Genomic DNA, 57,671 nt, shown 5'->3' on the forward strand with positions numbered 1-57,671 from the left:
TACAAACGGTACCGCAATGCGCTTACCTTTTAAGTCGGCTGGAGAGTTAATCCCCGAACCGTCACGCACTACCAATGCTTCTGCATCGGCAATGTTTTCTAGAATCCATACCAATTCGATATCTACGCCACGGCTTACCGCACTTGCAATTGGGCTAGAGCCCGCCGAGGCTAAATCTAAAGCGCCAGAGGCCATCGCGGTCATTGCTTTAGCGCCAGAATCAAAGCGACGCCATTTAATGGTGTAGCCCGTCTCTTTTTCTACCAATTTCTCGTTAATGGCGTGCTTCCATGGATTGAACATTCCTTGGTATCCAATGGTGACCTCTTTTGCGGTAACCGCCGTGCTAATCATTAGTCCCGCCAAAGCTGCTATCGCAGTTTTCATCTTCAATTGTTTCATCGTTAACTCCTTGTTGAACCCGACACTTAGCGTGTTGTTTTAAGTTACTGCGTGCGAAAAACGAGCTATAGGGCCAATTTTTTTGAATTGCTGGTCCAGCGCAAAGCAACAAATAAAAAGCCATGTTGGCTAATAAATTGCTATTTCCAAACATGGGGAATGGAAGATATGCAAAATCTTCACCTACTTTTTGTAAGGATATGGGCATGAATGACTGCATGATGAATATTGAGTTACAAGCAGGTAGAGGCTTACAACAACAGATTAGAGAAAAGTTAGTAGAGCTGATTCAGCACGACTACTTTGGCACAAGGGCCCTGCCCTCCAGCCGCAAAATGGCGCAACTGCTAAAAGTGTCGCGTAACACAGTGGTATTGGTTTACGAAAGCATGGTGGACGATGGTTACTTAATTGCCAGAGAACGCAGCGGCTTTTTTGTAAACCCTGAATTGGACCAAGAACCAACTCTCAAATTGGTGCAAACTCGCCCTCATCTGGACCAAAACCAGCCAAATTGGACCCATCGCTTACGCAGCGCCCCGGCATCATTTAGCACCTTAAACAAAGATAAAGATTGGATAAATTATGCTTATCCCTTCATTTATGGCCAAATTGAGCCAAGCCATTTCCCCATTTATCAATGGCGAGAATGTTCTCGCATCGCCCAAAACCGTAATAGTGTGCATCATTGGATTGAAGATTATGTTGATGTAGATGATCCAGAATTGGTCACGCAGATTCGCCAGCAGATTTTGTCTAAACGCGGCATTACAGCCAGTAACGACGAAGTGCTAATTACCATGGGTACCCAAAATTCTTTGTACCTACTGGCTTCCTTGCTCGCGGGACAGGGAGTAAAAGTAGGGGTAGAAAACCCCGGCTATGCTGACTTAAGGCACATATTCACCCAATGTGGCTCTAAACCAGAGCCATTAGAGCTTGATCAACAGGGCCTAATACTCGGCCAGCAACTTAGCGATTGTGACTATGTATGTGTAACGCCCAGCCATCAATACCCAACTACCGTAACCATGCCTATTGAGCGACGCAAACAACTACTCGAACAAGCCGCTACGGACGACTTTGTATTAATAGAAGATGACTATGAAAGCGAAGTGAATTTTCATGAGCAGCCATTGCCCGCACTAAAAAGCATTGACCAACATGGCCGGGTTATTTACATCGGCAGCCTGTCTAAATCGCTATCACCAGGTTTACGCATAGGTTACTTGGTAGCAAACAAGCAGCTAATTGCCGAGCTACGCGCACTGCGCCGACTTATCTACCGCCACCCTCCAGCCAATAATCAACGCACCGCAGCGCTGTTTATTGCTCAAGGTTATTACGATAGTCATGTTCGTAGAATGCGCCATGTGTATGAACAAAAATGGCTACTCATGCAACAAGGTTTACAGCGCCACCTTCATCAATGCGTGATTAACGCAACGCCAGGTAGTTTTTGTTTTTGGATAGAACTGCCTAAGCATGTATGCAGTAGTGAACTGGTGACGCAAGCGGCTAAACAAGGAATATTGGTAGAATCGGGGGATACTTTGTTTGCCGAACAACAAGCACCCAAAAACTACATCCGCTTGGGGTTCTCGGCGATTGCAGAAGAAAAGATAAATGCCGGACTCGCCCTGTTAGGTAACTTAGTTAGCCAACTCTCACAGCATAGTCCTAGCGAAGCCTTACACGCCTAAATCAATAATACTGTGCAACAAACTACTCTAGCGCAGATATTCTTCAGCGCTAGAGTGGTTTGTAAGCTTAGCTAAAACCCCAAATTTAATCTGGTCCCTTCGGTTCATATTTCTGGCACTACTCGCCCACAACCTCCCTTGGTTAATCTAATTTCATTCCGCTGTTAGAGGCTATGACTCTAACCAGCCGTCAAAAATTTAGTTTGTTTAACAAGGAGTTATTTATGAGCAATTGCGTATTCATTACTGGCGCTACATCGGGGTTTGGCCTTGCCAGTGCTAAGTTGTTTGCTCAGCACGGTTACAAACTCATTTTAACCGGTAGGCGCGTAGAGCGTTTAGCCCAACTAGCTGATGAGCTAGGCCAACAATGCCAAGTGCATTATGCCAGCCTTGATGTGCGCGATAGCCAACAAGTAGCCCAGTTAGTAGCAGCATTGCCAGAAGACTTTAAACAAGTAACAGCGCTAATTAACAACGCTGGATTAGCCCTAGGCACCGACCCTTGTGATAAGGCCAGCCTTGCTGATTGGCACACCATGATTGATACCAATGTCACCGGGCTGGTTAATGTTACCCATGCCTTGCTGCCCATTCTTACTCAGCAAACGGTTGCCTCGGTAGTGAACTTAGCCTCGATAGCTTCTAATTGGCCCTACCCCGGCAGTCATGTATATGGCGCCTCAAAGGCCTTTGTCGCCCAGTTCTCTAGAAATCTACGCTGTGACTTAGTGGGTAGCGGCGTGCGGGTTACCAGCTTAGAGCCAGGTTTATCGGAGAGTGAATTTAGCTTGGTGCGCTTTGGCGGTGACCAAGAAAAATATCAGCAGCTTTACGGCAATAGCAATGCCCTGCAACCAGAAGACATTGCCAACATTATTTATTGGTTAGTAGAGCAACCTGCTCATATCAACATTAATAGCTTAGAAGTTATGCCCAGCACGCAAGCTTGGAACAACTTCAATGTTGTTAAACAAGCTAACTAATTACTTTTTCAATTAAAACTTAAATCGCTAGGAGATTATTATGATTATTGGCGTACCTTCAGAAATCAAAAACCATGAATATCGCGTTGGCTTAGTGCCAGCCTCAGTTCAAGAGCTTACCGCCCGCGGCCATAAAGTTAACATTCAAGCTGGTGCAGGTTTAGGCATTAATATCGACGATGCCGCCTACCAAAAAGCTGGCGCAAACATTGTTGGCAGCGCACAAGACGTGTTTGCTAGCAGCGAGATGATAGTAAAAGTAAAAGAGCCTTTGGCTCAAGAACGCGCGATGCTAAAAGAAGACCAACTACTATTCACTTATTTACATCTAGCACCTGACGTCCCGCAAACAGATGATCTGATAGACAGCGGCGCAGTCTGTGTTGCCTATGAAACAGTCACCTCAAATACTGGGGCATTACCGCTATTAGCGCCTATGTCTGAAGTAGCAGGCCGCATGGCAATTCAAGCTGGCGCTCATTGTTTAGAAAAATCAAACCTTGGACGTGGCATGCTGCTAGGTGGCGTAAGTGGTGTAGAGCCAGCAAAAGTAGTGATTATTGGCGGCGGCGTTGTAGGCCGAAATGCAGCCCAAATGGCGGTAGGCATGTATGCTGACGTAGCCGTGTTAGACAATAACATCGATACGCTACGCCAAATTGACGCTCAGTTTTCTGGCCGCGTTAAAACAGTATTCTCTAACCAATACAATCTAGAAAAATATGTTGCTGATGCCGACTTAGTGATTGGCGGCGTATTAATTCCTGGTGCTGCAGCGCCCAAGTTAGTCACTAGAGCAATGATCAGCGGTATGAAGCCTGGAAGTGCCATTGTTGACGTAGCTATTGACCAAGGCGGCTGTTTTGAAACATCGGTAGCAACCACTCACGCCGAACCCACCTTCATTGTTGATGACGTAGTGCACTATTGTGTTGCCAACATGCCTGGCGCAGTAGCGCGAACCTCAACATTTGCCCTCAATAACGCCACCCTACCTTTTGTATTGCAGCTCGCAAATCAAGGTTACAAACAGGCATTATTAGCTAACCCACACTTGTTAAACGGCTTAAATGTAATTCATGGTAAACTCACCAACCAAAGCGTTGGCGAGAGCCAAGCAAAACAATACATCGAAGCACTAAGTGCAATTAAAGCCGCGTAAAGAAAGCGACTAGCTAACTCAGGTTAGCTAGTCTTGGTCCTCGGGAATATCTCTAATGTATTTAGCCGGTACTCCGGCTACCACTGTATTAGCAGCCACATCTTTGTTAACCAAGGCACCGGCGGCAATCACCGCGTTATCACCAATGCTTACGCCAGGTAAAATATTCGCGCCCATACCAATCCACACGCGATCTCCAATGGTTACAGGTAAAGCTCGCTCTAAACCCTCGGTGCGCTGTTTGACGTTTAACGGGTGAGTCGCAGTAGAAATGTTCACAGCAGGAGCCAGCATCACGTCATCGCCGATGGTGACAGGCGCGCTATCAAGAATCACACAGTTATGGTTAGCATAAAAGTTCTTACCGGTGGTGATGTTATAGCCGTAGTCGCAGAAAAAATCTGGCTCTATCCAAGGATCGAGACTGTTTGGCAACAGCTCGGCTAAAACCTCGGCGCGTAGATCTTCTTCGGGGTGTAACAAATTGAGTTCGTAACATAGAGACTTAGCTTGGTTACGCTCTTCAACCAACTCTCCGTCAAAGGCCAAATACAACTCTCCAGCTAACATCTTTTCTTTTTCTGTCATGCTTACCTCTTCGAGAAACTGGCAGCCACTAGGACAAAACTGCAGCGAAATGTTTTATTTTCAGTAAGTTATTCTACAGCTTTAATCACTACTTTATCTCCGACTTGGATTGCATTTTTGGCAAACCAGCCTTGATTCATCTCCCATGCGTACATAACTTGAAAGCGCGATTTAGTTAGTTTGTCATCATTCGCCTGCATCTGAGTGATTTCGCTAATAGAGCCATCTTTGCGGATAAAAGCGACATCTAAAGGGATCAAAGTATTTTTCATCCACATTTGAGCTTGTTTGCTGCGCTGAAAATTAAACAACATGCCGCAATCGTTACACAAGTGCAGGCGATGCATTAAACCCAAGGCGCGTTGTTGGTCACTGTAGGCATATTCCACCGTGTAGTGCTGTTGATTGACCTCCACCGCTACCGCTGGAAATTCCTCACTTGGCGTTGCAGCCCCCACATTTTTTGTGACGAACAGTAAAACCAATAGGACATATTTATAAACGGATACATTCAAAGTTACAGGATTCCCAGATGACTAAAACGGCGCTAAGTAAAACCGTGTCAGATATACAACTCACTAAGCAAGCCATCACTTTACCTTGCTTAAACGCAAATCAACGAAAAAAAGTGCAATAATTTTAGCCAAATGAGCAATGAACAATCTGCTGCATATACAAGATTTATCACCACTCAAAACAAATAAAACAGAACATACAACCAATAAAAAAAGAAAGGACAGATTAAGAAACCTTAAATTGTTTATTAAACGTACCACAGGCAGAACAATTAGTAGCCAAAGTGGACTTGAATCACATTTTATCCTGTGATACTTGTTAGCCAATGCTTTAGGAAAGTTTTAAATATGTCTCTTTCAGTTGCTCTAATTATTAGCGTCGTCCTTGTGGTGATTATTCTATCACCTCGCGGGGATGCGTTGTTGTAACTGAAACAAGCACACAACATCAAACCCCCGCGCTGCAAAGCTCGGGGGTTTTTTGTTAACGGTGGAAAGGAAGTAGTAATGAATGGTGCGCAACAAATTGTAGCGACTCTGAAACAACAGGGCGTTGAACAAGTATTTGGTTATCCTGGCGGGGCAATTATGCCTTTATACGACGCTCTCTACGACGGTGGTGTAAAGCACATGCTTACTCGCCACGAGCAAGGTGCGGCAATGGCAGCGGTGGGTTATGCCCGCGCAGGAGCAACTTCGGGCATTAAAGTTGGTGTGTGTATCGCCACTTCTGGACCTGGCGCAACCAACCTCGTCACTGGCCTTGCCGAAGCGCAGCTAGACTCCATTCCACTTATCGCGATTACTGGGCAAGTAGCCCAGCCAGTAATCGGTACCGACGCCTTCCAAGAAGTAGACGTATTAGGTATGTCGTTATCGGTCACCAAACATAGCTTTATGGTGACCGACGTTAAAGAGCTTAAACGCACCATAGAACAAGCTTTTGAGATTGCCACCAGCGGCCGCCCAGGCCCAGTGCTTATAGATGTGCCTAAAGATGTGCAATTAGCCGAAGTTGAAGAAAGCCTCGCTTACTTGGCTGCTGCCAGCGCTCCTGTAGAACCCGCGGCAGAACTAATAAGCCAAGCCAAACAACTCATCGCTAGCGCCAAACAACCTATTGTATATGTGGGTGGCGGCGTAGGTATGGCCAATGCTGTGACTGAGTTACGTGAGTTTTTGAACTACAGCAAAATCCCAAGTGTGAGCACGCTAAAAGGGATTGGGGCGATCACCGAAGAACAACCTTACTACTTAGGCATGTTAGGTATGCACGGCACTAAAGCAGCCAACCTAAGTGTTCAAGAAACTGACCTATTAGTGGTGATTGGCGCGCGCTTTGATGACCGCGTTACCGGCAAGCTTGATGAATTTGCACCAAATGCCAAAGTGATTCACCTAGATGCTGATGCCAGCGAATTTGGTAAACGCCGCACCCCAGATGTTGCACTAGACAGCGACTTAAAGCTAACCCTACCTAAGCTGCATTGCCAAACCGAGATTGATATCTGGCAAGAAAAAGTGGCACAACGCAAACATGATTTTGCTTGGCGTTATGATCACCCAGGCGGGCATATTTTTGCGCCTGCTATGCTTAGTGACTTAAGCAAGATGGTGGATAAAAACACCGTGGTAGCTTGTGATGTTGGCCAACACCAAATGTGGGTAGCCCAACATATGCAGTTTGATGGCCCAGAGAATCATTTATCAAGTGCAGGCCTAGGCACTATGGGCTTTGGTTTACCCGCAGCCATTGGCGCGCAGTTTGCGCGCCCTAACGACACCGTTATTAACGTCTCTGGTGATGGTTCATTCATGATGAATGTACAAGAACTCACCACCATTAAACGCGCTAAGCTGCCGGTAAAAATGGTGTTAATCGACAATAACCGCTTAGGCATGGTTCGCCAGTGGCAAAATTTGTTTTTTGATGGCCGCTTTAGTGAAACGATTCTTGATGACAACCCCGACTTTGTAAAAATGGCCTCGGCTTTTGATATTCCCGGCGAAACCATTAGCAACAAAGTTGATGTACACGCAGCCTTGCAACGGATGCTAGATAGCAAAGGCCCTTACCTACTGCATGTATTAATTGATGCTGAAGAAAACGTATGGCCATTAGTGCCACCCGGTGTGGCCAACGACAAAATGATGGAGGACTGCTAATGCAACATTCACTAACCATTTCTACTCGCCAGCAAGCAGATGTACTAGAACGCGTATTACGAGTGACACGTCACCGCGGTTTTTTAGTACAATCTATGCAAATTGAGCAGTTCAATGACCAAGAGCAGTCTGGATACCGTATTGAACTTAGTGTGACGAGCGAGCGTCCAATAGAGCATCTTACTAATCAATTAGTGAAATTGTTTGACGTTGAGCAAGTGCAATTAACCCAATTACAAGCAGTGGCTTCGCCAAAAGCGGCCATTGCCTAAAACAAATAGCAAACACAGATTAACGGAGTAAACCGCAATGCCTAAACTGCGAAGTGCCACCACCACCGAAGGCCGTAATATGGCTGGAGCGCGCGCCCTTTGGCGAGCAACAGGAACCAAAGAAGAAGATTTTGGCAAGCCAATTATCGCAGTGGTGAACTCATTCACCCAATTTGTACCGGGCCACGTTCACCTAAAAGATCTTGGTCAATTGGTTGCACGCTCTATTGAAAACGCAGGCGGTGTTGCTAAAGAATTTAATACCATCGCTGTAGATGATGGTATTGCCATGGGCCACGGCGGCATGCTTTACAGCCTACCTTCACGCGACCTAATTGCAGACTCCGTTGAGTACATGGTAAACGCCCACTGTGCCGACGCCATGGTGTGTATTTCTAACTGTGACAAAATCACCCCGGGAATGCTGATGGCGTCGATGCGCTTAAACATTCCAGTTATCTTTGTTTCTGGCGGCCCAATGGAAGCCGGTAAAACCAAACTTAGCGACCAAATCATTAAGCTCGACTTAGTTGACGCCATGGTTATGGGCGCCGACAAAAACGTATCCGATGAAGACAGCGACAAAGTAGAACGTAGCGCCTGCCCAACCTGTGGTTCTTGTTCTGGTATGTTTACCGCAAACTCAATGAACTGTTTAACCGAAGCGCTAGGTTTAGCCCAGCCAGGTAATGGTTCAATGCTAGCGACTCACGCGGACCGTGAAAAACTGTTTGTAAATGCCGGTAAGCGCATTGTTGATTTGTGTAACCGTTACTACCAGCAAGATGACGAAAGTGTATTGCCGCGCTCAATCGCGACACACAAATCCTTTGAAAATGCGATGACCCTAGATATCGCCATGGGCGGTTCTACTAACACCGTATTACACCTTTTAGCAGCAGCCCAAGAAGCTGGCGTAGATTACAATATGGACCACATGGATGAGCTGTCTCGTAAGGTTCCTCAACTATGTAAAGTGGCGCCATCTACCAACAAATACCACATGGAAGATGTACACCGCGCAGGCGGCATCATGGGTATTTTGGGTGAATTAGACCGTGCAGGTTTACTAAACCGTAACGAACCGAATGTAATGGGCGAAACCTTGGCCGATACCTTAGCCAAGTGGGACATCATGCAAACCCAAGATCAGGCAGTAAAAGAATTTTACCGCGCTGGTCCTGCAGGTATTCGCACCACTAAAGCCTTTAGCCAAGATTGCCGCTGGGATGACCTAGACGACGATCGCGCCGAAGGTTGTATTCGCAGTTTAGAAAACGCCTTTAGTTTAGAAGGTGGCCTTGCTGTACTAAAAGGGAACCTAGCGCAAGACGGCTGTATTGTTAAAACTGCCGGCGTAGACGACGATAACCTAGTATTTAAAGGCCCTGCCCGTATTTTTGAAAGCCAAGACGACGCAGTTGCTGGCATTTTAGACGGCACCGTACAAGCTGGCGAAGTAGTATTAATTCGCTACGAAGGCCCTAAAGGCGGCCCAGGCATGCAAGAGATGCTTTACCCAACCTCTTACTTAAAATCGATGGGCTTAGGTAAGAAATGTGCCTTGATTACCGATGGCCGCTTCTCTGGCGGTACCTCTGGTTTATCCATTGGCCATATTTCACCAGAAGCTGCGAGCGGCGGTGTGGTTGGCTTAGTTGAGCAAGGCGATATTATTGATATCAACATTCCTCAGCGTAGCATTGTGTTAGAAGTGAGTGATGAAGAACTGGCTAAACGTCGCGCCGCTATGGAAGCCAAAGGCAGCGATGCTTGGAGCCCAATTGGTCGAGTACGTGAAGTAAGCACCTCGCTGAAAATGTACGCCCACTTCGCCACCAGCGCCGACAAAGGTGCGGTACGCGATAAAAGCAAGCTAGATTAAACCGCGCGTCTTGCTTGAATAAACAGCCCGGTTCGCCGGGCTTATTTTTTTATGTTGTCGCCAACATGTATAGGTAATTTATGATGCAACACTTGCCTAGTGCTAACGAATATCTTCGCCGTATATTGCTTTCGCCAGTCTACGAAATTGCCCAAGTTACCCCACTACAGGGTATGCCTAAGCTGTCGCAGCGCAGTGGCAATAATATTTTGCTGAAACGCGAGGACCGACAAAGTGTGCATTCGTTTAAATTACGCGGCGCCTACAACAAAATCGCCCAACTTAATCAACAGCAGCGTGAGCGCGGAGTGGTTGCAGCATCGGCTGGCAATCACGCGCAAGGCGTGGCTATGTCGGCACAGCGACTTAACATTGCCGCGGTGATCGTAATGCCAACCACCACTCCCGATATTAAAGTGGACTCGGTACGCGCCATGGGCGCTGATGTACGTTTGGTGGGCGATAGCTTTGATGAAGCCTACCAATACTGCAAACAACTGGTTGAAGAACATGGTTACACATTGATCCCTCCTTTCGATGATGTAGACGTGATTGCCGGCCAAGGCACCATTGGCAAAGAGCTGCTTGAACAAGACATGCACCTAAACGCGGTATTTGTGCCGGTAGGTGGCGGCGGTATTGCCGCTGGGGTGGCGGTATACATTAAACAGCTGATGCCTCATGTGAAAGTGATAGGCGTAGAAGCCGAAGATTCAGCTTGTTTAAAAGCCGCCTTAGCTGCTGGTAAACCCACTCCCTTAGAACGGGTTGGACTATTTGCCGACGGCGTAGCGGTTAAATTGATTGGCAGCGAAACCTTTCGCCTTTGCCAGCAATACCTCGACGATGTAATTACCGTAAACTCCGATGAAATATGCGCAGCAGTAAAAGACATTTTTGAAGATACCCGCGCCATTTCTGAGCCCTCTGGTGCACTAGCTCTGGCTGGCTTAAAAGCCTATGCCCAACAGCACAAACTAGAAGGTGAGCGCTTAGCTGCAGTGTTATCTGGCGCTAACATGAACTTTCATAACCTGCGTTATGTGTCTGAGCGCACCGAGCTTGGTGAGAAAAAAGAAGCGGTATTAGCGGTACGCATTCCAGAGTGCCAAGGCGCTTATTTAGAGTTTGTTGAACACTTGGGCGGGCGAGTCATCACCGAGTTCAACTATCGTTATGCCAGCGAGCAACAAGCCAGCATATTTGTTGGCATTAAGGTGAGCAATAGCGATAAGGAGCTACCAGCGCTGTTAGATAAGCTTGATAGCAGCGGTTATCAAGTGGCCAACTTAAGTGACGACGAGCTTGCTAAGCAACACGTGCGTTATATGGTAGGCGGGCGGCCTGGCACCCAGCTCAATGAAAAGCTCTACAGTTTTGAGTTCCCAGAACAACCTGGCGCACTGCTTAAGTTTTTGCGCACCCTTGGCCCCCATTGGAATATAACCTTGTTTCATTACCGCAACCACGGTTCGGCCTATGGCCGGGTATTAGCCGGGTTTGAATTACAAGAAAGCGACCAACAAGCCTTTGGTAAACACTTAGAGCAGTTAGGCTTTGATTATCGTGACGAAAGCGATAACACCGCTTATCAGTTCTTCTTGGCGCATGACTGAGCATAGACTGAATAGCTCATTAATTTCTAAATATTGAACTAAGTTGTCCAGCCATAAGCATTACTACAGCAAGTTTGCTAAAAACTTTGTTTTTCAGCAAACCACTGGAGACTCTAGTTTATGGCTAAATCATTTACTGCAATCGCCGCACTTATCACGCTTGCGAGTTTTAACCTTTCTGCCGACACGCTCACGTTAAACAATGGCAGCATCTTAGAAGGCACACTGTTGCAGCGAAATAGCCAAGAGCTTCAGTTTGAAGTGGCTGGCAATACCATGACCTTTAACACCGCCGATGTGAAAGATCTGCAGCTTTCGTTTGCCAATACTCATACTGACATTAAAACCGACACCAACTCAGCCAAAACCACTCAGGCTGTAAGCAGCATTCCTGCAGGTACCCCGCTGATGATCAGCTTAGACAGCGCAATTAGCACTCGTGAACATGCCTCTGGCCATCGCTTTAGCGCAAGCTTAGAAAGCGACTTAGCAATTAACGGCCAGCTTATCGCCAAAGCAGGTAGCCCCGTTTACGGCAAAGTATTGCAGAGTGAACAAGCGGGTCGTTTGGCCGGAAAATCTAGCCTAACAATTGCCTTAACCGACATCACCGTTAATGGCCAACGTGTTGCCATTCAAACCAATGCTTTTAATGGCTTAGGTGATGCCCAAGGTAAAAACACCGTGAAAAAGGCCGCTGGCGGCGCAGCCATTGGTGGGCTAATTAATGGTAGTGATGGCGCCAAAGACGGCGCCAAAGTAGGGGCTGGTTTAGCCATCATTACTCGCGGCGGTGCGGTGCAAATTCCAGCCAATACCTTGCTAGAATTTCAAACCAGCGCACAGGTAAATATTTAAACCCTGAATAACTGGGTAGAAACGCTAATCTGCCCAGTTAAACTTGGTTTCATCAACGCCTTGTTGGGCTTCTTTTAGTCTCTCTTTGCGGGCTAGCTCTTCTTCTCGGGCGGCATCTATTTCTTGCATAATAGCTGCAATATCTGCCACGGTATCTTGTTCTACAAACTTGCCGCTAAGCTCGGTGTCGGCTGTCAGCTCACCTTTTTCAAACAAGCTCCACATCTCTTTGGCGTATTCAGTATTGGCCAAGGCTGGCGCGAATTGGCTGTAGTAGTCGCGCATGTTGTTAATGTCACGGGTCAGCATCCATTCAGCATTGTTGTTGGCGGCAGCATCTACCGCTTGGGGTAAGTCAATAATCACTGGGCCGTAGGCGTCCACCAACACATTAAACTCCGACAAATCGCCATGAATAAGCCCCACACATAACATCTTCACGATGTAAGAGATGACTAACTGATGATCTTCAAGCGCTTGCTCCTCACTCATCATCACGTCGTTTAAGCGCGGTGCCACATAGCCTTCATCATCGGTGACAAGCTCCATGAGTAATACGCCATCAAAACAACCATAGGGCTCTGGCACTCTCACCCCAGCAGCCGCGAGCTTATACAAGGCATCTACTTCGGCGCTTTGCCACACTTTTTCTTGTTGCTCACGACCAAAGCCCGAGCCTTTCTCCATCGCCCGGGCCCTGCGGCTATTGCGAACTTTACGCCCTTCGCGATACACCACCGCTTGCTTAAAGCTGCGCTGGCTAGCCTCTTTATATACTTTTGCACAGCGGATCTCATCGCCACAACGCACCACGTAAACAGACGCTTCCTTACCGCTCATTAGCTGGCTTTTCACTTCATCAACTAAGCCGTCATCAACTAAAGGCTGGATTCTTTTAGGCGTTTTCATTTATCTCATTTATTCAAAATCGATCGTTTATATAGGCATATTTGCCAAGCTACTTAGCAAAACATAAATCAAACTCTATGTTACGAAGAGGCTAGCCATTGCTTCTGTTGTACTGGCGAATGATAAGACCACGCAACAAAGCGACTCACCTTATTGCCTTGCCCCATTTTAATGGTTTCATATTGGCTCACTTTTGCTTGTTTAAGCGCTTGGTATATCGCCCTCAAGTTTGCCTCTTTCGATACTAAGCTGGTAAACCACAACACTTGTTGTGAAAACTGCTCGCTCTCTGCCACCATGTTTTTAATAAAACTCAACTCTCCACCGGGGCACCACAATTCATTGCTTTGACCACCAAAGTTTAGCTTTGATTTGTTTTTAGCATTAGCCTTTAGATTGGTTTGTTTTCTTTGGCTGCCCTTTTGGGCATCTGCAGCCGAGCGGTGAAACGGCGGGTTACACATGCTAAGCTCAAAACGCTCGTTCGCTTGTACAATACCTTTAAATATCGTTTTTTTGTTGCCTTGTAAACGCAGCGTGATATTTGCTTGTAAATGCGGATTAGCCGCTAGAATACGCTCTGCTGATTGTAAAGATGCTGCTTCGATGTCACTGCCCACAAATGACCAAGCGTATTCGCTAACCCCAACCAAAGGGTAAACACAATTCGCTCCCACTCCTACATCAATACAACGCACTGGGCTGTTTTTAGATAGGCTGCCACCTAAAGAATTAGCCAATAAATCGGCCAAGTAATGAATGTAATCGACACGACCCGGAATGGGCGGACACAAGTTGTGTTTTGGAATTTCCCAGCCTTTCACCCCATAAAAATGCTTTAACAGTGCCTTGTTTAAACAGCGCACCGCTTCTGGGTCAAAAAAATCTACCGAAGCATCTCCATATTGGTTTTGGGCCACAAAGCGTTTTAACTCGGGACATGACGCAATAAGCGCCGGGAAATCGTAACGCTGTCGGTGTTTGTTACGCGGGTGAAGTTGGCTTTTCTCTCCCGGAGAGGTCGTTTTTTTTGCGCGCATTCGCTTGTTGTAACCAATAAGTTCTAGACAAATAGCATTATAAAGCGAAGTGGGGCTAAAGGCTGCATCTCATTGAATAAAGCATTATTGATAAAAGTGTGACTTAAATAAGTGATATATAAATCAATATAATAGAAAATATCATAATCAATTAGTACTTAATTGATTATTTATAAAGCTGTGCAAAGAAGGTGGCAATAATCAGATCACCACGGCTATAGTCGCGCTGCATAAGCTTTGCGTTAAGCAAGTTACAAGGAAAGTAAAATGAACAAACACTTGATAAGCAGTGCGCTGTCGCTTGCAATTTTGGCGAGCTTAAATGGCTGTGACTCTAGCTCAGAAGCAATAACCCCTAAAGAAATCCCCGTTGGAGAAGCCAAAGCTGAAAGCCTTTTGGACATGAGCTCGGTGGCTGTGGACGATCAACCAGCATTAGCCGCAGACTGGTATAAAGGCGCAGTTTTTATGGAGATATTTGTACGCAGTTACAAAGACTCCGATGGCGATGGGATTGGAGACTTTAAAGGTCTTACCTCCCAACTGGATTACATTGCAGACTTAGGCGTTGAAGGCATTTGGTTAATGCCCTTTAGCGAAAGCTCTGATAAAGATCACGGTTACGAAGTAGTCGATTACCGTAGCATCGAGAGCGACTACGGGACCCGACAAGACTTTGATGAGTTTTTAGCACAAGCCCATGCCCGAGGCATTGGTGTAATTGCCGACTACCTCATCAATCACAGTTCAGGCGATAACCCAGTATTTATCGATTCAGATAACAATGCTGGCGGGAAACGTGATTGGTATATGTGGGAGTCAAGTAACCCTGGCTGGACCAACTGGTCAGGAGATCTTTCTTGGCACCAAGGTACATACGGATACTACTACGGTATCTTCCAATCCAATATGCCTGACTACAACTTTGGAAACCAAGAAGTTGTCGACTTCCACTACAACAACTTACGTTACTGGCTAAATGCCGGCATGGACGGTTTTCGCTTCGATGCCATGACTCACTTAGTTGAAAATGGACCGAATCAGTGGTCTGGACAACCAGAGAATGCCGCCATTATGTATGGCATTCAGCAATTGGTAATGGAAGATTACAGCAATCGTTTTATGATTTGCGAAGATTCAAGTGACTCTTTAGTTGCCGCTCAATCAGACTTTTGCGGCTCAGCGTTCTCGTTTTATTTAAACAGGGACATCATGCAAAGCGTGAATAGTGGCTCTACCGTTGATACAGGTGTCGTAGGTTGGCTACAACAAAGTCGGCTTAGTAGCATGGGACTGCTATTGGCAAACCATGACTACTTCGCTGGTACACGAGTATTTGAGCAGTTTGCCGGAAACGAGGCTAAATACCGCTTAGCTGCTGCTACCTTGCTTACTCTACCGGGACAACCTTTTGTTTATTACGGGGAAGAAGTGGGCATGGGCCACACCGCCAATAGTGGTGGTGACTACTTACTGCGAGCACCAATGAGTTGGACTGCAGAAGGCGGGTTTACCACCGGTACGCCTTACCGCGCGCATGCCCACAATACAGCGGCTTATAATGCTGCTAACCAAATGGCAGATAGCAATTCCATCTACCACCATTACAAAACATTAATTCAGTTACGTAAAAACACTCCAGCTTTACGCGAGGGAGATATAGAAGTGCTGCTTGATGGTGAAGTACTGGCTTATAGTCGAAGCCTAGCGGATTCAAATGTATTAGTGGTGCTTAACTACAGTGATAGTGCGCAAACGCCGGTTATCCCAGTTGGACAAGCCTCAACACTGTTAAGCCCATTGGCAAACTTTGGTAGTAACGCTGTGAGCACAACCTCATCTGGCCAACTCAACCTAAGCCTTGCGGCTCAAGAAATTCGTATTTACCAATACTAAAACCAATAAGGGCCTGACAGTTACAGACTGACAGGCCCTTATTATCTTTTTAGCGCCACCAATTACTCATTAAACTCAAGCAACCATTCGCCACCTTGGCGAACATCTACTTGCTGAGCGGGCAATAGAAAACCACTTGCGGTTTGCTTGCCTAACTCAATAGCCTGACCATTAAAATAAGCGGCCTTTATTGTTTTGCTTTTAACTAGGTTAGCTAACTCTAGCTGATAAGACTTTACACTTGGAGCATCTTGATACTGCCCTTTGGCTGGGTGAATGCGTACTCGTAAGCTATCAGTAAGTTCAGCACTAAACTGAGTTTCCTGAATTGCTTGCTGTTGATAAGCGATAGTTAAACCGTCATCTTCAATTAACTGGCCTTTGGCTTGACCACTATCATCCAGCACCACCAGCAAATCTAGCGTTGCTTCATCCTCAACTTGTCGCGGCACTATATGGCCCGCTTTAACAAACAATGGTAAGCGGTATATTTCATCAATATATAAAGGCTGTTGTAGTTGTTCACCGCTACTGTTAAGCATTTGCTTGGTGCGGTAATCAAACCATTGTCCTTTGGGTAGATAAACCGAGCTTTGTTTAGCCTTATCCGCAGCTTCCAAGGCTACCAATAGTGCATCCCCAACCAACTTCATCGAACCATTAGTTCTTGCTTGCGGGTCTTCTTGATAAGCATAAACTAAAGGGGCAACAACGGCTTTTCCTTCGCGCCACGCTCTATGTGCAAGGGTGTAATAGTATGGATTTAAGGCATAACGCTGTTTAACGTTGAACAAGTTGCTAGCGGTATCGCCAATTCTATCTGGCGCGGTTTCTTTGCAGTTACACAGGTTTTGGGTATGCGGCCTTACCGGTAAATCAGTGAATAACGCCGCGGCAAACCATTGAGTATATTGCTCATCCCAAGGGGTGCCATGAAAGCCGCCAATGTCTGAACCAAAATAATCAATGCCCGACAAACTCATGTGCATTTGCGCATTAAAGTGGCTACGTAAGTTAGCTAAATTAACCCCTATATCGCCCGACCACATCGCTACGCCATAGGCTTGGCTGCCAGCTGTACCAGAGCGGCTCATGATGAACGGGCGCTGCTGGCGCTGATTGCGTTGATAACCTTGATAAATACTGCGACTCCACAATAGGTTATACAAATTATGTACACTTTGATGGTCATGTTTTAGTTCGCCATCAATATTCACCCCAGCATACCAAGCTTTACGGTAATAGAGCTCGGGCTCACCTAAATCGGTCCAATGGGCAATCACGCCGTCATCAATTAGTGCTTCACGGCGATAGTCATGCCAAAAGGCTGCACCTTTCTCACTGGAGAAATCCAGCATGCCGCCCTTACCCCACCATGGATTATCTTTTATATAAGCGGGCTCCATGCAAGGCGGCGCGCAACTGCGGGCTAATGCGCCTGCGTGAGCCAGTGAATAGTACTCATTAAGTTCACCACCAATATAAGGCTCTTCAATAGCCATTACACCAATACCGCGCTGCTTTAACTCAGCTATTTTTTGCTGATGATTGGGAAAGTTTTTTTCGTCCCAAGTAAGTGAGCCCATTTGAGTATGTTTAGAGTTTTCTTTAATTCCGCCAAACCACTGCAGATCGAGCACTACACCCGAAAGCGGAAATTGTGCTTTATGTAAGCTAGCGAGTTTACTGTCTAGTTCTTGCCAATTATCAAAACCGTATTCCGACAACCACAAGCCAAACATAGCTTTTGGCGGAACCGGCGGCTTGCCGGTCAACGCTAAGTAACGAGAGCGTAAATCAGCTAGGTTTTCACCGGCGATCAGGATGATTCGCGCTCGCTTACCCTTGCCTTGGATAGAATATGGCGCTTTTGTGAAATCAAATACCAAGGGCTGAACGTGATCAAAAAACAAGGCTAAGTTTTGTTTGCCCTCGCCCAATAAATACATAATCGGAATTTGGGTATTGCCTACCGCACCCTCACCTTGATACACCATAGCATTGCCCATGCGGTTGCCCGGAATACGCTTGCGCCCTATCCAATCGCCGTCGGCATTACCTTGAGTATTGTGCTGCTGACCAAGGCCGTAAATCTGTTGAATACCACCTTCACTTAAGCTTAACTTCCAGCGACCACTCTTTAGCGACTCGATACATAAATGACTAAGTATTTGTTTAGAATGCGCAGCGTCACTTAAAGATAAACAGCGACCGTTTTGCTCAGGAGAGATTTTGTACCAAGGGCTGGAAGCGGGATCGACAATAGCTGATAAAGTCTGGGTATCGATTTTCGAAGCCGCTAACATTAAGCTTGGCTCAAACTGGCTAAGTGTGGCATCGCCAACCGAGAGAATAACAGTGTGCTCATCTAACACTTTACTTTGCCAAACTGCCTCTGCAGCCTGAGAAATAGCACTAGTTATCGACAACACAAAAGCAGCAGCTAGTTTCGCCGAAAGGTGTAAGCCCGTCTTCATATTTGTTCCTTCAATAAAGGCCTAATAACTAGCAAACCTTACCAGTAAACAAATTCATTAATAACTAAATTAATCAGCATCTTGTAAAAATGTGACTTAGCAAATTAAGGACTTTAATTACCATCAAAAACAGCCTTGAAACCTTCGTCACTGACGCCTTCGGCAAGCCAAAACAATTCACACCAAACAGCATAATATTTTAACAGCGAAAAACTAGCAGAGCAAATACTCTGCAATTTTACATAGCTACCATCTTTTATAGAGCTTGTTGATAAAAATATAGTTTTACTTTAAGAGCTAAATAAAACACATTCCCCTCTCAAAATAACAGCAATAGCTGTCATAAAAATGTAAAGGATTGAAAGCATTATGAACAAATTCGCAGTACTAGGCAGCACAGCCTTAGTATCGTTAGTGTTAAGCGCTTGCGGTGGAAGTGAAAGCGGCAATGAAACCCCACCAAGTACAGACCCAGTAAGCGGCACTTTTATTGACGCCGCCGTAGAAGGATTATTCTATAAAGCGGCGCCCAGTGGATTAAGTGGCTACACCAACGCTGAAGGTACCTTTGAGGTTAAACCCGACGATGTAGTGTCGTTTTACTTGGGCGGCGAGAACGGCATGTTCATCGGTAACAGCTCTTATCGTAGCGTTGTTTCTCCCTTTGAAGTAACCGCCGATACTGGTTCTGCAATGAACTTAGCGCGAATACTGCAATCATTAGATGATGCGAGTACTGGCAGCATTGTTATTCCAGAAGATATTGCAAAGCCAGCAGCCGACAGCAATACCTTAATTGCGCTCAAGCAAGTGAAGCTAAACAACCTAGATTCTGCAGATGCGTTGCTAGAAGAAGTAAGCGCTAGCGAGTGGGTATCAGAACAAGAAGCAGCAGCGCATTTAAGCGAGTCACTAGATGGCATTGAGCGCGGCGACAGTGACGTGATTGATGCGTTTAGTAAGGGCAGTGGCGAGTACTTACGTTTATCTGAAGTAGTTATGACCGGCCAGTACGGCAATAACTCAATGGTATTTCAGAATGTTCACATGGATAGAACAATTCCTGATGAGGCATTCAAAAATGCGAGCTTTGGTATAAGCTCTGAAGTACTGCATCTAGCCGAAGACTCTTTGGTGCTTAAAGCAGGCTCTTCTGATCAACGTTATAGCTCGCAGTGGGCGAAAGAGTTCATTGCCTGTGAGTTAAACGGCGGTGAATTCACCGTGAACAACAATACTCCAGAGTGTTTTAATGCTGATTCAAACACATACTCTGCCGAAGACTTTGCGATTGAACCGGGTTTCCAATTAGTGGTTAAAGATCCAAGCCAAGTTAACCCCGAAGATGAAACTATAGATTACGCAGAAGTGGCTAATTTTGGTGGCTTATTTGCCTGTATGAACGAACAAGACTGTAGCCAAGCAAACTTAAGCACTTTAGGCGAAAGCGAATTTGAAGACGATGGTGAGCTTAAACAACAAACCTATAGCACCAGCTACGACACTGCGACAGGGATTTACACAGATCAAACCATTGAAGTGACCCTTGACAGTACAGGTAATCAACTAAGAAAAAGCACATCTACCTCATACAGCTACTTGGTTAATCCAAACGTAGACAATGGCGAGCGCTATATCGATTTTAGTGGTACTTGGTTAGCCGAAACCAACATCGCAGGCTGTAGCTTAACCGGTCAAGTTAACTACCAGTTTGGTGAAAGTGAGATTCATGTTGTAGGTAAAGAGTTACATACTCAACAAGGTGGCGAATGTACATTGGAAGATATGGATGAAACCGTGTCTTACGCAGAGCTAGCTAACATGGCATTTTGGTGGTTTGGCGTTAATGAGGGTCAACAAACCAAAGCAACTCTTGCTCAACTAAACTCTTCTGTTCGCTGGTGTGATGACGACGAAATCATTGAAGGACAATTATGCCAAAACCCTAAAATTGAGCAGTGGACGTATGTTGCCGCTGGCAAAAACTGGGACCAAGGTGTATTAACATCTAGCGCATTTGTGCAAGGCCAAAAAAGCTTCATCACAACATTTCGAAAAACTAATTAGATAGTTTTATCCAAAAGGCGCTTTAGAGCGCCTTTTTCTTACCATCTAAATTATTGATTTAATTGCCCCTTCAAGCGCTGCACGACTTCTGCAGGTACCACCGCTTGTAACTGCAAAATACATAGCTGTGCCTTTCTATCTTTATGCCTTACCTTCATTTCGCACAAGGCAAATAAATGCTGCGGATTACGTCCGGTATCGTAGGCTTTGTTTAATACTTGCTGCGCTTTGACCAAATCAAAAGCTTCTAAGGATAAGCCGTAAACATACCAATAATGAGCATTACTTGGCTCTAGCTCTGTGGCTTGTGCAAAATAGCTCACCGCTAGCTGCGCCTTTTTTTGCCTCAATAAGCTTAAACCGCTGCTATAGGTGATCGCAGCACTGGCAGGCTGAGCCAAACGCCCTTGCTTGAGTACATTGAATGCGGCCGTTTCATTGCCTAAATGGCGATATAAATCGGCTAAATTAACGTAGCTGTTGGCAAAATAAGGCTCTATTTTAATTGCTTGTAAATAGCTAGCTTCCGCCTCATTAAACTCGCCAGTAGCAAGGTAAACACCGGCTAGATTGTTCAGTGCAAATGCACGGTCGGCATTGAGTAATTGAATCTCTTGGTATTCCTTAAGTGCTGGCTTTAATTGCTGTTGCTGCTGCTTAGTTAAACTTGCCCAGCCTTTCACCAAGCTGGCAGCAGTTTCACTTCTTACTGCTAGGGTTGAGTCATCCAGTAGAGGAGACAATAAGCGCCAGCGTTCTGCAATCGGGTAATGCCGAGCACTACTTACTGCCCCTAAACGAATCAGCTCTTGCTCCCCGCTAACAGCTTTTGCAGTGGCAATCACACTATTACGGCCAGGAAACTGCGCCAGTCGCTCTAGAGCAGAGGCGCGAATAATGCTGCTTTCTAAGGGGTTTTGCGCCACGTAAGCCAAGGTTTGTTCGGCAGAGGGTAAACCTTGGTCTGCAGCAAAAAATGCTTCAGAGAAATGATTATTATCTAAATAGGTTGACTTAGGAAACCATTGCCGCAGCCATTGAAGCGCCCAATTATTGTCTTTATCTTGGTGGCAAGAAGTACACACATTTGGGGTGCCAATCGCCTGACTCAGATCGGGCCGCGGAACTTGCCAACTATGGTCTCGCCTTGGGTCTACCTGCATGTAAGTAGTGGCAGGCATATGACAAGAGCTGCACATTGCAGCTTCAATATCCGCTGGATGAAAACTATGTTTTTCGGGAGTATATTCAGCAGCTACATGACACTGCGCACACAGCGCAGGCTCTTCCATTTTCAATTGTCCAGAATGCACATTATGGCAATTGCTGCAGCTTACTCCAGCATGCTTCATTTTTGACTGCTGAAATGAGCCCCAAACATACACTTCATCGTATATCTGGCCATCATCATGATAGAGCTCGGCGCTTATCAAACTGGGCTGATAGCGGTCGAGCAAAGATCCCGCCACGTGGTCATTGATTTCGCTTATTTGCAAACGGCGGCTGTGGCACTGTGCACAGACTTTAAGTTGCTGGCTTTGTTGGTGGCTGGCAGCGCTCAAAGTAGATTCGCCAGCTTGGTAAGTCCATTCACTTACTGCCGCTTGGAGAGTACGAGAAAAGCCACTGTACTGGCCTAAGCTGGCTAGTGCAGCTTGCTTATTTTCACTTTGAGTCCATTTGATATGGTCGCTGGCAGGGCCGTGACAGGCTTCGCAGCCAACGTTGATTTCAAACCAAGTGGTGTTGTAGGTATTACTGCTACTGTCGTAGCCCTTTTGCAGACTAGTTGAATGACAGTCTGCACACATATAGTTCCAGTTCTGTCCGGCATTGGTCCAATAAAATTCATCTGTTTTTTGTTGATTAGGATATAGATGAAACCAGCGCTGGCCACCTTGTTGCTCGCTTCTAGAGTCCCAGGCAAAGGGAATGAGTTGCACTCGTCCATCGGCAAATTCCACCATGTATTGTTGCAGCGGTTCAAAGCCAAAGGTGTAAGTTATTTGGTAATCGGAAAATTCACCGTTAGATCCCTCAATATTGACCCAATATTCAGAACCTTTACGGAAGAAGCGGTTGGTTTCACCTGCAAACTCTAGGCTGGCATTAGCGAAGTCGCCTAGTATCGATTGCTCATCGGCATGGCGCATTGCCATGTCATGATGAGAGCCCTGCCATTGTTGATATTGCGTTTGATGACACTCTATACAGTTATTGGTTCCGACATATTCAGCCGCCGATATACATAAGCTTACACCTAGCCAAACAAATACAAGCCCAAACAACCCCTGCCTCATGCCTACCCTTCTCCAAAACTATGGATTATCCAGTCATTAAACTTTGCTAGTACCAAGCTAAAATTACTTATCAAATCAAATATCTAGCAAGGTATAACTAAAAGTGTAGCAAGTCTTGAACAAATGACGTCACAGAGAAGGGCTAAACCACAAATAACTTAAAGAAGCTTAAGGCTAGGGCCTGTTGATCTTTGGTGTTGAAATTTTATTCAAGATAAGCGGGCTTTAATCGCGGCGAACACTTTGAAACCTAGTGGGCTAAGTGAAAAGTGTTCAACGAAGAGTAAAGTTCGCTTATCTGAACCCTTCGGGCAGCATTTCTTAGCCATTTATTCAGCGTTAGCGAGTGATTATTAAGCCCACTTAACTTCACACTCACTGCCTTGCCTAAATGGCTAATAAATTGCTGTAAAAACCTTCAGCAAAGATCAACAGGCCCTAGATAGACGCCAAGCTTATGCTCATAAACTTACTGTAAGGATCAAGTTGGTAGTTGGCAAAAGGGCCGCAAAACTCAAAACCAAAAGACTGGTAAAGAGCCCACGCTGGAGCAAACGCGGCCATAGAGCCAGTTTCTAAACTCAGTTGCTGATAACCACTTTCTTGGGCGTCTTTGAGAATATGTTTTAGTAACCCAGCAGCCACGCCTTTACGCAAATGTTTACTAGCAGTGCGCATAGATTTTAACTCTGCATGCTTGGCGTCAAGGTGCTTTAGGGCGCCACACCCTGCTAGCTCATCTCCCAACCAAGCACACCAAAACTTCACGCCCTCGGCCTGCAAACCGCTCACATCCAATGCATGAACACTCTCTATTGGAGAGTGGCGCAACATGTCTTGGTGGTGCTCTTCTAGCAATGCAATGACTTGCTCGCCTGTTACATCGTTTAAGCGTATATCCACTGACTATTTCCTAATAACTCAACAAGCCATTAGCATTGAATATATAGGCTTAAAATTCAATCCAATTAACAGTAAGGCGCTGCTGTTTAGCGTTCCATATAAAGGTTTGGATCTGAAATTTGGTTAAACCCAAAACCACGATACAACTCATGAGCATCTTTAGTTGCGAGTTTGAATCGGCGTACATTCTGCAATTTAGGGTGAGCCATAATCCGGTGCATCATGGCTTTGGCTAAGCCTTTACCTCTATGCTCCTCCAATACAAAGATGTCGGCTAAATAAGCAACGGTTGAATAGTCAGAGACAACTCTGGCAAAAGCTACTTGCTGCTGTTTAAGGTCAAAAGCAGCAAAACACATGGAATTATCAATCGACGTTTTAACCGCTCCTTTAGAAATCCCCTTCGCCCAGTAGGAACTCACCAACACTTCATGAATAAGTGCTAAATCGAGCTGTTCTTTATTGGTACCAACATAGTATCCCTGTTGCATGCTCAGCCTTCCCTCATTAACCCACCCCACATTGATTGGCGTAAATTTAGTCAGCAATAAGTCAAGCCTCAAGCCCCTCAGGGTAACGTTTGGTAACTTTGCCATCGGCATTTGTAACAATTTGGTAACATTCATTCTAAACACTTACAACGTAAGGCTTTAGGGCATGTAAGAGAAAGATAAGCAAGATCGACCAGATACTCACTTATGCTAAAAATGTGATTTAGATTTGTACCCTGCTGCCGTTTAACATCGGTTTAATGCAACTAACTTCGATAGCTTAAAGGCTGTAGTAAGGAACAAAAACGCTGCAGAAAGCAGCGTAAAGTAGATATTGAAGGCAAGTCGCGGCAACAGGCGACTTCAACATAAGATTTGTTAGCTTTGAGGAAGCAAATAGAAGTTTGGCTGCCAGCGCTCCATATGTATTTCTGGGTGGGCTAACTCGGTAAAGCCAAACTGCTGATAAAGGCCATGTGCGTCTTGGGTCGCTAACTTAAAGCGGCGAATCCCCTGTAGCCTAGGATGGGCCATAATGCGATGCATTAGTGCCTTAGCCAAACCCTTACCCTGGTGTTCTTCTAGGACAAAAATATCGGCTAAATAGGCGAAGGTGCTGTAATCGCTAATCACCCGAGCAAAACCAACTTGCTGTTTTTGATAGTTATAAACAGCAAAACACAATGAATTATCGATGGATAGCTCAACCGTAGCGCGAGGGATACCTTTAGCCCAGTAAGACTTAGTTAATACACTATGAATCAGCGAGATATCTAACTCTGCTTGGTTAGTACTTATAAAATAATCTGGATGCATTGACGAATGTCCCCCTGATTGTTCTTGCGCGCCTTTATCTCAAATAATCTACCGATTGTATTACGCTAACACAAGGTTTTAAGGCGTATTTCTTGCGCTTTACGAAATAATCATTAGTCAATTACTAAATCACTCATAATTTTTTGAAGTGACTGTTTTAAAAGCTAAATCCTGCAGGGTATTGATGATAGCCATCAAAATTCTGCTTACTTAAAGGCATGCCGTGCTGACGTAAAATCGCATAGCTCATCGTGTAGTGAAAAAAGAAATTTGACAGCATATATTGTTGCAGGTATTCACTTGGGCTTAGCGATAATTTAGCAAACCCAGCCTGAGTAGAAATATTTCTCGGGGTACTTTGCTCAAATTGTTCAGCTTTTAACTGCTGCAAACACCTTACACTGCTGTGCAATTGCTGCTGCAAACTCTGATAAGAAATAAGCTCTGGGCTAAAGTTTTCGATATCTTGGCCCGCTAAAGGTAAGCAACAACGCAGACTAAAACCAATGGCGGTGCTAATTTGTTGCCCCAATGGAAACATGTCATCGGCAAGTTTGGCGGCCAATAATTGTGCTTCGCTTAGGCCCTGTTCCTCGGCAAATAACTGCATATCACTAAGTAATTCATCGAGCTGATTTAAATAGTGCAAAAACAGTGGTACCGATAATTGATAAAGCTTATTGGATTTGGGATCTGTCATGCTGTTCGTCCTTAAACTAAGCCTATGTTATAACGGGTTTAGAAATGATTAATCAAGGTGAAACTCGCATTGTTGGTTTGGAATAAGGTGAAAAACGCACTAACAAGCCTCACTGTAGAGCAGCAGCGAGTATGGATTATTTCGCGTCACGATAGCTTAAGCCATCAAGATATTTATCCACTCAGTGAATCAGACTTAGTGGGGAAAAACTGGCAACAACGTGGCTTTTCCGAACATCACGCAAACCAGATAGAAAGACTAAAACGCGGTGCTTTAATAGAAGTGCCTCAGCATACTCATTTAGTAACGATCACCCGAGTTAAATAGTCGCGCTACCATACCAGCCAAAACAGAAAAGGGCCTGGCGGCCCTTTTTCGTTACTTAAAAAGCTATGTTGTTATGGTGCCATAGTATCTACGTTTAGCACTAAATCACTAAAGTCATCGGTGGCTACTGCTGTGTAAACACCGCCGTTCTCGATAGTGGCCATGGTTTCAATTGCTGGGCTGTAAGTCGTATCGCTAGCTAGGATTACAGCGAAGGTATAGGTGCCACCCGCAACATTAAGTACCGCATTATCTTTAAAGTTAACCCCAGCTAACACTACGGTGTCTGCGCTAAAGTTGCCATCGGCAGAAGCATGAATATCAACTGGGCCTAAGTCACCTGCAGTTGGACTTGCATGCACTACGCGAACCTTAGAGTAAAGCGCTACCGAGCGTAAATCTTCACTAATAACCAGTGGTTCAATGGTGCTGTCAGTAATCGAGTTTAATTTGCCTACAGCATAGATACTGGTTTCGGCTCCCGCATCCAACATCACTCCTGGGGCATCAATAACCACTAAGCTGTTGTCTGCGCTGGCGGCAACACTCAGATCATAGCTAGCTGCAGCTAAATCACCGCTGCGAAATGGTGTTTCGTTAAAAGCAATTCCGGTAAAGCCAGTTACAGGAGCTCCGCTCGCCAATACATCAACCATCGGTGCATCATCTACTGCATGCACCACTCGTACATGGCTGGTTTCTGCCATATCACGCACTACCGAAACAGCGCTGCCATCGGCCAACAACACATTTACTGGCGATACTGAGCCCATGTCGCTATTTGGCACGGCTGTTAACATTAAATCGCTACCACCAGCTAACGCCACTTCGCCGCTATCAAAAACTACGGTTTTGCTGCCGGTTCCAGTAATGCGAATTCGGTAGGTATCGGCTGGAACGGTTACCGGTAAATCTGCGCTATCAACTTTAAATTCTAAGTTAGTAATTGCCGCGGCTTCGCTTGTAATATCAGCTGCTGTGGTTAAATAGATATCCACCCCACCCACATCTGGGTGACCATGTAATACATCAAGGCGCACGCTAGCTGCATCCACCGCGTCCCCGCTACGGCTTAGCACTACTGGTTCAATAGAAGCCGCATAGTTGAGGGCAATAATGTCGTATTGCATATCCGGAGAGAACTCTAAGTTTGCAGCTATCACTTCAGCATTATCACCAGGCAAAATGGCGTCAACGCTAATATCATAACTGCCAGATGCTACCGGTACCCAAGCACTGCCTTGGCGGTAATCCACCATACTCAGACCAGCGAAGGTTTCGCCATTGGCTTTAACTTCTACCATCGGAGCGTCGGCGCTTGCATGGGTTACGCGAACTGAGGACATTGGGGTTTCAATGTGGTCGTCATCACTACCGCAGGCTGCGAGTAATACAGCGGAGCTGAGTAGTAGACCTGATTTGGCAAGTTTCATGTTCTTTTCCTTAAGTATCTCTGTAGTGGTATCAGCCATTGAAACGCCAAGGAAATAAAATAAGATCACAAGAAAAACCGCAGATTGTTTATCGGCGACAAAGAACTTAGATGTGACAAAATGAGAAGCAAGCAAACAAAATAAACCGTAAAACATTGAAATAATTAAATTTTAAAATAACCCTCTTCTCAAAAATCACAAAGCAAATTTGTAACAGAAATGTTATATTTTTCTTGTTTGATTCAACAAAATACTTGAGCAATCATTCTCCTTTCCTCGATTTATTCCGCCTAAGCAAACTAAGTTTTTACTTATCTAATTTATTGTTGGGTTCATGAAATATTGCTCTGGATATCCTCGAATGTTAGCTAGCCCTCAAAAGCTCAAGCAACTTTCATGAAACCGCTTACTTTAAGGTGAATAAGCCACCAATTTAACTACTATAGGCTGCATAGAATGAATACTCAGCAAGCTGTGACGCTAAACCACTCACTAAAATTCTGAGTAACCAACAAATTGAAGTTAACTAGAGGAACAGCCGCATGTCGCAGCCGTATACCAATCCTTCGCTCAGCGTAGCCGAGCGAGTAGAAAACCTGTTGTCGCTAATGAGCGTGGAAGAAAAAGTGGGCCAAATGCTGCAATTGCCCGCCAACATGCCAGAAAACCTCGACAAACTTGAGAGCTGGAATGTGGGCAGTTATTTGCACTGCACTGGCACAATGGTTGAAGAGCTACAACAGCGTGCCGCCAAAACTCGCCTTGGTATTCCGCTTATTTTTGGTATTGATGCTATTCATGGCCATTGCTTTGAGAACAACGGCACGGTATTTCCAACACAATTAGCCTTGTCTTGTGCTTGGAGTAAACAACTAAGTCAAAGCATGGCTCGTGTTACCGCAATTGAAACCCGCGCCTGTGGCCTGCATTGGACCTTTTCACCAGTATTGTGTGTAGGCCGTGATAGCCGCTGGGGCCGCATAAATGAAACCTTTGGTGAAGACCCATGGTTAATTGGAGAGCTAGCCGCTGCTGCTGTGTATGGTTACCAAGGTGATAACTTAGCTTCACACGATACAATCTTGGCCTGTGCCAAACACTATGTAGCCTATGGCGAAGCCACCGGTGGTCGTGACGCTTATGAGGCCGAAGTCTCTCCTCGTAAGCTGCTTTCATTATTCCTACCGCCCTTTGAAAAAGCGGTAAAGGAAGCCAAAGTTGCCACATTAATGGTGGGTTACCAAGCAATCGATGGCGTACCTTGTAGTGCCAACAGTTGGTTACTGCGCGAAGTGCCTAAAAACCAGTGGGGAATGGACGGATTTATTGTTACCGATTGGGATAACATTGGTTCACTACACGACAAACAACGCGTAGCAGAAGACTTACGCCATGCTGCAAAAATCGCGGTTGAGTCAGGTAATGACATGATCATGACCACGCCGTCATTTTATCAACATACCATCGACTTAGTTAAAGATGGCGAACTAGATATAGCCTTAATCGACGACGCAGTATCGCGTATTCTTAAATACAAGTTTGAACTAGGTTTGTTTGAAGACTTCCGCTACACCGACCTAAGTAAGAAAGAACAAATATTAGGTAATGCCGAACACTGGCAAGCAGCACTAGAAGCCAGCCGCCAATCGCTAACCCTATTACAAAATAACGGCATTTTACCGCTATCAGATGCTTCTAAACCTAAGATTTTATTATGTGGCGCTAACGCCGATGATGTTGTGGCGCAGCTGGGTGATTGGTCATTTGGCTCTATGCAAGCGGGCGCAGCCGATGATAGCTACCACCAAAAAGACGCCATAACCTTACGCCAAGGTTTACAAGCCGCTTCTGATGCAGGACGTTGCGAACTAAGCTACGTACGCGGTGCAGCACCAGCCGAAGCTGAGTTTGAAGAAATAAGCAGTGCAGTAAGCGCTGCCAACAACAGCGACATCATCGTTGCCTGTGTTGGCGATACACTTAGCCAGCATGGCGAATTTCACGACCGCGCCGATCTAGATTTAAGTGGTCAGCAACAAGCGATGCTAGAAGCTCTTAAAGCCACTGGCAAACCGCTAGTTGTGGTATTTATGGCCTCTAAACCACTTACCATTGGCTGGGTAAAACAACACGCCGATGCCATTGTTTGTGCCTTTAACCCTGGCGCGAAAGGCGGCCAAGCGCTTAGCGAACTGCTATTTGGCGAACTAAACCCTAGCGGTAAACTCACCATTAGCTTCCCGCAACATGTGGGTCAATCTCCGGTTTACTACAACAAATATGAAGGCTGGCACGCCCGTCTATCGGAGCGCACCAATAACCAAGAGCGTTATATTGATATGCCTTTATTGCCTCTATTTAGTTTTGGTGAAGGCATTAGCTACAGTGAGTTTAGCTATAGTGACCTCGCCGTTAGTACACCTTGCTTAGCTGCCAACAAGGATCTAAGCCAAGGAGAGGCATTAAAAGTGTCGGTAAACATCAGCAACATTAGCCAACGCTCAGGTATAGAAATTGCGCAGTTATATATTCATGACTGCGCCGCTTCAGTTACTGTTCCAGTGTTACAGCTACGTGGTTTTGAGCGAGTAGAGTTAGCACCAGGAGAAACGCAACGAGTGGAATTTAGCGTGCCCTTTGCTGATTTAGCCTTAATCAACGCGCAACTACAAAAAGTGGTAGAGCCTGGTGCATTTAAAGTATTTGTAGGGCCTTCGTCTAAAGCAGAAGATTTGCTCTCAGCCGACTTTAAAGTAGCGTAAATCAAAGCCAGTTAACGCAACTCCTTCAATACAAAGCCTCTTAAGCTAGCTTGAGAGGCTTTTAAGCATCTGGGATCTGCAATAGTAAATCTGTCACGCCAAGGTCGATTCCACATTGACTGAGCAAGGTTGAGACTTGACCACGGTGATGGGTTTGATGATTAAAAAAGTGCAATACCAACAACTCAAAAGGTTTTTTCTGCGCCTCACCTTTGCTATTTGTGTAGCTTAATTCCTGCTGTAAATACTCGGGGCTTAGTTGCTCTGCAAAAGTTATTATCGCCATGTCCATGGCAACCCGAGCTTGCTCTAAGCTGGCGAAATCTTCATAGATAATCTCATTTAAGGCTTTAGGGCGAGGTAATACCGCTATGTCCGCTAAACTACTAAATCCTTTGGGGTGCTTAGCAAAACGCTGTAACCACAAGGTGTCGCCCACTAAAATATGGTTTAGCGTGGCAAAGATAGAACCAAAAAACGCTTTTCTATCCTGCTTTAGTTGCTGCTCGTTGAGTTGAGCAGCGCAAGCATATAGTTGGCGATTCATTACTTGATTGTATTGCGCCATTAGCGCAAAAGCAGTGCTCATTATAATTCCTTTAAATGGCAGCTAAGAAAACAATATTTTACTCGTGGTTCGCAGTGAATGTTGTCCATAAGCCTATAATGCTGACTTAGGCGCTGTTCATCAAATTCAAGGTTTGATAAACAACGCCTAAAAGCAGTCACTCAAAACTAGTGTTCCTCTTCTAACTCAGCTTCAAGTGCTTTGCTTGGTTCTTCGTCTGCAAAATAAGCCATGTCGCGGGTATTCTTTTGTACCGCAATGGCGGCAAACAAGCATAAGGCGTAAGCCATGGCATAGAAGCCCTTTTCACTTAAGGCTAACGTTGCGTTGAATAAGCCAATACTTAATAGCGCAACAGCTGCAGCTAATGAGAACCAGCTTAGGCCGTAGTAAATCGCAGTTACTTTAATGCCTTCTAGCTTGTCACGTACCGATTTCTGTAAAGACACCGATGAAAACAGTCCAAATAACAACAAGGTAAAGTAGTACCCCTTTTCGTTTAGCTGCATGTCGGCATTCCACAAGCCGATAAGGTAAGCGCCTGCACCTAGCATCAACGCGGCCCATGAAGCACCAATAAAGGCGGAGGTTGGTTTTGGTAAAGATTGCGATTTCATATCGTTATTATTCCTAAAGTTTAACGGTGCAGAATTACTATCCAATTGATTAATATAACCTAATTCTTTTTCTACTTGGTTCATAATCGTTCTCATATTGAATTTATTAAGATCTTGGTCAATCAATTACAGTAAAGGCTTATAAGCATCATGTTGATAAAGGACTACCGAGTGCTCCAATAATTTCTTCTCATCTAAGTAGCGCGCAATGCTAGTAAAGGTGGCTGTTTGCGGCGTACCATCGTGATCTTTGGTGGTCACTTCGTCTAAAAACAAACCGCCCATAAATAACTTAAAACTGTTTACCTTAATCGGTTGTGGGTTAAAGTCTGATTTAGCCAACCACTTCAGCTCTTCTCGGTCAGTGGTATCAAATATGCTGGCATTCAACATATCCAAAGTGTGCTCAGTACAATTTTGAAACTGTCCGTCAAACGGGTTCGCCAATACCGAGTAATTTGGGTTATGTACTACATGATTACCACCATTGTTTACTAGCGCTAATAAGCCAGCTTGTACTTCTTTATTTGGAATAATAATGCCGGCTTTTAAGCTGTGAGCTCCCCAGAAAAAGTCCACCGGATAATCGGTGACCAAGCTACTGTGGCCTAAATCCCCTTGGTTTTGGTACAAGTTATAAATTGCATAACCTTTGGTGGTCTCGCCAGAGTCGAGTGTAATGTTCGAGTACACGGCCAAGGCGGTGTGAGTAAATTGCACGCCTTTGGGTAAATCTTCCTGCGGGCGACCTACTCGACCAATAATAAATACGTTGGCTCGATGTTTAGCAGCATATTTTTCTACTTCTTTAGAAAACTTAGCAATAGCTTCTGGCTGATGCTTGGCATCTTCCGCTGGCGCGCTGCCAGCGTAACTGCCAACACTCGTTACGGTAAAAACTGCGGCAATAATAAGTTTCTTTATAGTTTTCATGAAAATATCCCTATGTTTATTATCTTGGCTTATTGAATAACGATGATGTCGCCGATTTCAAAAGGCACTGGCGCTCCTGCCTTCTCTGCTATACCTGCCGCACTCACTGTTGCAGTGCTCCCTACCACCGCAACCGATGCAGCAGGAACAGCTACGGAAGCGCCAACGGGACCACTCTCTGCGGCACTTTTACCAACTTGGCTACCAACATTTGTACTTAAGCCACCAACTAACATTACCGGCGTAGTGGCAGCACTCACGGCTACTTGACCACTGCCTTTTAGCCCTGTTGAACCGGCTAAGGCTGAATGCTTGGCTGATTGATTAAAGTTCTGGCCTGACTCGGTAGCGACAACATTTAAGCTAGTAAGGGCGATAGAGGTGATAAAAAGTGATTTCCATAGTTTCATTTGATAATTCCTTTGTTGTAACAATTAAGAGCAGATTAGTGGGCAGCGCCAACAATAACTTCGTCGCCAATTTCAAAAGGCACCGGCACATTGGCTTCTTCAGCAATGTGTTGCGTGCCACTGGCCACACCGCGGCTTACTTCTGCTACACCACCACTTACCAACATAACCGGAGTAGCTACCGCGCTAACCGCAACTTGACCACTACCGGCTGCTCCAGCTGAAGCTGCCAGTGCAGAATACTTTGCAGATTGACTTAAGTTTTCGAGAGACCCAACAGCTACAGCATTCAAGCTAGTAAGGGCGATAGAGGTGATAAAAACTGATTTCCATAATTTCATAATAATTCCCTGCTGGTTAAGTTCGCATTAACCATAAAGTCCAGGAAATTCAGTGTAAACGGCGCTGTATTATGTTTATTATGAATAAACACTAAGTATAGTATTTGTATACCATGAGCCAGTTAAAGCAGATCCGCGACACCCTTAAACAAGTTTTTCGCCAACAAGGTTTAACCTATAAAGACGTTGCTCAGCGCTTAAACATGAGTGAAGCCAACGTAAAGCGTATGTTCTCTACCAATAGTTTCTCTTTAGAGCGTTTAGAGGAAATGTGCCACATTGTTGAACTCAACCTGATTGACTTGTTTCTACTGGCAGACCAAGAAAAAGAAAAGCTTACCCACTTAACACGTGAACAAGAACAAGAGCTTATCGACGACCATAAACTGTTTTTGGTGGCGGTATGTGTAAGAGACTCTTGGACCTTCGATGAGATAATTCAGCGCTATGACTTAAGCGAACATGAGTGCATTCGTTTAATGGCGCGCTTGGATAAACTTAAAATGATCCAGCTGCTACCAAACAATGCCTATAAGCTACTTATCGCTCAGGATTTTCGCTGGCTGCCGAATGGCCCGCTAGAGCGCTTCATGGAACAAATTGTACTGGCCGAGTTTATGAATTCACGCTTTAACGGCGACGATAGCTTCCGCTTTTACCTACGTGGCCACTATTCACAAAGCTCTATTGAGATTATTTTGCGCAAACTTAATCAACTAACTAAAGAAGCCGCTACGCTCAATCAACAAGATGCCTCGTTACCCTTAGATAAACGCCGCCATACCGGCATGTTGTTAGCGCTGCGGCCATGGGAAATTTCAATCTTTGAAAAGCTCGCCCGTGACAACAAAAACGCTAGTTAAGCCAAAAGCTTAGGCATACACTATTAATCTATCACGATAAGTGAACCACAATATTAAGGATGAGTAATGCTTTGTTTAACCCACCTTTTTCGTAAACCCGCTAGTTTATTGCTAGGGGTTGTAAGCTTGGGCATTAGCTCGTTGAGCATGGCACAAGGCTTCACTGAAAACTGTGTAAACATTAACTCTCAGCAGGAGTTAATTGAGCAATACATTGAACAAGCTCCCTATCGCCAAGCTCTTCCCAGTAAAACCGCTACCTTTTCTTATTCTCAAGATCAAAGCTACCAAGCCTATTTAGATTATGCCCAGAACCTGATTGCTCAACGTAATCCACGGGCAATGATGAGCTGCCCGCTATCTAGCCAAAGCTATCAGTTACTCGCCAAGCAACAACAGTGGTTAGGCATGCCAAAAGTGGTACAGCTTATTGCCCCCTTTGAACTTAGCCACACCGATAACAGCAAAGCCGTGTTGCTCATTCACGGCTTAACCGATTCTCCATATCATTTTCACGATTTAGCCTGGCATTTTTACCAACAAGGTTACGATGTAAGAACACTACTACTTCCTGGCCATGGCACCGCGCCTTCAGATTTAGTTAACGTTACTTATAAGCAATGGCAGCAAGCGGCTGATTATGCCATTGAGCGCACCGCAAAAGATTATCAGCAGGTTTATCTAGGCGGGTTCTCTACCGGCGGAGCGCTAATTCTTAACCACCTTTTGGAACAGCCAGACAATAAACCAGCCATTAAAGGTGTGATGTTGTGGTCTCCTGCCTCCCAAGCCAGCAGCGGCGTAGCGTGGATGGCAAAATATGTTAGCTGGTTAAGCACATGGTTAGATAAAGAAGGGGACATTGATTTTGCTAAGTACGAGTCTTTTCCCTACAACGCTGGTGCTCAAGTTCATGGCTTAATGAAACGCATGAACAAACGCTTGGCTAAAGCCGATACACTGCCAGATATTCCCTTGCTAGTTGTTGCCAGCGAACACGACCAAACCATTAGCACCGCTGCCACTCTAGAACTATTAGGTCAATGGCAAAGCAAACAAACTGGCGCGGCTAAATCTGCCAATCACCTAGTTTATTATGGGGAACAAAGCAGTATTCCAGAAGCGCTAGACAGTCAGGTAATGATAGAGTTTCCGAGTTGCACAACGGCCTCTTGCTCAGCAGTAAAAGACGTTGCGCACACGGCCACTATTAATGCACCCAGTAACCCACATTATGGGGAAAATGGTCACTACCGCAATTGCAGCCATTACTTAGCCGATTTACCTAGCTACCAGCAATGCAAGCAATCTAAGAGCGTGGTGAAAGGTGAAAAAACCGAGCATAACTTAGCGCAATACCCACATTTACAGCGTTTGAGCTACAACCCTTATTATCAGCAAATGCTTCGCAGCATTGAGCAATTCATGCAATAAGCGCTATGCCTGCACGTCTGCGGGCATTTTCATTCCTTCCGGAAGCTGGTAGTGATTGTGCAGCTGATATTGATTGCGGCCACTTCGCTTGGCAATGTATAAGGCTTTATCGGCGTACTTACACAAGGATGAAAAGTCATGATCGATTGCCGAGCTGGCAACGCCCACGCTACAAGTAAGGTACATAGAACTTAAGGATTCTGGGTGGGCAATATGCAGGTCCTCTAAATGTTGCACAATTTGTTGCGCTAAATTGCTGGCCTGCTCCTCGCTCATACAACCTGCCAATACAAACTCTTCGCCTCCCATGCGCCCTACAACGAGTTGATGGGGTTTCGCCAAGGTATTCAATAATTCACCAAAGCGGCGTAAGGCTTGGTCTCCCATCGCATGGCCCATACTGTCGTTAAGCAACTTAAAATAATCTAAATCGCAATACAAAACCGAAAAGGCGCGCTGGCCACTTTGAGCTAACAAGGCTTCAGCTTTTTCATCAAAGGCGTGACGACGTAAACACAAACTTAGCTGATCAACCTCGGCAATATGTTTTAGCTGCCTACGCTGGTTTATTAATTGGTTGAATACACCAACACGGTGACTAAACAAAATCAGCGCTACAATCGAGCTCATGCCCAAACCAAAGGCAAAATGCACTACCGTGTTAGTGTCTTGTTCCATCTGCACAACTAAGGTAGACCATCCAGCGGCAGCCACCAACAGGGCCAGCAACAACAGGGTGCGTTCAATCATAAAGCCACCAGTTGCAACAACGACTAACATCAAGGTACTACTTTGAATAATGTCCTCAGTGAGTGCCATGTGGGTTAAGGAATTCGCCAGCATTAATGCCACGACAACCAAATGCATCGCGGTAGTAGCTGGGTTAATAATCTTGGGTAAATAGCGAGTACTAACATAAATAAGCAAGCTAGAGGCCAACGCCATACTCGCTAAAATCCAACGCTGAGTCGGCTCATCTATAACCAGAAGGTGAGAAATCCCCAAAATTAAATACACTGCACTAACCACATAAGCCAAGCGTAAGCTTTGTGGTAATGCCAGCTCTTGCTGCTGTTGATATTTGTCTTTGCTATAAGGCTGCAACAAATCTGACTTTTTGAGTTTCTCTAACAATCTCTTGACTCCGATAGCTCAATTTTTCCCTTGCTTCAAACTGTAGCAACAATTGAACTTTAAATTTGGTAAAACCTTACCACTGGTAAATTGATTCCGGAGCTTAACTGAAACACCGACTAGGCTGAACACAATCTAGTCAATAAATGAGAAAAAATATCAAATTTGGTTATAAACCCTCATTTTTTCGCTGCAGCGTCGCTTAAAAGCGACACCTTTTAAACGATAATCCTGCTACCTGAGTGGGTTGAGCAAGTTTTCGCCATACCTTTAAAAAGCCTAAGCCATGACTAAATAAACCAATGCCCATGCCTAACATTGGCCAAAAAAACCACCATGGTCCTCCGGTTAGCCAATCAATCAAAAACAACATACAGCTAATCGAAATATAACTCCCCGCATGGATTTTAAAGGCTAATAGTTTTTTCCATTGCGCGCGTCGCTGTTGCTGCTGTTGTTGCCACAACTTGAGCGCAGCTTCGGTTTGTTTGGCATCCAATCCAGATTGCTCAGCAATATCAAACAGTTCAGACTCACTAACAAAGTTTTGCTGGTCTTGTTGCTGGCGTAAGGCCAAAGCAATAATTTGTTCTAACTGTTGCGGCGAATAACTATTGTTCATGTTGGTGTCCTAGCCCATGTAACTTTAAGTAAACATAACGCGCCAGCTTGTGCCTATCGATGTTTTGCGACCGAGTGTTTAAATCACCGATAGAAGGTTATATTCAAAGATAAGCGACACTAAAAATAGCGGTTGCCAACAGTCACTCAGCAGGACAAACCAAGACAAAAAAACAACAAAAACAAGTTAAACAAAGCATTAAACTGCAATTTTGTATAAAATAGGATTTATTAACTCAAATCAAAGCAAAGGGGAGCCTCATTCACTATGCTGGTTTGATAAGTTTATTTTTTGGTCACTTTAGGTGATTAATCACAACGAAACTAACTAAACCGGAGAGTTTAGAAAAACCTAGAGGTATATATGAGTTCTACCACTACCAGTGAGCCAGCCCCAAATAAGGGCGGTATCGCACGCTTCTTAGACACTATTGAGCGTGTAGGTAATAAATTGCCTGATCCAGCAATGCTATTCCTTGGATTGATGTTTTTTGTATGGCTGCTTTCCGCCGGCCTATCTTATCTAAGTTTCAGCGAAATTGATCCTCGCAGTAGCGAAACCATCGTCATTAACAACCTGCTTAGCGCCGAGTGGCTTACCACTTGGATGACCAACATGGTTAAAATCTTCACCGGTTTTGCGCCATTGGGCGTAGTGCTCGTAGCAGTATTAGGTGTAGGTGTTGCAGAGCGCTCCGGCTACATTAACGCAGCCTTAAAAGCGATGTTAAAAGTAACGCCAGCCAAAATGATTACTCCCGCAGTAGTATTGATTGGCGTTATTTCTAGCGTGGCTACCGATGCAGGTTACGTGGTAGTTATTCCTTTAGCTGGGGTAATTTTCCACGCTATGGGTCGCCACCCTATTGCAGGTATCACCGCTGCCTTTGCCGGTGTATCTGGCGGTTTTTGTGCTAACTTTATCCCCTCTGGTTTAGACCCTTTACTACAAAGCTTTACCCAAAGCTCGGCGCAACTGTCAGACCCAGACATGATGGTTAACCCGCTAAATAACTGGTTCTTTGCTTCTGCTTCTTGTTTACCGATTGTGGCTACCATTTGGTACATCACCGATAAAATCGTTGAGCCTCGCCTACAAAAAAATAGCCCGATAGCCGACGATTTAGACGTAGCTTCTGACATGCACTCTACCAGCAAGCAAGAAACCTTCGCGTTTCGTGTAGCAAGCTTAGTAATGTTAGCCTTAATCGGCTTATTGGTTGCAGCCGCATGGGGAGAAGGTTCTAGCTTACGTGACGCAGACGGCTCGCTCACGAGCTTCAGCGCACCAATGATGCAAATCATCGTGCCACTTATCTTCATCTTCTTTGTGATTCCAGGCGTGGTATTTGGCTACTTAAACGGTAGCTTCAAAAACTCTGATGACGTAGTGGCAGCCATGTCTAAAACCATGGAAACCATGGGCCACTACATTGTTATGGCCTTCTTCTGCTCGATGTTTGTATGGGCTTTTGGTCAATCTAACATTGGCGTACTTATGGCGGTGAAAGGTGCTAACTTCCTGCAAGCCATTGGTATGGGCGCACCAGCAACCATTGTAGGCATGATTGTGTTGGTGGTGTTAATTAACTTAGCAGTGGGTTCTTCATCAGCTAAATGGGCATTAATTTCGCCAGTTCTAGTGCCAATGCTAATGCAAATGAACATCTCACCAGACTTAGTGCAGGCCGCTTACCGCGTGGGTGATTCTAGCTCTAACATCATCACTCCATTAATGCCTTACTTCCCATTGGTTGTAGTGTACTGTCAGAAATACGTAAAAGGCACCGGCATCGGTACTTTAGTAGCTACCATGCTGCCATACTCTATTGCTCTGGCCATTTTCTGGACGATATTCCTACTGGCTTATTGGGCACTAGGTTTACCACTGGGTCTTGGCGCAAGCTACGTATACCCAGCTCCTCTGTAGCAGTATGTAATTCACTATTGAAACTAAAAAACGCGCCCAAAGGCGCGTTTTTTTATGCTGCTATAACCTTACCCCGCTAACCACATTGGCAAGGCTAAAGAGACTTGCGGAATAAATGTAGTGAGCACTAAGGCGACTAAAATAGCGATATAAAACGGCCATATCGATTTTACTGCTGATTCCATCGGTACCTTACCCACCGCACAACCAACAAATAAACATGCACCTACTGGTGGCGTGCATAAACCTAGCCCTAAGTTCATCATTAAAATCATGCCAAACTGCAAAGGGTCGATACCTAATGATTGCGCCACAGGCAAAAATATTGGCGTACAAATTAATATCAACGCTGCCATGTCCATCACCATACCTAACAGCAACAACATCAGGTTAATCAGCAAAATGATCACAATCGGGTTATCGGAAATACCACTAAGAAAATCAATCATTTTGCTCGGCACTTGGAAGTAAGTAAGCATGTAAGCAAAGGCTGCTGCGCAGGCGATTAACACCATCACCATCGAGGTGGTTTTCACCGAGTTAACCACCGCCGTTTTGAACTTGTCCCAGGTAAGTTGACGATAAACCACTACTGTAACCACCAGCGCGTAAATAGTGCCAAAGGCGCCAGATTCAGTCACAGTGAATACGCCCGATAACACCCCGCCCACAATAATTACTGCGGTAAGCAAACCCGGTAAGGCCACGACAAAGTGAGTAAATAACACCACAAAACCGGGGAACTTTTCCGCTGAATAGCCGCGCTTCACCGCAACGATGTAAGCGGTAATCGCTAAACATACACACATTAATACGCCAGGCACCACGCCGGCTAAAAACAGCTGGGAAATAGAAATACCACCGCCGGCTGCTACAGCATACAAAATCATATTGTGGCTAGGCGGGATCATAATGCCGGCAATCGAAGACGTTACCGTTACATTCACTGCATAGTCTTCGTCGTAACCTTTTTTCTTCATTACTGGAATGAGTATCGAGCCTAATGCAGAAATATCAGCCACCGCCGACCCCGAGATGCCGCCAAATAACATCGAAGACATAACATTCACTACACCTAAGCCGCCGCGCACCGCTCCAACCGCCGACGACGCAAAACGCACTAAGCGCATGGCGATACCGCCGTGAAACATCAATTCACCAGCAAAAATAAAAAACGGGATAGCCATTAAAGAAAACACGCTAATGCCAGCAGTAATACGCTGAAACGCAATTAGCAGCGGTAATCCTTCGTAAGCAAAAGCAGATACCGCAGCAATGCCTAAAGCAAACGCCACTGGCGTGCCAATAATCACCCCAATTACAAACACAGCCATCAAAATAACTAAACCCATAACCTAATCCTTTAGTACCGCTAGCGCATAAGGGCCGCTTTTACCCGATGAAATAAATGAATAAGATGACCAATTGAATAAAGCAAAACCAAGCCGCCACATAGCATAATGGGAATTGCTCTAATCCCTTCAGGCACACCCAGCAAGGGGATGTCAGAACCCCACTTAAACAGCATTAGTTGATAACTGTTTACCATCATTACGCAGCCAAATATGGCTAGAGAAAGTTGCGAAATTAGCTGGAATAGCTGCTGTAACCAAAAGGGGCTGCGGTCGTAAAAAAAAGACACGCCCAAGTGAGTGTTTTTATGAATACCTACCGAGGCTCCCAAAAATGCAATCAACACCACCAGCAACAGCGATAGTTGCTCTACCCAAGTGGGTGTGGAGTTAAGCACATATCGGCCAAACACCAACCAGCCAAAAGTTAATGTAAGCACCACTAAAGCAATCCCTGCCACTAGTAAACTAAGCTGACTTAAATAATCAAGAAACCGATCGTAGCGCGAGCGCTTAAGCGCATCAGCTTGCTCAAACATAAGCACCTCTAAATAACAAAAAAGCACCACCCTTAATCAAGTCATTGATTAAAGGTGGCGACGAGAACTCGATTACTTAGTGTTTTTAATCAACATAACCAAAGGCTTAAGCTCTGGGTTCTCACCCAAATACTTGTCATACACTGGTTGCATCGCTAATTGGAAAGGTTCTTTTTCGCTAATTTCGTTTAGCTTAACACCGGCTTTAACGACCTTATCTCGGCTAAATGCTTCGCGTTGCGCCCACAAATCTCGCTGCACTTGAGCAGACTCTTGCGCTGCTTCTATTAACATTTGCTGCTGCGCCTCTGGCAGACGTCGGAATGCACTGGCATTTACACATAGGCACTGGGGAATAATTAGATGTTGTGATAACGAGTAGTAACCGGCCACTTCAAAATGTCCCATCGACTCATATTCAGGCCATCCATTTTCGGCACCATCAACAACACCGGTTTTAAGCGACTGATACACTTCTGCATAAGCAATTGGAGAAGGGTTACCACCTAGCGCCGACACCATGCCAGAATACAAATCATTGTTCATCACCCGCACTTTCATGCCGGTAATATCTGCAGGTTGAGTAATCGGTTTTTTGGAGTTATAAAACGAGCGCGCTCCTGCGTCGTACCAAGCTAAGCTAATTAAGCCTTTTTTCTCCATAGCGGCATTAATTTGATCGCCTACTGCGCCGTCCATCGCTTTGTGCATATGGGCGACATCGTCAAATACAAAAGGTAGCGATAATACATTAGCCTCTTTCACTATCGGGCCAATAGGGCCAAGGCTAAAGTTGCCAATTTCTAAGCCGCCAATGCGCACTTGTTCAATGGCGTCGGGTTGATTGCCTAATACGCCAGCATGGTACATTTTAATACTAAAATCGCCGTTGGATTTCTGCTCGACCAACTCAGCAAATTTATCCATGCCCACGGTGTTTGGGTAACCCGCCTTGTGAATATTCCAGCCTTTCCACTCTGTAGCCTGTGCGCTAACACTTAAGCCTAGTGCCAAACTTAGTAAACTAGCCGAAAGTAACGCTTTGTTACGCTGTTTCATGTCCCGTCTCCAAATCATCCATAATTCACGCGCGCACAATCCAAACCTTGGAACAGCTGAGCGAGCCGCATAGATTGGCAACGCCAATCACTAGGGTCTGTTGATCTTTGCTGATGGTTTTTGCAGCAATTTATTAGCCATTTAGGCAAGGCAGTGAGTGTGCAGTTAAGTGGGCTTAATAATCACTCGCTAACGCTGAATAAATGGCTAAGAAATGCTGCCCCAAGGGTTCGGATAAGCGAACTTTACTCTTTGTTAAGCACTTCTTACTTAGCCCACTAGGCTTCAAAGTGCTCGCCGCGATTAAAGCCCGCTTATCTCGAACAAAATTTCAACACCAAAGATCAACAGACCCTGGTAATACAATATTGCTAATGATTGGATTTTAGACAAGCTGGATAGCAAATATTTATAAAGTAAATGCGAACAACACATCAAATAGACGAAAGGAGTAGAAGAGTAATAGCTAAACTAAGAGCCACGCCACAGATTGGTATTACTTTATGATGTAAAGAAATTTAATCGGCTAGTTATCGGGGTACACCACAACCCCTAAGCTTTCTATTAAGGCCTCCATTTGCCAGCTAAAAATCTTTACCCCAGACAAATCTATCTGGCGTATATCAATACCGGCAATATCAGCATTACGTAGCTCCACTCATAAATCTTCATTTGTAGAAGTATTAACCTTTACCTCTGTTACTTGTCAAAGTCGCAGTTCTAAACCGTAATCTAAGTGCATTAGTAGTACGTTTTTTCGTTCCGATAACAGTTTAAGCTTTGTAACCTTGCTACTATTAACCTACATAATTGTTTGGCCGGATTCGGTCCGATAACCTTACGATTGTGAGAAATGCTTGTTAATGACTAGCCAGGGGCGAACTCCGCTTAGCAAGGTACTACATTTCGCCGATCGAGCTAGTACCTCGAGAACAATCCTGCAGTTTAAGGTGTACAACTTGAACTAAGGGCGTCTTGGCCAGGGACGTAAAACTTTGGGAATTAATTTTCCTAGGCGCCTAGGAAGTTAGCGAGATCAACCCATGTTGGAATTTATGACTTCTTATGCTTGGTTTTCTATCGATATTGCCGAAATTATTGCTGCTGTAGCGGTGTTAGTTAAAGTGATGAAGTAGTTGACCTTTGATGTGGGCGGCAACTGTCGCCCACTATCAACTTTTTTTTTCTCGCCTTCTTTTTTCGAAAGTAAGGCTTCTTGCCTGCAGGTTTAGCCAAACCAGCAAAAGCCTGTGCGTTAACACTGGCACTTTGTTCAACCAATTGGCTCAGCTGGCCTTGCATGCCTTGCATAAAACCTTGGTAACTTTGGGCTTTTTGACTAATGGCATTAAGCTGAGTTTCCCAGTGGGCGGTCATGTCTGGCCAAGTGCACAACGCTGGGAGCGCATTGATTAAGGCCTTGCCACTGTCACTGGCGTGAATTTGTTTGGCCTGGCGCACTAAAAAGCCACGCTTGAATAACAGTTCAAGAATGCCCGCTCGCGTAGCTTCGGTGCCTAAGCCATCGGTATCTTTTAACACCGCTTTTAAGCTGGGATCTTGCACGTATTTAGCAATGCCGGTCATAGCCGCTAGCAAGGTGGCATCGGTAAAGGCTTTAGGAGGCTGGGTTTGTTTATCTAGCACTTTAGCATCCACACACTGCACCACTTGTCCTTGCTTTAGCGGTGGCAGAGTAGCCATGTCTTCTGCCGACTTTTTCTGCGGAAACAATGCCTTCCAACCTAGCTCTTTAATCTGGTTAGCCGTAGCTTTAAAGTGCCCATCGGCAATAACAATATTGGCTTCGGTATGGGCGTACTGGTAGTGCGGATAAAACTGCAGTAGATATTGGCGGGCAATCAGCTCATACACATTGCGTTCAGCCTCACCTAATTTCGCCACTGCATAACGTTTTTCGGTAGGAATAATCGCATGGTGGGCGTCAACTTTAGCATCATTCCAAGCCTTGCTGCGTTTTGTTAAATCGGCGTCTACACAGGCCTTTTCTAAGTGCTGACTATTAGCCTGAATAGCACCTACCACCTTAGGGGCTTCGGCATGATGCTGTTTGGGTAAATAACGGCTGTCGGAGCGAGGGTAAGTAATTAAGTTATGTCGTTCGTACAAACCCTGACATATATCCAAAACCTGTTTGGCGCTATAAGCAAAACGTTTGGCTGCATCAATTTGCAAACTGGATAAATTGTAAGGCAGCGGTGGCGCTTGTTGTTTATCTTGCTGTTTAAGTGATTGCACCAAGCCCGCTTGCTGATTCACCCGTTTAACCACATGCTCTGCCAGAGGCCGACTAAGCACCCGCCCTTCATCATCTTGATAAGGTTCACAAGCTTCACTAGGTTGCCACAACGCGGTAAAAGCTTCTGCTTGCTCGGTGTGCAGATGGGCTTCTACTTGGTAATAGGGGCGACTAACAAATTCGGCGATCTCTTGGTCACGCCGTACCACTAAACCCAAAATGGGGGTTTGTACTCGCCCAACCGACAGAACTCCTGAGTAACCTTGCTGCTGGCCTTTTAGGGTATAAGCGCGAGTTAGATTAATGCCATATAACCAATCGGCGCGAGAGCGCGCCAATGCAGAGGTAGAAAGTGCTGAGAACTCTTGATTGGATTTTAGCTGTTTTAAGGCGCGACTGACTGCCGCTGGGTTTAAATCACTAATCAACAAGCGCTGGCATTGCTGCTTAAGTGCCACTTTGGCTTTGCTGTGTTCAATCACTAAATCCACCAGCAATTGGCCTTCACGGTCAGGGTCACCGGCATGCACAATACTGCTGGCTTGCTTCACTAAGCTTTTAATCGCTTTAAGCTGCGAAGCGGTTTTAGATTTGGCTTTCCATTGCCATTTGTCGGGGAAAATAGGTAAGTGTTCTAAGCGCCATTGCTTAAATTTGGCATCGTAATGTTCTGGTTCGGCTTGCTCCAACAAGTGACCAATGCACCAAGTTACGCAATCGCCATTGGCCAGCTGAATATAGCCATTATGCTTTTGTTGAGGTTTAGGCAATACCGCGGCGATAGCGCGGGCAAGGCTAGGTTTTTCGGCAATATATAAACGCAATGGACTACAACAACTGTGATTTTATACAGTTATTGTAGTCACTTTTAACACTTAGCCAAGCATTTGTTGGCTAAGTTTGAGGGTAGCAGCCACATTTTTAGCAGATACAAATAGGTTTTGCTCGGCTTCGCTTAATGCTTGAGAAAGATCGCAAGGCCCAGGCACTACCGAAAATACCGCATCAATACCGTGTTCATGCACCACTTCATAACCAGGCAACATCGCCCCGGCTAAGGCAATCACCGGCACTTCAAATTGCATGGCTATTTGCGCTGCGCCATAGGGCGTTTTACCGGCAATGGTTTGGCTATCAATTCGCCCTTCACCGGTTATCAATAAATCCGCCCCTTCTAAACTAGCCGCCAAATCCACAGCTTCGGTAACGATTTGCACACCAGGGCGTAATTCGGCCTGCATGAAAGCTAATAAGGCCGCGCCCATCCCACCAGCTGCGCCACTGCCAGCAACATGCATAATATCAATGCCAAATTGGCTAAATACTACCGAAGAAAAGCGGCCTAAAGCGGTATCAAGCTGGCGAATCATCTCGGGGCTTGCGCCCTTTTGTGGGCCAAATACCGCACTAGCACCGTGTTCGCCACACAGTGGATTGTCTACATCACAGGCTACTTCAATGTCTACATCGGCTAAGCGAGGATCTAAGCCCGAGATATCAATGCTTTCTAAATCAATTAACTCGGCACCACCACGTTTTAAGGGCTTGTTGAATTTGTCATAGAACTGCGCGCCTAAGGCTTGCAACATACCAACACCAGCATCGTTAGTTGCACTGCCACCCAAACCAATAATTAGCTTACTTGCCCCAGCATCTAAGGCGGCGCTAATCAGCTCGCCAGTTCCATAGCTAGAGGTTTTACGCGGATCTCGCAAGGCCGGTTCAACAAGGTGCAAACCTGAGGCTGCGGCCATTTCAATTACCGCGGTTTGCTTGTCACCTAATACACCAAAAAAAGCTTCAACTTGATTACCACGTGGCCCGGCGGCCAACACTGGCATGATTTGCCCATTGGTGGCATCGACCATGGCTTGCACAGTACCTTCGCCACCATCGGCCAAGGGCACCTTGCAATATTCGGCATCGGGAAATACTTGCTGGAAGCCTTGTTCTATCATCTCGGCCGCTTCCATGGCGCTTAGACTTTCTTTAAATGAATCGGGCGCAATTACTATTTTCATCGGCTTTCCTTTTCAATCTATAGGCTGGCTGCAAGTTACTGCTGGGGCAGACAATCTTGGGTATAACTGCGGATCTGCTCACTCAGTTGTTTCATTAACTTACCTGCTAATTGCCAGTGATGCCAGTACAACGGCACCCTAACTTGTAGGCTAGGTGTAAGGTTAATTAAACTTCCATCATCCAGATGTTTAGCCACTTGCAAGCTTGAGTTAAGGCTATAGGCACCACTGGCTAAAGCCAGTTCCATAAAGGCTTCAGAAGAGCGTACTGTATGGCAAGGGTACTGCCCTGGGCTTAAAGAAAAATGCTCTAACAAAAATTGAATATGCATATCATCGTGCTGGTCAAACGACATGCCTGGCGCATGGCTTAAACTGTCTCTGTTCACTCCCTTTGGAAAAAATCGCCGCACAAAATCAGGCGTAGCCACACACAAATATTCCATATAGCCCAAGAAATGACTATCACTGCCAGCAACAGGTGTTGCATGACTAGTGACACAGGCCAACACCTCACCACTGCGCATACGTTGCCAAGTGCGCGATTCATCTTCAACGTATAAATTCATCTCTACTCGTTGCTGTTGCAGGGTAGGTGTAAGTGCCGGAATTAGCCAGCTAGCAAGGCTGTCGGCATTAACTGCTAAGGGCAAGGCCTGCACCCGAGTTTCATCTACATTAAGCTGGTTAACTAGCTCGGTTTCTAGCTGTACCACGCGCTGATAATGCCCTAGCAATTGCTGGCCTAGCTCTGTAGGCATTAGCGGCTGAGAGCGAATTAACAACGGTTGGCCCACTTGGCTCTCTAGCGCTTTAATCCGCTGAGAAATGGCCGACTGAGTAAGATGCAAACGTTGAGCGGCTCGTTCAAAACTCTGCTCACTTAACACCGAGTCCAAGGCTTTTAACAACTTATAATCAATATCACTCAACTTCATTAGTAAAACTTATCTAGCATTAAAATTATTAGATATATTAAAGCAGATCTTATGGTTATAGTCCTGCCATTGTTTTTGACGAGCTTAACTAATGATTGCGACTTACTTCACCGGCCTTAGCTTAATGGCAACTCTGATCATGCCCATCGGCATGCAAAATGCGTTTGTATTAAACCAAGGCATTCGCCGTCGCCATCACTTGTTAGTGGCAAGCTTTTGCTCATTAGCCGATGTGTTTTTCATGTGTTTAGGGGTGTGGGGCGGCGCCAAACTGTTTAGCGCCTACCCTTGGTTGTTGTACACCATTAGCATACTAGGCGCTGGCTTTATGATGATGTATGGCTTTCAGTGTTTACAACGCGCTTGGCGAGGTGAAAGCAGCTTGGAGCAAGGTGAAGCTAAACATGAAGTAAAAGCAATTATTCTGGCCTGCTGCGCCTTTACCTTTTTAAACCCCCACGTCTACATCGATACAATCGTAATCTTGGGTGGATTTGCCGCTAACATTAACGTGGAACAGCGACCGATGTTTGTTGCCGGCGGAGTGAGTGCTTCATTTTTGTGGTTCTTTGGATTAGCGCTATTAGGAGCTAAATTAGCCCCTTGGTTAGCCAAGCCGCGTGCCCAGCAAGTTATCGACAGCTTAATTGGTTTAATGATGTTTGGTTTAGCCATTTACTTGCTCAAGTTTGTATTTGGCTAAATTTGATAGTTCTCCCGCTTGCCAATGTCGTAGTGCATTGGCTGGCGACACTTCTGGTAAGCAATATAAATGGCCAACGCTGCAATACTCAATAACAACAAACCACGCAAGCTTAACCAAGGGCTAAAACGCAATAGGTAGTCAACAATTAACAAGACGCCTAACCAACGTAGCCAGCCTAATTGAAAACAAAAGCTCTCCTTAAATGCCAAGGCACCTACTACCAAGTAGAAACAAGCCAGCGCGGCATGAGAAAGCACCGGCCAATGCCACAGGTAAAATGCCATTGCTAACCATAGCCCCAGCCACGCAGCCCCTTGCACTAAATGACGAATAGCTTTGCTATATAAGTGTAAATTAAAGGCTTGTAATGCAATGGCTGCAGCCAATAACCACAAGGGCTGCCACATCACACCAAGCAGCAAGGCTTTATAGGCTGCAGCAGCAAAACTAAAACACAGTAATAACCAACCAACACGATAGAGGCTCACGCTAATTTTATCGATAGTATCTAGCTGTTCTTGATGCCCTACATCGGCCATGGCGTCACTCCTTTACTGCTATTAACGAGTTAGTGTGATTGGTATCAATGCCTACTTAAGTCTCTGGCTAAAATCAGCGCCAAGCCAATAATTTGCAGAAACAAAGCTAAGTTACGTAGGCTAGAGATCCAGCCCATTTGCTCGGTGTAATCATCCATCAAATCGAGATTTTGCAAATACCAATTATCAATTCGATTACGTTGTTGATCTTGGGCTTTAGCGATCTGGTCATCTAAGAGTGGAAGATTCTCTAGATCAAGAGGAGGCAACGACGCCATATCTAACCAATATTTTAAATCGTTTTGCAGCAAAGCTTGAACTTGGGACGGAATGGTTTGCTGATTGTGAGCAGCACTGGTGAGTAAGCTTAAAATAAGCTCTCGTTTGCGTTCTAAGGCATCTATTTGCAACCAAGTTTGTCTAATTAGGTTATCGTTGGCGGTTTGTTGCTGTACCAATTTGTGGGCGTCTTGGCTGACTCGGTCGATATAAAAATTGGTCATTAGCGCAGCCACTACATTGAATAGCAATCCAATAGAAACCAACACTTGCGTACGTGTGATTGACCAAGCCATAACCCTTCCCTTCGCCACTAAAAGCTCAAGCTAAGATACAACAAGCACCTCTGCTAGCTGCCCGCTTAGTTGCTTAGCGGCCTTGTTGTTTTGAACCTATCAACTAAGACCTGCTTTAAGCGGTTTGCATTTCTTATCGTCCCTTGAGCTTAAGTATGGTTAGGGCTTTGATTTATTACTAGGGTCTGTTGCTTAGCGCAATTTTGATTTACGCGCGGCAAACACTTGTCGAGGTGAAAAGCCGGTGACTAAAGCGGTCCCCAGCAGGATAACCATGGTGCCAACTACTGTGCTCCAGCCAATGCTTTCTTGCAAAAACACACTGCCCCAGAAAATGCCAAAAATAGGAATTAAGAAAGTAACCGTTAACGCCGACGACGCACCAACATCACTAATTAGACGATAGTAGAGCAAGTAAGCCACTCCGCTACACACCACGCCTAAAAACACTACCGACAACAACAAAGAGCTGCTTGGCGTTTCAACGACCGGAAAAAACAACAAGGTGGGCAATACTAAAATTGTTGACGCCCACATGCCACCATGCGCATTAGCAAAAGGCTCAACCGATTTAGCCGAGTGTGCATAACTACTGGCAATGCCATAACACACGGCAGCGCCAATAGACGCAGCAATAGCCAATCTAGCGCCAGGCTCTAGGCTGGCATTATCAAAACCCACTAAAATAGCCACGCCCACTACACCAATCAGTAAGCCACAGACCTTTTTCACTGGTAACGCTTGGCGCAGCCATAAGGCAGAAATTATCGCCCCCCATATTGGCGCGGTGGCATTAAGAATAGACAGCAAAGATGCCGACAAAGTTTGCGCTGCATAGGCCAGCAATAAAAATGGCAGGGCGGAGTTGAAAAAGCCCAAGATGAAGTAGTGACGCCAGTGCTGCATAAGCTGCAGTTTCTTTTTTAAGAAATAGCCCACAACCAATAGAAACAATGCCGCAAAACCCACCCGCAACTCAATCAGCATGGCGGGGCCAAGCACTGGCGCAGCAATGCGCATAAACAAAAACGAACTTCCCCAAATCGCCGAGAGCAACAACAAGCGAATAACACTGGCTAGTTCCATTTAGCTTCCCTAATCCTTAAATCAAAAATGCAGTGTGCAACAAACTAAAATAACAAGCGACCCGATAATTGCTCACAACAAAAAAAAGCCACCTAAGGGTGGCTTTTAGCAAGTAAGCAAACAGCTTAGCGAGCGGCTTTAATATGGTCAGCAATTAAGAATGCCAACTCTAAAGCTTGGTCTGCATTTAAGCGTGGGTCACAGTAGGTGTGGTAACGCTGGGCTAAATCATGTTCAGTGATCTGGAAAGCACCACCGACACATTCGGTCACGTTACGGCCAGTCATTTCAAAGTGAACACCACCCGCGTAAGTGCCTTCGGCTTTATGAATTTGGAAGAACTGCTGAACTTCACGTAGTACGTCATCTACGCGGCGCGTTTTGTAACCATTTGGCGCTTTAATGGTATTGCCGTGCATTGGATCTGAGCTCCACACCACGTTTTTACCTTCGCGCTCAACCGCTTGAATTAACGCAGGTAAGTGGTCTGCCACTTTATCTGCGCCCATACGTACGATTAAGTTCAAACGACCCGCTTCGTTGTTCGGGTTAATAATATCGATAATGCGTAATAGCTCTTCTGGATCAGTAGTAGGACCAGCTTTTAGGCCTATCGCATTTTCTACGCCACGTAAGAACTCGATATGAGCATGGTCGATTTGACGAGTACGATCGCCAATCCATAACATGTGTGCCGAACAGTCGTACCACTTACCAGTAAGGCTGTCACAACGTGTTAAAGCTTGCTCGTAAGGAAGCAACAAAGCTTCGTGTGAAGTGTACAAGTTGGTTTCACGCAACTGAGGCGCGGTAGCTGGGTTAATACCACAGGCGCTCATAAAGGCCAGTGACTCTTCAATGCTGCCAGCTAATGCTTCGTAACGCTCACCTAGTGGGCTTTTCTTAATGAAGTCCAAGTTCCATTTATGTACTTGGTTTAAATCGGCTAAACCACCTTGAGCAAAGGCACGTAGCAAGTTCAAGGTTGAAGTTGATTGGTTGTAAGCTTCGATCATACGCTGCGGATCAGGCACACGACTTTTCTCGTTAAAGTCGATGGCGTTGATGATGTCACCACGGTAAGAAGGCCAGCTTTCACCATTAATGGTTTCCATGTCTTCACTACGCGGCTTAGCAAACTGGCCAGCAATACGGCCAATTTTAACCACTGGTTTTTGACCACCAAAGGTTAACACCACTGCCATTTGCATTAGCGCTTTAAAGGTATCGCGAATATGACTGGTACGGAACTCATCAAAACTCTCAGCACAATCACCACCTTGTAGTAAAAATGCTTCACCCTTGGCTACTTTGGCTAAGTCTTCACGTAAAGCGCGTGCTTCACCAGCAAAAACTAGCGGCGGCTGATCAGCCAAATACTTCTCGGTTTGTTGAAGCTTTTCTTGATCAGGGTAAGTAGGTAATTGTTTTACTGGTTTGTCTCTCCAGCTTGAGGGTGTCCATTGCGTCATGTTGCGTTCCCGAGAGTGCTCTAAAAACTCCCATAATAGGCATTCTAGAGCGCATGAAAAGCGCTAATTTTAGTTTTTTTATGCGAGCTTAATTTTTTATTACTTCAGCGCAACAATAAAACGTAAATAACAACAAAAAAAAACAACTGAAACAGCTCACATTTTCATACAAATCTACGCTTTGGCCCATAGGGAGGGCACTGCACATTTGTTAACATGATCAACAAGATAACCACTTCTATGAAACCTATGAAACAAGCATCAGCAACCTTAAAAGACGTCGCCAAAGTAGCAGGCGTATCTCATCAAACGGTAGCTCGCGTGGTGAGAAAGTCACCCAAAGTTGCTGAAAAGACACGTATTAAAGTTGAGAAAGCCATTGCCGACTCTGGCTACTTGCCAAATCGCATGGCTCAACAATTAGCGCGTCGCAAGTCTCTCACCTTAGGATTTGTCTCAATTGATATCTCCTTACACGCTATTTCGAAAATTGCGGAAGGTATTCGTAAAGAGGCAGCGAAGCAAGGTTTCACCTTATCAATCTCAACCATGAATGAGCTAAATCCAGATGCTTGCAACCAAGCTATCGACGAACTGCTTGGTCAACAGGTTGATGGTTTGATCATCAATACCTCGGTGACCCACACGATGATCAAACAGATTCTAGAACGCGGCAATTTGCCCCCTTGCATCTTCATCGACTTTGATAATACCAGCGAAGCCTTGCAGGTATCTCATGATCAAGTTGGCGGGGCTAGCCTCGCTGCGCAGCACCTTATCGATTTAGGCCATACTAAGATCGCCCTAATTAACGGTGCAGAAGACACCTGTGTGGCTCATTGGCGTGAAACAGGTTGGTTAAACACCTTAGAAAATGGCGGGCTTAAACCGGTACACACCATTCATGGTAAATGGAATGCTCGTAGCGGTTATCAAGCTACGATAGATTTGCTAGATGCTGGCCACGATTTCACAGCGTTACTGGTGGCTAATGATGAGATGTGCTTAGGTGTGTTACGCGCCCTAAACGAGCGCCACATTAAAGTACCAGAAGACATATCAGTAGTGGGCTTTGATAACCACGAAGACAGTGAGTTTTACAACCCGCCGCTTACCACTGTTGCGCAAGACTGCCTAGAACTGGGCGAGAAATCGGTAAGTTTATTGATGCAACAAATGAAAGAGCAAGCACCCGAGCAAGCACAAGTGTTATTGCCAACTCACTTGGTACAACGCCAAAGCACAGCGCCAGTAAAATCTTAAGGTCTTTAGCGAAGGCCTTAGCGCTTAACTAAGGCTGTTTCATTGGCAAACGGCGGCTACGTTTTGTGTGCTCGCCATATACACGCGCCCAAACTAAGTTGTTCAAATTTAGCCTTAAACGATGAATTTAACGGGCTACAAGCATACAAACCAAACTTGACCGAACAAGTTGCAGCAGCCGGCGGATCGCTTTGCTCCGCTGAGGTAGCCCCAAGTTGATGCAAATGAAAAATCCGCATTTGCTGATAGTTAACTCCGTCTTTAGCGTACTCAATTAAAAAGTCTGGTCCACGACGGCTTAAGCGATACCAAATGTGTTGTGGAGTAGCGATGTCTGTCGTGGCCCAATCGGAATAACCTAAGTTAGTGACCACCGATCCCAGCCGCGATAAGTTAGCTGTTTCATACTCAATAGAAGCTTTAAACCAGTTTTCGTCATTTAGGTAAATAATCACCCCAGCTTGGTCAAACTGAGCTTGGTAATTAAAGCTTACTTTCACGCTCAGGCTAAAGTTGTCTGCTCGCTCAATCAATAGTGCCGGCGCATTGTCATTACGAAAACCATAATAAGAGCGCTGCCAGAAGTCGGTATTGGCTTCGGTTTCGATCACTAACTGGGTTTCATCTAAAACAAATTGCTTAGGGCGGTTAATCCATTGCCCCTGTGAAAAGTCTTTCATCATTTCACTCCTGCTGGCTTAGGCCCTTGGCGAATAACGCGCTAGCTTGTGCTGTAAGCTTCGCTTCACCGTAGGCCACTCGTGATTAGTAATTGAAAACACCACCGTGTCACGATAACAACCTTGATCATCCACACTATGGTTACGCAAAACGCCATCTTGTTTCGCACCTAAACGGGCAATCGCGGCACGCGATGCTTGATTATGCCAGTGGGTTCTAAATTCTACTGCAATCGAATCAAGCTGTTCAAATGCGTAGCCTAACAGCAGCAACTTACATTGAGTATTTACCGCCGAACGCTGGTAACTTTTAGCGTACCAGGTATAGCCAATTTCCAAGCGTTTATTCACCACATCGGCATTGCAAAAACGGGTTGCACCAATCAATTTATTTGAGTGTTTATCCAGCACTACAAAGGGCAAAGCCACACCTTGCTGCTTTTGCAACAAAGCATTATCTAAATACGCATCAATGTTGCTGACGTTAGGCACGCTGGTATACCACAGCTCACTCAAATTGCCATCAGCCTCGGCGCTGAGTAAGGCATCACGATGACTTGGCAACAAAGGGCTAAGCACCACATCATCACTGGCTAATTCGGTTTCGATTAAGTAAGGCTGTTGGCTCATTGCGCATTCCAAATTGGCTATTTAGTACCGCTCAGATTAATACGCAAGCAGATGAATAGAAAGCAAAAAGTGTGGTTAAAAATCAAACTACAGGCGCTGTTGTTTTGACTACACTTAAGCGTAGTGATTGCAGCACCGTTACTCGCTATTGTTGGCTGCAACAAGCAAACTTTCACAAAAAATTGAGGATCATTATGGGTATCATTATTTGGTTATTGATTGGCGCGGTAGCGGGTTGGTTAGCTGGCAATATTATGAAAGGCGGCGGCTTTGGTGTAGTGGGCAATATTGTAGTGGGTATTGTTGGTTCGGTAATTGGGGGCTTTGTCTTTGGTTTACTGGGCTTTGGCAGTACCAGTATGTTGGGTTCGCTGATCACCGCTGTAGTGGGTGCAGTTATATTGCTCTACATCGTGAGTATTGTGAAGAAATAAGCCCTAAGATGAAACAAAAAAGCCAGCTAATAAGCTGGCTTTTTTTATTACTTAAGACTTGCTTAACCTTTCACAGCACCTGCTGTTAGGCCGTCGATCAACTTACGAGAAGTCATCACAAACAAAATCATTAATGGCACTACCGCAATGGCGGCACCGGCACAAATTGCTCCCCACGGTACCTGACCTGTACCTTGCAGCGCTCGTAGTGCTAGCGGCACGGTAAACATCTTCATGTCGTTCATTACAACCAATGGGCCCATGAAGTTGTTCCACTGACCAATAAAGGTAATAAGACCAAGCGTACCAAAGGCAGGTGTAATAAGTGGAACCACTACACGCCAGTAGATAGCAAACTCGTTACAGCCATCCATACGAGCCGCTTCAATTAGCTCTTTTGGAATCGCACTTGAGATGAACTGACGCATCATAAAGATACCCATTGCACCACAAGCCATTGGAATGTAAAGCGCACGTGGTTGGTTCATCCATTCCAGCTTAGACATAATCAAAGCTGTTGGAATCATGCCCAAGAACGGAGGTAATAACATGGTGCCCATAATCAAAATGAACATTAAGTTACGGCCTTTGAACTCAAACATCGCAAATGCATAACCCGCCAACGAACAGAAGAATAAGTTCAGTATTGTAGTAATTAACGCTACGTAGAAACTCAAACCAATGTTGTGCCAAAAGTACGGCAATGCGTCTAACAAAATACCTACGTTGTTAATGAACTCTCCACCAAACCACACTGGGGGTGGCACCGACAAAATCGATGAGTTGGTATGCGTTGCAAATACAAACATGAAGTAGAACGGGGCCAACATGATGATTGAGCCCATCCCCACGATGAAATAAGCAATGATATGGCTTTTAGTTAATTTATTCATAATTCGGTCCTACTTCTTCTCACCGAGCAATTTATTGTTACCCCAGGTGAGGAAGGCAATCAGAGCAAACAGAATCCAAGAGATAGCTGATGCAGTACCAAAGTCACCCTCTACGAACGCGGTAATGTACATGTGCATTGCAGCTGTTTTACCTGCCTGCTCAATACCACCGGTACCGCCAGTAATAATGAATGGTTCTTCAAATAACTGCAGGTTACCAATAATGGTTAAGGTTACTGCGAAGAACATCATAGGCTTAAGCATAGGTACAGTGATGTACCAGAATTGCTGCCAACGTTTAGCACCATCTACTGTTGCCGCTTCGTATAAATCTTTTGGAATGGTTTGCATTGCAGATAAGTACAATACCGTGTTCCACCCCACGTAGCGCCAGAACACTACGAAAGCAATCATCGTTTTAGTATATTCAGGACGGTTCCAGTCGATATTGGCGGTTGGGAATAACCAAGCCAAAGGTTGAATGTCGCCAACTGTCCAGTTACCAGCCGAAGTGAACAGCATGTTAATCATGCCGAAGTCACGCGAGAACAAGGTAGTGAATACCAAAGAAATCGCCACCGACGAGGTAATGAAAGGTAAGAAGTACATACCCACTACCGTGTTACGGCTGCGTTTAAAGCTGGTATGTAAAAAATAAGCCAGTGGTATAGCTACTACGTGCTGGGGAATACCCGCAGCCAAGGCTATCCAAATCGTGTTGTAAACAGATGTTTGGAACCAATCATCGGTTAAGGTAAAGGTAAAGTTCTCGATACCTACCCATTCCATGGCGGCTAAACCAGCTGCCGGCTCCCAGTAATGAAACGATAGAAATAAAGAAAACAGTAAGGGAAATAACCCAAACACAGCAAAAATAACAAAAAATGGACTGACAAATACGTAAGGAGCCCACTTATAGCCACTAGCATTTAGTCGCTGCTTTAGGGTCCGCTTTCTAATTTTAACTACTGGTGGTCTTACGGCAGACTCGACAGAAGACATCTTTAACTCCCGACAAAAAGAAAGAGAGGGAGGCGAGCTCCCTCAGTGTTAATATTAACGTCTAGCGCGACGTTTGATTTGTTTCGCAGCGTCAGCTAACACAGTGTCAATGTCAGCGTCACGCTCTAGTACAGCTTCTAAAGCATCGTTAATGATTTGCTCAGCAACTGGATCATGCTTGTGTACGTCCATTGCTGGAATACGGTCAGCAGCTTCCTTCCACTCTACGCGAGCCACTTGGCCGCCTAAGTACTCAATTGGTTGATTAACAAAATCATCGTTTTGAGCTTCAATAAGAGCAGGGAAAGCATCTAAGTCACGGAATGCAGCAATTTGCATTTCTTTGTTCATAGTCATGAATTTAATGAATTCCCAAGCTGCTTCTTTGTTTTTAGCTTTCTTAGGAATACCGTAGAATGAACCACCCCAGCTAGCGTATGCGCCTGCAGGTAGGTGAGAAGAGCGCCATAAGCCTTTACTTTCTGGTGCAATCCAACCGTTTAAGTGACCGCCTAACCAAGCACCCATCATTTGAGAAGCGATAGTGCCGCGACGTAGACCTTCGGTCCACTCAGAGCTCCATGCGCCTACTTGAGCATCGATACCTGCTTCACGAACCGCTTTCGCTAAACGGAATGCTTCTTTAAAGCGGTCTGACTCAACAGTGATAGAGTTATCTGCATCAAAGTAGATGCCTTGGCCGTCTTTTAGGCCACTGCGAATTACGATGTCTTTGATATCTGTCGCACTTGAAACAAGGTAAGAACCTGTTGCTTCTTTAATTTTCTTACCAGCTGCAATGTAAGAGTCCCAATCTTTAGTTAGGTCTGCTTTCGTTACACCTGCTTTTTCTAAGATATCTTCACGGTAGAACAATGCACCCGGGCCAATATCGGCTGGGATAGCAGCCAAAGTACCACTACCACCGGTAGCTAGTGGAACAGTGAACTTAGAGAATAGTTTTTCGTATTGCTCTGCGCTGTAAGGAGCGGCACGCAGATCTTCTAAGCCACCAGAAGCTGCAAAGCGGCCAATGTAGCCATATTCAATACCCATTACGTCAGGCAGGTTACCGCCAGTCGCAAGAGCAGTAGTCA

The 57,671-nt window shown here is 45.3% G+C and carries 54 protein-coding genes (2 of these 54 running past the window's edge); 18 read left to right on the plus strand and 36 right to left on the minus strand.

Annotated elements, in window-relative coordinates:
• Both tauA and ACYFDN_RS11370 read right to left on the minus strand, forming a co-directional pair.
• Positions 1-402: the beginning of a taurine ABC transporter substrate-binding protein gene (gene tauA / locus ACYFDN_RS11365; protein WP_194164149.1), read on the minus strand. It extends 606 nt beyond the left edge of the window; the window shows 402 of its 1,008 coding nt (coding positions 1-402); it begins with the start codon at positions 400-402; its stop codon lies off the left edge, out of view.
• Positions 347-610, minus strand: coding sequence for a hypothetical protein (locus tag ACYFDN_RS11370; RefSeq protein ID WP_016402309.1), 264 nt, complete (start codon positions 608-610; stop codon positions 347-349). The genes tauA and ACYFDN_RS11370 overlap by 56 nt, the downstream gene beginning before the upstream one ends.
• Between ACYFDN_RS11370 and pdxR the strand changes: the two genes are divergently transcribed.
• From pdxR to ald, 3 genes are all read left to right on the plus strand, one after another.
• A complete protein-coding gene (pdxR, locus tag ACYFDN_RS11375; protein WP_483511181.1) occupies positions 609-2,105 on the plus strand; it encodes a MocR-like pyridoxine biosynthesis transcription factor PdxR in 1,497 nt (498 codons plus the stop codon). The genes ACYFDN_RS11370 and pdxR overlap by 2 nt on opposite strands.
• A gap of 224 nt (positions 2,106-2,329) precedes the next feature.
• Positions 2,330-3,091: an SDR family NAD(P)-dependent oxidoreductase gene (locus tag ACYFDN_RS11380; protein WP_483511183.1), complete on the plus strand. Its 762-nt coding sequence runs from the start codon at positions 2,330-2,332 to the stop codon at positions 3,089-3,091.
• Positions 3,092-3,131: 40 nt separating this feature from the next.
• The gene (gene ald / locus ACYFDN_RS11385) at positions 3,132-4,253 is read left to right on the plus strand and encodes an alanine dehydrogenase (protein WP_483511185.1); all 1,122 of its coding nucleotides are present in this window, start codon (positions 3,132-3,134) and stop codon (positions 4,251-4,253) included.
• A gap of 27 nt (positions 4,254-4,280) precedes the next feature.
• Here the strand turns inward: ald and ACYFDN_RS11390 are convergent, their stop codons facing one another.
• Both ACYFDN_RS11390 and ACYFDN_RS11395 read right to left on the minus strand, forming a co-directional pair.
• Complete coding sequence (locus tag ACYFDN_RS11390) at positions 4,281-4,841, minus strand: sugar O-acetyltransferase (protein WP_483511186.1); 561 nt, start codon at positions 4,839-4,841, stop codon at positions 4,281-4,283.
• A 68-nt stretch (positions 4,842-4,909) separates the two neighbouring features.
• Positions 4,910-5,356, minus strand: a complete 447-nt coding sequence (locus tag ACYFDN_RS11395) for a DUF192 domain-containing protein (RefSeq protein ID WP_483511187.1) — start codon at positions 5,354-5,356, stop codon at positions 4,910-4,912.
• Between the two features lie 507 nt (positions 5,357-5,863).
• Between ACYFDN_RS11395 and ilvG the strand changes: the two genes are divergently transcribed.
• The 5 genes from ilvG (at position 5,864) to ACYFDN_RS11420 (ending at position 12,153) form a co-directional block, all read left to right on the plus strand.
• The gene (gene ilvG / locus ACYFDN_RS11400) at positions 5,864-7,522 is read left to right on the plus strand and encodes an acetolactate synthase 2 catalytic subunit (RefSeq protein WP_483511189.1); all 1,659 of its coding nucleotides are present in this window, start codon (positions 5,864-5,866) and stop codon (positions 7,520-7,522) included.
• Positions 7,522-7,794 (plus strand): acetolactate synthase 2 small subunit, encoded by a 273-nt coding sequence (ilvM, locus tag ACYFDN_RS11405; RefSeq protein ID WP_016402316.1) that lies wholly within the window; start codon positions 7,522-7,524, stop codon positions 7,792-7,794. Before ilvG ends, ilvM begins: the two co-directional genes overlap by 1 nt.
• A gap of 37 nt (positions 7,795-7,831) precedes the next feature.
• Positions 7,832-9,679 (plus strand): dihydroxy-acid dehydratase, encoded by a 1,848-nt coding sequence (gene ilvD, locus ACYFDN_RS11410; RefSeq protein WP_483511191.1) that lies wholly within the window; start codon positions 7,832-7,834, stop codon positions 9,677-9,679.
• An 80-nt stretch (positions 9,680-9,759) separates the two neighbouring features.
• Entirely contained in the window at positions 9,760-11,295 is a 1,536-nt protein-coding gene (gene ilvA, locus ACYFDN_RS11415; RefSeq protein ID WP_483511192.1) for a threonine ammonia-lyase, biosynthetic, read from the plus strand.
• A 120-nt stretch (positions 11,296-11,415) separates the two neighbouring features.
• Positions 11,416-12,153 (plus strand): hypothetical protein, encoded by a 738-nt coding sequence (locus ACYFDN_RS11420; RefSeq protein WP_483511194.1) that lies wholly within the window; start codon positions 11,416-11,418, stop codon positions 12,151-12,153.
• A gap of 24 nt (positions 12,154-12,177) precedes the next feature.
• Here ACYFDN_RS11420 and ACYFDN_RS11425 read toward each other — a convergent pair whose 3' ends face one another.
• Positions 12,178-13,062 carry a PA4780 family RIO1-like protein kinase gene (locus tag ACYFDN_RS11425; protein ID WP_016402320.1) on the minus strand — a complete coding sequence of 295 codons (885 nt, stop codon included), beginning with the start codon at positions 13,060-13,062 and terminating at the stop codon, positions 12,178-12,180.
• Positions 13,063-13,142: 80 nt separating this feature from the next.
• Positions 13,143-14,102, minus strand: a complete 960-nt coding sequence (gene rlmF, locus ACYFDN_RS11430; protein WP_483511195.1) for a 23S rRNA (adenine(1618)-N(6))-methyltransferase RlmF — start codon at positions 14,100-14,102, stop codon at positions 13,143-13,145.
• Between the two features lie 267 nt (positions 14,103-14,369).
• Here rlmF and ACYFDN_RS11435 point away from each other — a divergent pair, with 267 nt between their 5' ends.
• Positions 14,370-15,998: an alpha-amylase family glycosyl hydrolase gene (locus ACYFDN_RS11435; protein ID WP_483511196.1), complete on the plus strand. Its 1,629-nt coding sequence runs from the start codon at positions 14,370-14,372 to the stop codon at positions 15,996-15,998.
• 62 nt (positions 15,999-16,060) lie between these two features.
• Here ACYFDN_RS11435 and ACYFDN_RS11440 read toward each other — a convergent pair whose 3' ends face one another.
• A complete protein-coding gene (locus ACYFDN_RS11440) occupies positions 16,061-18,475 on the minus strand; it encodes a glycoside hydrolase family 31 protein (protein ID WP_483511197.1) in 2,415 nt (804 codons plus the stop codon).
• Positions 18,476-18,844: 369 nt separating this feature from the next.
• Between ACYFDN_RS11440 and ACYFDN_RS11445 the strand changes: the two genes are divergently transcribed.
• Positions 18,845-20,542, plus strand: coding sequence for a hypothetical protein (locus tag ACYFDN_RS11445; protein WP_483511198.1), 1,698 nt, complete (start codon positions 18,845-18,847; stop codon positions 20,540-20,542).
• 50 nt (positions 20,543-20,592) lie between these two features.
• On the opposite strand, the gene ACYFDN_RS11450 is transcribed toward ACYFDN_RS11445, so the two are convergent.
• From ACYFDN_RS11450 to ACYFDN_RS11470, 5 genes are all read right to left on the minus strand, one after another.
• A complete protein-coding gene (locus ACYFDN_RS11450; RefSeq protein WP_483511199.1) occupies positions 20,593-22,842 on the minus strand; it encodes a multiheme c-type cytochrome in 2,250 nt (749 codons plus the stop codon).
• A 438-nt stretch (positions 22,843-23,280) separates the two neighbouring features.
• On the minus strand, positions 23,281-23,745 hold the full coding sequence (locus tag ACYFDN_RS11455; RefSeq protein ID WP_483511201.1) for a GNAT family N-acetyltransferase: 465 nt from the start codon (positions 23,743-23,745) through the stop codon (positions 23,281-23,283).
• 86 nt (positions 23,746-23,831) lie between these two features.
• On the minus strand, positions 23,832-24,236 hold the full coding sequence (locus ACYFDN_RS11460) for a GNAT family N-acetyltransferase (RefSeq protein WP_220720076.1): 405 nt from the start codon (positions 24,234-24,236) through the stop codon (positions 23,832-23,834).
• A 378-nt stretch (positions 24,237-24,614) separates the two neighbouring features.
• Entirely contained in the window at positions 24,615-25,052 is a 438-nt protein-coding gene (locus ACYFDN_RS11465; RefSeq protein WP_483511203.1) for a GNAT family N-acetyltransferase, read from the minus strand.
• Between the two features lie 157 nt (positions 25,053-25,209).
• Positions 25,210-25,752, minus strand: coding sequence for a DUF1993 family protein (locus ACYFDN_RS11470; protein WP_483511204.1), 543 nt, complete (start codon positions 25,750-25,752; stop codon positions 25,210-25,212).
• Positions 25,753-25,839: 87 nt separating this feature from the next.
• On the opposite strand from ACYFDN_RS11470, the gene ACYFDN_RS11475 reads away from it, so the two are divergent.
• Positions 25,840-26,079 carry a hypothetical protein gene (locus ACYFDN_RS11475; RefSeq protein ID WP_483511206.1) on the plus strand — a complete coding sequence of 80 codons (240 nt, stop codon included), beginning with the start codon at positions 25,840-25,842 and terminating at the stop codon, positions 26,077-26,079.
• Positions 26,080-26,150: 71 nt separating this feature from the next.
• Here ACYFDN_RS11475 and ACYFDN_RS11480 read toward each other — a convergent pair whose 3' ends face one another.
• On the minus strand, positions 26,151-27,512 hold the full coding sequence (locus tag ACYFDN_RS11480) for a DUF4397 domain-containing protein (protein WP_483511207.1): 1,362 nt from the start codon (positions 27,510-27,512) through the stop codon (positions 26,151-26,153).
• 542 nt (positions 27,513-28,054) lie between these two features.
• On the opposite strand from ACYFDN_RS11480, the gene ACYFDN_RS11485 reads away from it, so the two are divergent.
• The gene (locus tag ACYFDN_RS11485; RefSeq protein ID WP_483511208.1) at positions 28,055-30,274 is read left to right on the plus strand and encodes a glycoside hydrolase family 3 N-terminal domain-containing protein; all 2,220 of its coding nucleotides are present in this window, start codon (positions 28,055-28,057) and stop codon (positions 30,272-30,274) included.
• A 61-nt stretch (positions 30,275-30,335) separates the two neighbouring features.
• On the opposite strand, the gene ACYFDN_RS11490 is transcribed toward ACYFDN_RS11485, so the two are convergent.
• The 5 genes from ACYFDN_RS11490 to ACYFDN_RS11510 all read right to left on the minus strand — a co-directional run bounded on the left by ACYFDN_RS11490 (position 30,336) and on the right by ACYFDN_RS11510 (position 33,143).
• On the minus strand, positions 30,336-30,863 hold the full coding sequence (locus ACYFDN_RS11490) for a DinB family protein (protein WP_483511210.1): 528 nt from the start codon (positions 30,861-30,863) through the stop codon (positions 30,336-30,338).
• A gap of 146 nt (positions 30,864-31,009) precedes the next feature.
• Positions 31,010-31,459: an inner membrane protein YiaA gene (yiaA, locus tag ACYFDN_RS11495; protein WP_483511212.1), complete on the minus strand. Its 450-nt coding sequence runs from the start codon at positions 31,457-31,459 to the stop codon at positions 31,010-31,012.
• A 126-nt stretch (positions 31,460-31,585) separates the two neighbouring features.
• Complete coding sequence (locus tag ACYFDN_RS11500; RefSeq protein WP_483511213.1) at positions 31,586-32,392, minus strand: DUF2145 domain-containing protein; 807 nt, start codon at positions 32,390-32,392, stop codon at positions 31,586-31,588.
• A 29-nt stretch (positions 32,393-32,421) separates the two neighbouring features.
• On the minus strand, positions 32,422-32,802 hold the full coding sequence (locus tag ACYFDN_RS11505; protein ID WP_016402338.1) for a hypothetical protein: 381 nt from the start codon (positions 32,800-32,802) through the stop codon (positions 32,422-32,424).
• A 35-nt stretch (positions 32,803-32,837) separates the two neighbouring features.
• A complete protein-coding gene (locus ACYFDN_RS11510; protein WP_472589364.1) occupies positions 32,838-33,143 on the minus strand; it encodes a hypothetical protein in 306 nt (101 codons plus the stop codon).
• A gap of 113 nt (positions 33,144-33,256) precedes the next feature.
• Between ACYFDN_RS11510 and ACYFDN_RS11515 the strand changes: the two genes are divergently transcribed.
• Complete coding sequence (locus tag ACYFDN_RS11515; RefSeq protein ID WP_016402340.1) at positions 33,257-34,006, plus strand: helix-turn-helix domain-containing protein; 750 nt, start codon at positions 33,257-33,259, stop codon at positions 34,004-34,006.
• Between the two features lie 66 nt (positions 34,007-34,072).
• Entirely contained in the window at positions 34,073-35,440 is a 1,368-nt protein-coding gene (locus ACYFDN_RS11520; protein ID WP_483511216.1) for an alpha/beta hydrolase, read from the plus strand.
• A 3-nt stretch (positions 35,441-35,443) separates the two neighbouring features.
• Here ACYFDN_RS11520 and ACYFDN_RS11525 read toward each other — a convergent pair whose 3' ends face one another.
• Positions 35,444-36,574, minus strand: a complete 1,131-nt coding sequence (locus tag ACYFDN_RS11525) for a GGDEF domain-containing protein (protein WP_483511217.1) — start codon at positions 36,572-36,574, stop codon at positions 35,444-35,446.
• A 202-nt stretch (positions 36,575-36,776) separates the two neighbouring features.
• Positions 36,777-37,196 (minus strand): 2TM domain-containing protein, encoded by a 420-nt coding sequence (locus ACYFDN_RS11530; protein ID WP_406609715.1) that lies wholly within the window; start codon positions 37,194-37,196, stop codon positions 36,777-36,779.
• Between the two features lie 363 nt (positions 37,197-37,559).
• Here ACYFDN_RS11530 and ACYFDN_RS11535 point away from each other — a divergent pair, with 363 nt between their 5' ends.
• Positions 37,560-39,125: an AbgT family transporter gene (locus tag ACYFDN_RS11535; protein WP_016402344.1), complete on the plus strand. Its 1,566-nt coding sequence runs from the start codon at positions 37,560-37,562 to the stop codon at positions 39,123-39,125.
• Positions 39,126-39,193: 68 nt separating this feature from the next.
• Here the strand turns inward: ACYFDN_RS11535 and ACYFDN_RS11540 are convergent, their stop codons facing one another.
• From ACYFDN_RS11540 to ACYFDN_RS11570, 7 genes are all read right to left on the minus strand, one after another.
• Positions 39,194-40,477, minus strand: coding sequence for a TRAP transporter large permease (locus ACYFDN_RS11540; RefSeq protein ID WP_016402345.1), 1,284 nt, complete (start codon positions 40,475-40,477; stop codon positions 39,194-39,196).
• Between the two features lie 20 nt (positions 40,478-40,497).
• The gene (locus tag ACYFDN_RS11545; protein WP_016402346.1) at positions 40,498-41,016 is read right to left on the minus strand and encodes a TRAP transporter small permease; all 519 of its coding nucleotides are present in this window, start codon (positions 41,014-41,016) and stop codon (positions 40,498-40,500) included.
• A 72-nt stretch (positions 41,017-41,088) separates the two neighbouring features.
• The gene (locus ACYFDN_RS11550; protein ID WP_221075067.1) at positions 41,089-42,075 is read right to left on the minus strand and encodes a TRAP transporter substrate-binding protein; all 987 of its coding nucleotides are present in this window, start codon (positions 42,073-42,075) and stop codon (positions 41,089-41,091) included.
• A 526-nt stretch (positions 42,076-42,601) separates the two neighbouring features.
• A complete protein-coding gene (locus ACYFDN_RS11555; protein ID WP_472589368.1) occupies positions 42,602-42,733 on the minus strand; it encodes a hypothetical protein in 132 nt (43 codons plus the stop codon).
• A 461-nt stretch (positions 42,734-43,194) separates the two neighbouring features.
• On the minus strand, positions 43,195-45,159 hold the full coding sequence (locus tag ACYFDN_RS11560; RefSeq protein WP_483511218.1) for a DNA topoisomerase III: 1,965 nt from the start codon (positions 45,157-45,159) through the stop codon (positions 43,195-43,197).
• 51 nt (positions 45,160-45,210) lie between these two features.
• Positions 45,211-46,356, minus strand: a complete 1,146-nt coding sequence (locus ACYFDN_RS11565) for a glycerate kinase (RefSeq protein ID WP_483511220.1) — start codon at positions 46,354-46,356, stop codon at positions 45,211-45,213.
• A gap of 35 nt (positions 46,357-46,391) precedes the next feature.
• The gene (locus ACYFDN_RS11570; RefSeq protein ID WP_483511221.1) at positions 46,392-47,294 is read right to left on the minus strand and encodes a LysR family transcriptional regulator ArgP; all 903 of its coding nucleotides are present in this window, start codon (positions 47,292-47,294) and stop codon (positions 46,392-46,394) included.
• A 91-nt stretch (positions 47,295-47,385) separates the two neighbouring features.
• Here ACYFDN_RS11570 and ACYFDN_RS11575 point away from each other — a divergent pair, with 91 nt between their 5' ends.
• Entirely contained in the window at positions 47,386-47,997 is a 612-nt protein-coding gene (locus tag ACYFDN_RS11575; protein ID WP_483511222.1) for a LysE/ArgO family amino acid transporter, read from the plus strand.
• Here ACYFDN_RS11575 and ACYFDN_RS11580 read toward each other — a convergent pair.
• From ACYFDN_RS11580 to ACYFDN_RS11595, 4 genes are all read right to left on the minus strand, one after another.
• Entirely contained in the window at positions 47,994-48,539 is a 546-nt protein-coding gene (locus tag ACYFDN_RS11580) for a hypothetical protein (RefSeq protein ID WP_483511224.1), read from the minus strand. The genes ACYFDN_RS11575 and ACYFDN_RS11580 overlap by 4 nt on opposite strands.
• Before the next feature lie 44 nt (positions 48,540-48,583).
• Entirely contained in the window at positions 48,584-49,114 is a 531-nt protein-coding gene (locus ACYFDN_RS11585) for a hypothetical protein (protein ID WP_483511225.1), read from the minus strand.
• Positions 49,115-49,306: 192 nt separating this feature from the next.
• Positions 49,307-50,200: a DMT family transporter gene (locus ACYFDN_RS11590; protein ID WP_406609722.1), complete on the minus strand. Its 894-nt coding sequence runs from the start codon at positions 50,198-50,200 to the stop codon at positions 49,307-49,309.
• A gap of 125 nt (positions 50,201-50,325) precedes the next feature.
• Positions 50,326-51,672, minus strand: a complete 1,347-nt coding sequence (locus tag ACYFDN_RS11595; RefSeq protein WP_152783206.1) for a class II 3-deoxy-7-phosphoheptulonate synthase — start codon at positions 51,670-51,672, stop codon at positions 50,326-50,328.
• A gap of 249 nt (positions 51,673-51,921) precedes the next feature.
• Here ACYFDN_RS11595 and ACYFDN_RS11600 point away from each other — a divergent pair, with 249 nt between their 5' ends.
• Positions 51,922-52,935, plus strand: coding sequence for a LacI family DNA-binding transcriptional regulator (locus ACYFDN_RS11600; protein WP_483511226.1), 1,014 nt, complete (start codon positions 51,922-51,924; stop codon positions 52,933-52,935).
• Between the two features lie 56 nt (positions 52,936-52,991).
• Here ACYFDN_RS11600 and ACYFDN_RS11605 read toward each other — a convergent pair whose 3' ends face one another.
• Both ACYFDN_RS11605 and ACYFDN_RS11610 read right to left on the minus strand, forming a co-directional pair.
• The gene (locus ACYFDN_RS11605) at positions 52,992-53,615 is read right to left on the minus strand and encodes a DUF1349 domain-containing protein (protein WP_483511227.1); all 624 of its coding nucleotides are present in this window, start codon (positions 53,613-53,615) and stop codon (positions 52,992-52,994) included.
• An 18-nt stretch (positions 53,616-53,633) separates the two neighbouring features.
• Positions 53,634-54,245 carry a GNAT family N-acetyltransferase gene (locus tag ACYFDN_RS11610; RefSeq protein WP_483511228.1) on the minus strand — a complete coding sequence of 204 codons (612 nt, stop codon included), beginning with the start codon at positions 54,243-54,245 and terminating at the stop codon, positions 53,634-53,636.
• Positions 54,246-54,439: 194 nt separating this feature from the next.
• Between ACYFDN_RS11610 and ACYFDN_RS11615 the strand changes: the two genes are divergently transcribed.
• On the plus strand, positions 54,440-54,679 hold the full coding sequence (locus ACYFDN_RS11615) for a GlsB/YeaQ/YmgE family stress response membrane protein (protein ID WP_040307223.1): 240 nt from the start codon (positions 54,440-54,442) through the stop codon (positions 54,677-54,679).
• 62 nt (positions 54,680-54,741) lie between these two features.
• Here the strand turns inward: ACYFDN_RS11615 and ACYFDN_RS11620 are convergent, their stop codons facing one another.
• The 3 genes in view from ACYFDN_RS11620 to ACYFDN_RS11630 are tightly spaced (at most 54 nt apart) and all read right to left on the minus strand, a layout consistent with a single transcriptional unit that may run on beyond the window.
• On the minus strand, positions 54,742-55,572 hold the full coding sequence (locus ACYFDN_RS11620; protein ID WP_016401909.1) for a carbohydrate ABC transporter permease: 831 nt from the start codon (positions 55,570-55,572) through the stop codon (positions 54,742-54,744).
• Between the two features lie 9 nt (positions 55,573-55,581).
• On the minus strand, positions 55,582-56,574 hold the full coding sequence (locus tag ACYFDN_RS11625; RefSeq protein ID WP_152783200.1) for a carbohydrate ABC transporter permease: 993 nt from the start codon (positions 56,572-56,574) through the stop codon (positions 55,582-55,584).
• A gap of 54 nt (positions 56,575-56,628) precedes the next feature.
• On the minus strand, positions 56,629-57,671 hold the 3' portion of the coding sequence (locus ACYFDN_RS11630; protein ID WP_016401912.1) for an ABC transporter substrate-binding protein. The gene runs 217 nt beyond the window's last position; 1,043 of the gene's 1,260 nt are visible here — the last part of the coding sequence; its start codon lies off the right edge, out of view — the gene reads right to left on this strand; its stop codon occupies positions 56,629-56,631.

The sequence above is a fragment of the Agarivorans sp. D1326 genome (genome assembly GCF_056958115.1).

Coding starts and splice junctions, on each gene's coding strand:
- ACYFDN_RS11530 (WP_406609715.1), bottom strand. CDS start 37,196: ATGAACAATAGTTATTCGCCGCAACAGTTAGAACAAATTATTGCTTTG.
- ACYFDN_RS11420 (WP_483511194.1), top strand. CDS start 11,416: ATGGCTAAATCATTTACTGCAATCGCCGCACTTATCACGCTTGCGAGT.
- ACYFDN_RS11435 (WP_483511196.1), top strand. CDS start 14,370: ATGAACAAACACTTGATAAGCAGTGCGCTGTCGCTTGCAATTTTGGCG.
- ACYFDN_RS11595 (WP_152783206.1), bottom strand. CDS start 51,672: ATGACGCAATGGACACCCTCAAGCTGGAGAGACAAACCAGTAAAACAA.
- ACYFDN_RS11505 (WP_016402338.1), bottom strand. CDS start 32,802: ATGAAACTATGGAAATCACTTTTTATCACCTCTATCGCCCTTACTAGC.
- ACYFDN_RS11390 (WP_483511186.1), bottom strand. CDS start 4,841: ATGACAGAAAAAGAAAAGATGTTAGCTGGAGAGTTGTATTTGGCCTTT.
- ACYFDN_RS11600 (WP_483511226.1), top strand. CDS start 51,922: ATGAAACAAGCATCAGCAACCTTAAAAGACGTCGCCAAAGTAGCAGGC.
- ACYFDN_RS11570 (WP_483511221.1), bottom strand. CDS start 47,294: ATGAAGTTGAGTGATATTGATTATAAGTTGTTAAAAGCCTTGGACTCG.
- ACYFDN_RS11535 (WP_016402344.1), top strand. CDS start 37,560: ATGAGTTCTACCACTACCAGTGAGCCAGCCCCAAATAAGGGCGGTATC.
- ACYFDN_RS11480 (WP_483511207.1), bottom strand. CDS start 27,512: ATGAAACTTGCCAAATCAGGTCTACTACTCAGCTCCGCTGTATTACTC.
- ACYFDN_RS11610 (WP_483511228.1), bottom strand. CDS start 54,245: ATGAGCCAACAGCCTTACTTAATCGAAACCGAATTAGCCAGTGATGAT.
- ACYFDN_RS11465 (WP_483511203.1), bottom strand. CDS start 25,052: ATGCATCCAGATTATTTTATAAGTACTAACCAAGCAGAGTTAGATATC.
- ACYFDN_RS11625 (WP_152783200.1), bottom strand. CDS start 56,574: ATGTCTTCTGTCGAGTCTGCCGTAAGACCACCAGTAGTTAAAATTAGA.
- ACYFDN_RS11470 (WP_483511204.1), bottom strand. CDS start 25,752: ATGACAGATCCCAAATCCAATAAGCTTTATCAATTATCGGTACCACTG.
- yiaA (WP_483511212.1), bottom strand. CDS start 31,459: ATGAAATCGCAATCTTTACCAAAACCAACCTCCGCCTTTATTGGTGCT.
- ACYFDN_RS11590 (WP_406609722.1), bottom strand. CDS start 50,200: ATGGAACTAGCCAGTGTTATTCGCTTGTTGTTGCTCTCGGCGATTTGG.
- ACYFDN_RS11620 (WP_016401909.1), bottom strand. CDS start 55,572: ATGAATAAATTAACTAAAAGCCATATCATTGCTTATTTCATCGTGGGG.
- ACYFDN_RS11520 (WP_483511216.1), top strand. CDS start 34,073: ATGCTTTGTTTAACCCACCTTTTTCGTAAACCCGCTAGTTTATTGCTA.
- ACYFDN_RS11450 (WP_483511199.1), bottom strand. CDS start 22,842: ATGAGGCAGGGGTTGTTTGGGCTTGTATTTGTTTGGCTAGGTGTAAGC.
- ACYFDN_RS11575 (WP_483511222.1), top strand. CDS start 47,386: ATGATTGCGACTTACTTCACCGGCCTTAGCTTAATGGCAACTCTGATC.
- ACYFDN_RS11380 (WP_483511183.1), top strand. CDS start 2,330: ATGAGCAATTGCGTATTCATTACTGGCGCTACATCGGGGTTTGGCCTT.
- ACYFDN_RS11580 (WP_483511224.1), bottom strand. CDS start 48,539: ATGGCCGATGTAGGGCATCAAGAACAGCTAGATACTATCGATAAAATT.
- ACYFDN_RS11440 (WP_483511197.1), bottom strand. CDS start 18,475: ATGAAGACGGGCTTACACCTTTCGGCGAAACTAGCTGCTGCTTTTGTG.
- ACYFDN_RS11545 (WP_016402346.1), bottom strand. CDS start 41,016: ATGTTTGAGCAAGCTGATGCGCTTAAGCGCTCGCGCTACGATCGGTTT.
- rlmF (WP_483511195.1), bottom strand. CDS start 14,102: ATGCGCGCAAAAAAAACGACCTCTCCGGGAGAGAAAAGCCAACTTCAC.
- ilvD (WP_483511191.1), top strand. CDS start 7,832: ATGCCTAAACTGCGAAGTGCCACCACCACCGAAGGCCGTAATATGGCT.
- ilvA (WP_483511192.1), top strand. CDS start 9,760: ATGATGCAACACTTGCCTAGTGCTAACGAATATCTTCGCCGTATATTG.
- ACYFDN_RS11510 (WP_472589364.1), bottom strand. CDS start 33,143: ATGAAATTATGGAAATCAGTTTTTATCACCTCTATCGCCCTTACTAGC.
- ACYFDN_RS11565 (WP_483511220.1), bottom strand. CDS start 46,356: ATGAAAATAGTAATTGCGCCCGATTCATTTAAAGAAAGTCTAAGCGCC.
- ald (WP_483511185.1), top strand. CDS start 3,132: ATGATTATTGGCGTACCTTCAGAAATCAAAAACCATGAATATCGCGTT.
- pdxR (WP_483511181.1), top strand. CDS start 609: ATGAATGACTGCATGATGAATATTGAGTTACAAGCAGGTAGAGGCTTA.
- ilvM (WP_016402316.1), top strand. CDS start 7,522: ATGCAACATTCACTAACCATTTCTACTCGCCAGCAAGCAGATGTACTA.
- ACYFDN_RS11540 (WP_016402345.1), bottom strand. CDS start 40,477: ATGGGTTTAGTTATTTTGATGGCTGTGTTTGTAATTGGGGTGATTATT.
- ACYFDN_RS11605 (WP_483511227.1), bottom strand. CDS start 53,615: ATGAAAGACTTTTCACAGGGGCAATGGATTAACCGCCCTAAGCAATTT.
- ACYFDN_RS11425 (WP_016402320.1), bottom strand. CDS start 13,062: ATGAAAACGCCTAAAAGAATCCAGCCTTTAGTTGATGACGGCTTAGTT.
- ACYFDN_RS11550 (WP_221075067.1), bottom strand. CDS start 42,075: ATGAAACAGCGTAACAAAGCGTTACTTTCGGCTAGTTTACTAAGTTTG.
- ACYFDN_RS11445 (WP_483511198.1), top strand. CDS start 18,845: ATGAACAAATTCGCAGTACTAGGCAGCACAGCCTTAGTATCGTTAGTG.
- ACYFDN_RS11615 (WP_040307223.1), top strand. CDS start 54,440: ATGGGTATCATTATTTGGTTATTGATTGGCGCGGTAGCGGGTTGGTTA.
- ACYFDN_RS11585 (WP_483511225.1), bottom strand. CDS start 49,114: ATGGCTTGGTCAATCACACGTACGCAAGTGTTGGTTTCTATTGGATTG.
- ACYFDN_RS11370 (WP_016402309.1), bottom strand. CDS start 610: ATGCCCATATCCTTACAAAAAGTAGGTGAAGATTTTGCATATCTTCCA.
- ilvG (WP_483511189.1), top strand. CDS start 5,864: ATGAATGGTGCGCAACAAATTGTAGCGACTCTGAAACAACAGGGCGTT.
- ACYFDN_RS11515 (WP_016402340.1), top strand. CDS start 33,257: ATGAGCCAGTTAAAGCAGATCCGCGACACCCTTAAACAAGTTTTTCGC.
- ACYFDN_RS11490 (WP_483511210.1), bottom strand. CDS start 30,863: ATGAGCACTGCTTTTGCGCTAATGGCGCAATACAATCAAGTAATGAAT.
- ACYFDN_RS11460 (WP_220720076.1), bottom strand. CDS start 24,236: ATGCAACAGGGATACTATGTTGGTACCAATAAAGAACAGCTCGATTTA.
- ACYFDN_RS11485 (WP_483511208.1), top strand. CDS start 28,055: ATGTCGCAGCCGTATACCAATCCTTCGCTCAGCGTAGCCGAGCGAGTA.
- ACYFDN_RS11500 (WP_483511213.1), bottom strand. CDS start 32,392: ATGAAAACTATAAAGAAACTTATTATTGCCGCAGTTTTTACCGTAACG.